The sequence below is a fragment of the Francisella sp. XLW-1 genome (genome assembly GCF_008711455.1).
Lineage (GTDB): Bacteria > Pseudomonadota > Gammaproteobacteria > Francisellales > Francisellaceae > Francisella > Francisella salimarina.
On the sequence record NZ_VXKP01000002.1, the window covers coordinates 403,700 to 460,934 of the forward strand.

Below are 57,235 nucleotides of genomic sequence, written 5' to 3' on the forward strand. Positions count from 1 at the left end.
GAAGAAAAGCAACCTCGTTCATAATTTTATTACCCAGAATGGGTTGCTGTAGTAACTCTTCCGAGATAGGCTCATCAGTAAGTATCTTATCATATTTTAGACCAGGCTGTTTCTTATCCACACCTTCGCAGATATAAGTTTTAGCCTTAGGAAAAGCATCTTGTGCAGATTTGACATGTAAATGATGGAAGTTTCCAGGAGCTATTATACAGCTAACGTCGCCAATCTTTAAAATCCTATTCTTTAAACTATTATCAATCTTACATGGAGAGTGTATTAGTATGGAATCATCTTTTAGCTTTACTAGTGTTGTTCGGGAGCTAAATTTTATCCCCGAATACTTAATTGGATATTCAATAATCCATATTCTATCAGTTATAAAAGGATATATTTCATACATTAGTTTGTATTTATTAATAAGTAGTAGATTAAACTAGGTATATGTTATCATTTTCATAGATTTATTGTTTAATAAAATTAGATGATTGCTGATAATTCTAAAGATTTTGATTTAAAAAGTTTCTTGGCTAACTTGACTACACACTCTGGTGTTTATCGTATGCTTGATAAGCACGGAGAGATAATCTATGTCGGTAAAGCAAAAAATCTCAAAAATCGGGTAAATAGTTATTTTTCTAAAGGTGCGAAAGATAGTAAAACTCTAATGATGGTAGAGCAAGTAGCTCGAATTGAGATAACTATTACTCCTAGTGACTATGAAGCATATTTGTTAGAAAACAATCTCATTAAGCAACATCGTCCTAAATATAATATTCTATTTAAAGATGATAAAAGTTATCCATATCTAGTAATTTCTCGTGATAAATTTCCTAGAGTATCTTTTTATCGTGGTAAATCAGCATATAAAAAAGGTCAATGTTTTGGACCTTATGTATCTATATCATCAGTTAAGAATACTCTAAATATCATCCAAAAAATCTTTCCAATCCGGCAGTGTGAAAACTCATACTATAAGTCTAGGGTTAGACCATGTTTGCAATATCAAATTAAACGCTGTCTAGCACCATGTGTAGGCTTGGTCTCTCAAGAGCAATATGATGAACAGTTAGCTATTTTGAAGAAGTTTTTAGCGGGGAAGTTTAGTAGTGTTTTAGAAGACATTTCAGCTAAAATGTATCAGGCTTCTGAAGATATGGAGTATGAAAAGGCTCAAGTTTATCGCGACCAGTTAGTGATATTACGCAAATTACAACAGCAGCAAATAGTAGATATCCAAGAAGATAAAACATTTGATGTAATCGGTATCTATATGCAAGATAGCTATGCAAGTATAGCCTTATTACAAATTCAAAATGGTGATGTTGTCGCAGATAGACATTGGAGTATCGATGCCAAAGGCCAGGATAAAACTTCAATAATGCATGCATTCTTATCACATTTTTATTTAGGTGATGAAATTCGTAATATTTGGCCAAAAAATATAATCATATCAAAAGTTGAGTTTGCTGATATTACTGATCTTATGAATAGTATCTCTCAAAAAATTGGTCAAGCCATAAATTGGATAGTTGCACCAGCTGCTGACAATCTCAAATGGTTGAAATTAGCTGAGGTAAATGCACGACAAAAGTTAAACATCTACACAAGTTCAAAATCTCAGTATCAAAAACGCTTAGAATCACTCAAAGAATTTCTTGAGTTAGAAAAAAATATTAAGCGTATTGAGTGTTTTGATATTTCGCACTTTCAAGGTGAGGCAACCATAGCATCATGTGTTGTATATACAGATGAAGGTGAGGACCGCAAATCTCATCGCAGATACAATATCAAGGATATTAAAGCCGGAGATGATTATGCAGCAATTCATCAGGCAGTATCGCGTCGAGTTAGTTCAGGTTTAGAAGCTGACAACCTCCCTGATGTTATGATAATAGATGGTGGTAAAGGGCAGATTCATCAAGCAGAAGCCGTTTTTAGAGAGTTTGGAATTCAAGATAAAGTCCAACTTGTAAGTTTAGGTAAAGGTATTGAGCGTATAAGTGGTAAAGAAAAAATCTACAAAGGTTTTGATGATACCGAATATACACTAGATGAACACAATCTAGGGTTTTTATTATTACGACAAGTTAGGGACTCTGCTCATGATCATGCGATTAAAGGTCAGCGTAAAAAAGTAAGTGCAAATAGACAATCATCAATTATTGAAGAAATAGAAGGCGTTGGACCGAAGCGCCGTAAAGCTTTGATAATGTATTTTGGAGGCTGGCAAGAGCTGTCTAGAGCATCTGTTGATGAAATAGCAAAGGTTAAAGGAATTAGTAAAAAATTGGCTCAGGAAATATGGGAGTGCTTTCATTAAAAAAATACTAAACATCAGCAACATAATGGCGTAGAATATTCGCATTTTAAAAACTATCAAATTAAGAAAATGAATAAAAAAGGTTTGCTACTAATTATTTTAGGAATATTTTCAATACTCTTTTGTTACTACTTTGTCGATAGACAAATTGTTTGGTTTCTATATGAGCATAATTCTCGACAATACACGATTATGAAGTTTTTCTCAGATGATATTATTTCATTTATAAAAGTTTTGGTATTTGTATTTTATGTATACTATTTCATTAAGCTTATACTCAAAAAAGTAGTAGATATTGATACAAAATTCTTGCTAGTAGCTAATGCAATTATAATTGGGCAATTTATCAAAGATATTTTAAAGGGTATTTTTGGTAGATATTGGACGGAAACTTTTAAGAATAATCCTTCTTTGATTAGAAATGATTTATATGGGTTCAATTGGTTTTCATTCGATAATATTAACAACTCTTTTCCATCTGGTCATGCTACATTTATATTTTCATTTAGTGTAAGTATGTGGATTTTATTTCCAAAATATAGATGGCTTTGGGCATTGTTGGCATTTTTAGTCGTGGTTACACAATTGTTACAATACTTCCACTTTGCTAGTGATTTAATTGCTGGATCAATGCTAGGATCAATAATTGGGTATTATGCGGCCCGGTCTTATAGTCAGAAAACTAAACAGTCTTAAATAGAAATACAAATCTCACAAAACTATAGTTATAAAATATCGATATGTTAAAATTATTACAAATATTTAATATTTGATTTAATTAGACAAAAATAATAATGGAAAAGAAACAAGTTAAAGCAGTATCACTAATCTCTGGTGGTCTTGATTCGATGCTTGCAACAAAGCTGATGCTAGAGCAGGGTATACATGTAGAAGGTATAAATTTTTTTACTGGTTTTTGTGTTGAGGGACATACTCATGCAATTCGTAAGCAAGATAAAGAAAAACAAAAACGTAACAATTCACTATGGGTTGCTGAGCAGTTAGGGATTAAGTTACATATTATTGATGTGATTGAAGAGTACAAAGATGTCTTACTAAACCCTAAATATGGCTATGGTGCGAATATGAATCCATGTCTAGATTGTAAGATTTTTATGGTGCGTAAAGCAAAAGAATGGGCAAAGGAAAATGGCTTCGATTTTATAATTACAGGTGAAGTAATAGGTCAAAGACCAATGTCACAGCGTAAAAGTACAATGCCAGTTGTTCAAAAACAATCGGGTGTAGATGATTTATTACTTAGGCCGCTAAGTGCTAAAAACTTGCCAGAAACAAAACCTGAAAGAGAAGGTTGGGTTGATAGATCTAAGCTAATGGGAATAACTGGTAGAGGTAGAAAAGATCAAATGAGAATGGCGCGTGAGTGGGGTATAGAAGATTATGCATCTCCTGCTGGAGGATGTTGTTTTCTTACTGATAAACAATACTCTGATAAACTAGTTGATTTATGGCAGGCGCGTAACTCAAAAGAGTATGAATTTGATGATATTATGCTTCTTAAAGTAGGCAGGCATATTCGTTATAAACCTGAGTATAAACTTATAGTCGGTCGCGAAGAAGGTGAGAATAATTATTTAAATGGCTATAAAAATCAATTTATACATGTTTACTGCTCATCCCATCAGGGTCCTTTAATTCTTATTGATGGCGACTTTGACAAGGCTGATGAAGAGTTTACGGCACAAATTTTAGGCAGATTTACTCAGGGCAAAAATGCTGAAAGCGTAACAATGGTGTTTAACTATCTTGATGGTACTAGTAAGGAAGTTGTAGTTAAGCCAATGCCTGCTGATGAGATTAAAAAAGAGTGGTATATATAATGCAACAATTAAATTTAGAAAGACTTCTTTGCCCAATGCCAGTTATCAAAACACAAAATGCTTTGAAAGCTATGCAGTCAGGGGAACAACTAAAAGTAGTTTGTACAGATCCGGGGACTATGCATGATATTCCAGCATGGTGTAAAGTAAATGATTATATACTTGTCAAAGCAGAACAAGTAGCAGATAAATATGAATTTATAATAGAGGTGAAATAGTGGATCATTCGGTTTTAAATGTGTTGGTTTGTCCAGTTTGTAACTCAAGCTTGCATTATGACAAAGAAAATCAGCTTTTAATTTGTAAGGCTGACAAATTAGCCTATCCAATTCGTGAGAATATTCCAGTAATGTTAGTTGAAGAAGCCAAAAAACTAACGCTAGAAGAGGTAAAAAAATATGGCTAATATTCATGTTGTAATTCCTGCTAGACTTAAGTCAACACGTCTACCTGGCAAGATGCTTGCAGATATCGCTGGTAAGCCAATGATTCAAAGAGTATATGAACAGGTAGCTAAATCAAAATTTAAGAGCATAATCATAGCTACAGACTCAGAAGAAATAAAAGAAGTTGCAGAAAAATTTGGTGCAAAAGTAATCTTAACAAGAGACGATCATGAATCTGGTACAGATAGGATAGCTGAGGCAGTTACTAAGCTAGGTTTTGCTGATGAAGATATTGTTGTCAATGTACAGGGTGATGAACCTTTGATTCCAATTGAAAATATCGAGCAAGCAGCGCAATTATTAATCGAAAAGCCACAAGCAGTTGTCTCGACATTGTGTGAGAGAATTACTGAACCTGAAGACATATATAATCCAAATAATGTCAAAGTTGTTTTTGATAAAAATAATTATGCTTTATATTTCAGCAGAGCCTCAATCCCTTTTGAAAGAGGTTTTTCAGAGAATCATCAAGTTAGTATATCTGAGTTTTTTAGACATATTGGTATATATACTTATAGAGTTGGTTTTTTGAAGCACTATGCGGAACTTGAAATATCACCAATCGAAAAATATGAAGCTCTTGAGCAACTAAGAGTGTTATATAATGGTTATAAAATTGCTGTTGAGCAATCAGCTAAACCAACTCCTGCTGGTGTTGACACGCTTCAAGATTTAGAAAAAGTAAGGAAACTGTTTGATGTTTAAACTAGATTCTCGTTTAGAGGCAGATACATTTGAAATTTATGAACACTTAGACTGTAAAGTTTTGCTAATGAATAACTCAATAGTGCCTTGGTTTATAGTTGTACCGTTTACAGATAGAACAGAGTGGTATCAACTTGATGATTCACAGCAGTATAATATTAATAAGATTATTAATAAACTATCTAGCTTTGTAGTTAAAGAATATAATACAGACAAACTAAATGTAGCTACTATAGGTAATGTAGTTAAGCAAATGCATATTCATGTAGTAGGACGTTTTGAAAATGACCCTGTATGGCCAGCTCCAGTTTGGGGTAATATTCAGTCTAAAGCATATACTGAACAAGAAAAAAATAACTTATTAGAAAAAGTCAAAAATATATTCTAGTTAGATTAATCTTGATTAATCATCATATACTATTTATTTCAGTTAACATTTAAATTATTAATTAGTTATAATATTAAGTAAATAATTTTTTATTTTAAATGGCTTGAATTTCTATGAAATTAAACAAGATATTAATAACAGTTTCAGTTTTATTTATCCCTATACAGTTTTGTTATAGTTTTGCCCTTACTACAGGTGGTCAAATCAAAGACATGGCCCAAAGCTATGCTGAAAAAAAATATAATAGACAATATAAAGTTGAGAGAACTTATGATCGAGGATTATCTGTAGTTTTGGGAGAGTATGTTGATACAGGCTGGTTATCTAGTAAAAAAGTAAATGAATGTACTGTATTTGTGGCTAATCAACTTGATAATAGTCTTGTGAATGCTAACCCTACTGTGCCTAGCATAGACGGGAAGTACAACGTGAATAGTGATAATTGTGGTGAGAATATACTAATGCCGAAAATCAAAAAGTATATAGAAAGTAACTTTATAAAAAATTACTATAGCTTAGATACTATAAGTCTTCATTTAAAAATAAGCTATAACTCATCAGAAAACTATCGTGATCTTGAAAGATTGTCTTATAAAAATAAACGTACTTATGAAATATTTAATCAAGACAATAATTGGCTATTAAGTGCAGAAGAATGGTTTGCTAAATATAAAGGCCAACTTAAAGTTAAAAGTATTGTTATAGATATTTATAACCAACCTAAAAATCCTATGAGTATGACAAAAGCAATAGAGTTTGGCTATAATCTTGATTCTTATTTACGTTATTTGACAGATAGTAACAATATACAAGGGCTTTATATTCACGTAACTTCTTTAAGTTCTCAAGAGCTGAAAGATAAAGGTGGTTCCAAAACTAAAGTTGAATTATCAAAAGAACATCCTAGAGGAGTTATTTATAATTACTATTTTGGTATAGCTAATGCAAAAAATGAGCCACTTACAAAATCAAATATATTTGAACATGCCTATCTTACAGATTCTAATAGTGAAACTGGTTACATACTTGTTAAAGATTCAAAATACTATCAGCCGATTGAGAAAATATTAGCTAAAAAATAAAAGCTATTGGTTAATAAGCTACTAAACTTTATAGAAATGAATATATTAAGCCTGTTGTAACGATATTTACAGATGTATTGTTAAAATTTCTGACATAAATATAATTCACACCAGCACTTAAATTTAAGTAATTATTTATTTTATAATAGTATTTTAAGATGCCCATATAGTTATTATTGACTAATGTATAGTAGAATACTGCTTAGATATGGCAGCAGCATAGCCAAATTCAGCACCAAAGGATTCTGTAAATCTATATCCAACAGTCGTAAATACTATACCACTGGGAGATCCAGCCGTAGCTTGCCCCCATCCTCCACTAACTCCTACAAATGGTGCGGGTTCGAAATCTTTACTATTTATATCATCAAAGTTATATACGTTGTAATAGCTTTTTTTATCAAGTATATCCTCATCATGGAGAGGTTCTGAAGCAAAAGAAAAGTGTGATGTGATCAAAGCTATGATAGTATAAAAAAATATCTGAATCTTATAATAAAATGTAGTCAATTTTGACTCTAATAATTTACCAAGAATAGTCATTCTAGAACTTCATAGAATATCAGTTATTTTTACCACATATTATATGTGTGCCTTGACAAGCTTTTGAAATATAAAAAGTAGGCTTTATATTAAATTTTTCAAAATAGTTTTTTTCTAAGTAGTTAGTATAATCCTTCAAAAGTTTAGTCGGCAGAAGGTGTATAGTTGAGCCTCCAAAACCGCCGCCCGTCATTCTAGCTCCATAAACTCCAGCAAAACTTTGAGATAGCTCGACTAAGTAATCAAGTTCATTACAACTAACTTTATAATCATTTTTTAAAGAGTTATGAGATTGGTACATTAGGTTACCTAAATCATTCCAATCTTTACTTATCATTGCATTAGTAGCATCTATTACTCTTTGATTTTCTGTGTAGACATGCAATGCCAGTTTATAGTCTTCGTTCTTAAAATTAGCTTTAGTATGCTCTAATTTTTGTATATCTAGCTCACGCAGTGATTTTATATTATTAAATCTAGCTATATCTTCACAAACTTGACGACGTTCATTATAGGCAGAGTCTGCTAGATTATGTTTGATATTTGTATCACAAATAAGTACCGATAGATTGTCAAGTTCAAAAGGTATGTTGTTACAATGATTATCATTACAATCAATCATTGTTGCAGCATTCTGCTCTGAAAATAAACAAGCCATCTGATCCATAATTCCACATTTTGTACCAATATATTCATGCTCGACTTTTTGAGCAATTTCTGCAAGCTCAAGTTTAGAGATGTTTAGTTTATAGATTTCATTATAAGCATAAGCTAATGCAGTATTTAAAGAAGCAGATGATGAAAGACCAGCTCCAAAAGGTAAATCACTAAAGATGTAAATATCCGCACCTTTGATATCGTTATGGAAATCTAATTTAATTATATTTATAACGCCTTTTATATAGTTTTGCCATGTGTTTGATACTTCTTGTTTTATTTCATTGATATTAAAAGAAGTTGAGTCATCAAGATTTTCACTATAGACATTTACAACATTATCACTTCTTGTTGCTATAGATATAAAAGTGCCTTTGTTGATTGCAAATGGCATTACATAACCACTATTATAATCAGTATGTTCTCCAATTAAATTTACTCTGCCAGGAGAGAAAAAAACTTGGGGAGTTCTACCATAAAGTTTAACGAAACGATTGATTAGATTATCTTTGATACAGTCCATCATAATTATAGCTCTCTTAATACTTGTGCTGCTAGCTCTGGAGTAATATCTCTTTGCGATTCTCCAAGCATTTCAAAACCAACCATAAATTTCTTAACTGTTGCTGAACGCAATAATGGCGGATAGAAATGTGCATGAAGCTGCCAGTAATCAGATTCTATAGCATTTATTGAACCGTGCCAGCCCATTGAATATGGGAATGAAGTATCAAATAGCTTATCGTATTTTACTAATAATGTTTTAAGAGCATTGGCAAGTGATCTTCTTTGCAAATTATTCAGATGATTAATATGAGCGCATTTGAATTTTGGTAGCAATAATGTTTCATAGGGCCATGTTGCCCAAAATGGTACAACGATTAACCAGTCATCATTTTGATAAACAATTCGGTCTTTTTCATTTATTTCTCTATTAGCATAGTCTAACAGCATATTAGACTTGTTTTTCTCAAAGTATTGTTGTTGCGATTTATACTCTTTTTGAGCCTCTGTGGGTAAGAAGTCACAAGCCCAAATTTGTCCATGCGGATGAGGATTTGAGCAACCCATAATTGAACCTTTATTTTCAAAAACTTGCACCCACTGATATTTTTTACTGAGTTCACTAACTTCGGCTGCCCATAAATCTACAACTTTAGTTATATCTTCTTCTTGCATTGATGCCATTGTCAGATTATGTTTAGCAGAAAAACAAACAACCTTAGCAATACCTGTAGCACCACTTAATTGAAATAAATCGTCATTTATCTCAAGTTTAGGGTCTATCTTTTCTTTAGAAAGTGCTGAGAAATCATTCTCAAATACAAAAGTTTCTTTGAAGTCAGGATTTACTTCTCCATTTGCTCGAGTATTAGTTGGACAAAGATAACATTTATCATCATAGTCAGGAAGGGTGTTTTTTTGTGTTTCTTCTGATTGACCTTGCCAAGGTCTATTTAATCTGTGAGGCGATACTAATACCCATTCGTTAGTCAAAATATTTTTACGACGATGGGAGGATTTTAGTTGTGAGATTGTAGCTGAAATCTTCATTTATAATTAAAAAAATGTTGTTTTGTATTTTGAGTATAGTATATCATGAGTAATTGGAGTGTTTAGTAAAAATTAATGTAGGAAGTTTGTATGCAGAGTGAGAAAAAAATAAATTTTGTAGTCATTCGTGTGGCTATAATAGCAGCACTTGCTGGTTTACTTTTTGGTATGGATATTGGGTATGTCAATGGTTCATTACATTTTATATCCCAGACATTTGATTTAAGTGTTGCTGAGAGTGGTCATGTATCTAGTGTGTTGTTGCTAGGTGCTGCTTGTGGAGCGTTATGTAGTGGATTTTTGTCAAAGCTCTATGGACGTAGAAAAGTTTTATTAATTGCAGCTGCTATATTCTCTATATTTACAATCGTGGGTATTTTAGCTCCAAATTATGAAGTCTTTATTTCATCAAGATTTGTTTTGGGTATAGCAGTAGGTATAGCTTCATTTATAGCTCCATTATATTTATCTGAAATTGCTCCAAAAGAGTTTAGGGGAGCGCTTATAGCTTTGTATCAGTTAATGATTACTATTGGCTTATTTTTGGTTTTCTTGACAAATTCCGCATTAGAAAGTACTGGTTCATGGAGAATAATGTTAACTGTATTAGCAGTTCCATCTGTGATAATGTTTTTTGGGTGTTTGACGTTACCAAGAAGCCCAAGATGGCTAGTTTTAAAGGGCAATAATCAAGAAGCAGCATTAGTTCTTAAAAAGATAAGATCAAGTGAAGCTGAAGCTTTAGAAGAGCATGAGGAAATTAGGCAAACAACTCATACAGGAGTTAGTGTCTTTTCACTACTTAAGAAAAAGTTTTTTATAAAGGTACTATTACTAGGTATTGCTTTACAGGCATTTCAACAGTTTACTGGTATGAATGCTTTTATGTATTATTCAACAGATATTTTCAAACTAGCAGGATTTACTAATCCTTCAACATCAACAATAGTAATTGGTTTACTGAATATGTTGACTACGTTCTTAGCTATTAAGTATGTTGATAAGTTTGGACGTAAACCTATTTTATACTTTGGATTAAGTTTACTTATTACATCATGTCTTGTAGTAGGATTTATATTTAAAGCTCACTTTGAATATGGCCAACCAATGGTTTTATCTCAAACACTACAATGGACTGCTCTAATTTTCTGTTTATTGTTCATTTTTGGGTTTGCTATATCTATGGGGCCTGTAATTTGGATTTTATGTTCAGAGATTCAGCCTATTGAAGGTAGAGACTTCGGTGTTACAGCTTCAACTATGAGTAACTGGATTTGTAATGCTATTATTGGTAACTTTGCATTAACTTGGCTGACATTTCATCCAGATAGTACATTCTTTGGATTTGCTATATCTTGTATAATTTGCGTTTTGTTTGTGAAGTTTTTTGTACCAGAGACAAAAGATGTATCTCTAGAGGAAATTGAAAATAATCTAAGAGCTGGCAAACGTCTAGCTAAGATTGGTAGTTAATTTGTAAATTATTGAGTAACTAGTGAGGTTGAAGTATGGATGCTCATCAAGAATATAGAAGAATAGTTTATTTGATAGCGGCAATAGCAGCATTAGGCGGGTTGCTATTTGGTTTAGATCAGGGGTTTATTGGTAATGCTGGTGACACTCTCAATAAGCTTTATGGTTTAGACCCAAATGCTGCTGGTAGCTTCAATGCTATATTAGCAACAGGAGGTATTTTAGGTACTATTTGTAGTGGCTTTTTTACTAGATTCTTTGGTAGAAAAAATACATTAATGATTGCTGGATTTGCTTTCCTAGTAGGTGCTTTGATTTCATCTTTTTTGCCACCTATTGATATATTAACTTCATGTAGATTTTTACTCGGCTTTGGAGTTGGCTTGGCATCATTTGCTACTCCATTATACCTTGCTGAAACAGCGCCGACTAAGATTAGAGGAGCAATTTCAACACTATTTCAGCTAATGATAACTTTTGGTATATTTTTGATTTCTCTGACCAATATTATTATTGTGATGTGGTTGGGGCATCAAGAAATTTCATTAACTATGATGTTTAGTGTTATTACGTTCTTCGCATTTTTAATGTTTGTTGGGTGTTTTTTCTTACCTAAAAGTCCAAGATGGTTATTATCAAAAGGTAGAGACAGTGAAGCTCATAAGGTTCTTTCAAGACTAAGGGCTACTCATGAAATTGATAAAGAAATTGCTGAAACCAAAAAAGTTCTTAATACGGATCATGGTTCAGTTGTAGAGAGTCTAACTAAAAAATATTTCTGGAAAATATTAATCGTTGGTGTAATTATTCAAATGTTCCAACAATTGGTTGGTATTAATATGATGATTTATTATGCACCTCATTTTTTATCTGATGTTGGACTTAATGTATTAGTAGCAGCTCTTGCCGTGTATTTGGTTAACTTCTTATCTACATTCCCAGCTATAAGATGGGTCGAAAAATGGGGAAGAAAGAGGTTGTTAACAGTCGGTGCTATTGTGATGATGTCTTCATTGATAGTGTCTGCTATATGTTTTTACTTCATTAAGCATACTCAAGATCCAGCTGATTTTATCAAATATGTATTGCTTATATCTTGTTTGGTATATATTTTTGGTTTTGCTTGCTCATGGGGACCGGTTGCATGGACTCTTTGTTCTGAGATTTTCCCTATTAAAACTAGAGAGATAGGTATGACAGTTACAACAGTTGTTAACTGGACTTTTGCAGGATTTGTGATTGCAAATTCAAATGTTATTATGACAAAAGTAGCATTTGGTGATGTTATCATATTCCTAGTTTATGCAGCATTTTGTTTAGCAGCTATATTTTTCTTAAAAATGTTTGTACCGGAAACTAAGGGTACTAGCTTGGAAAAAATTGAAAATAATCTTATTTCAGGTAAGAAGCTTCGTGACTTGGGGCATTAGTCGCTTCTTAATAAAGTTGTATATTTCTACCAAATAATGTATCCTAAGCTTTGTAATTACTAATAGTTAAATCAAAAAATAAGGAACTATAATTATGAAAGCTTCAGCTAGACATTTATTAGTACAATCAGAGTCTGAGTGTCAACAAATTAAAAAAGATATATCTGAAGGCAAAATAACTTTTGAAGAAGCAGCCAAAAAACATTCTTTATGTCCATCAGGAGCTAGAGGTGGTGATTTAGGTACTTTTTCTCAAGGTCAAATGGTTCCCGAGTTCGATAAAGTTGTATTCAACGATGAACTTCACAAAGTTCACGGTCCTGTTCAAACTCAATTTGGTTATCATTTATTAGAAGTTACATCTCGCGGATAATTTTAAATTTCTCAAAATTTTCAAATTATTAAATAAATTTCTCATATAAAAATTTACGGACAAAAATGAATTCTGAAACTAAAAAAGATTTTAGTCAGCTTGGGCTGAATCAAGATATTATAGACACTGTTATAAAATTAGGATACGAAAATCCAACACCTATTCAACAGTATGCTATTCCATATATCTTATCGGGTAGAGATGTGCTTGGTCAAGCACAAACGGGTACAGGTAAAACAGCAGCTTTTGCATTACCTTTAATAAACAATATGGATATGGAATCTCGAGATAGAGCTCCTCAAGTATTAGTACTTGCTCCAACAAGAGAACTAGCAATACAAGTAGCAGAACAGTTTGAGGCTTTTGCTAAAAATATACCAAACCTAGATGTTACATGTATCTACGGTGGTCAAGAATATGGTTCTCAAATAAGAGCACTTAAGCAAGGAGTGAAAGTTGTAGTTGGTACTACTGGTCGTGTGATGGATCACATCGAGAAAGGTACATTACAACTAGATAATTTAAGAGCATTAGTTTTAGATGAAGCAGATGAAATGCTCAGAATGGGCTTTATCGATGATGTTAGATACGTTCTAAGTCATGTATCAGATGAGTGTCAGAGATTGCTTTTCTCAGCGACTATTCCTACTGATATAGCGGATATTATCCAAGAATATCTAAGAAATCCTTGTAAAATACAAGTAAAAGCAAAAACAAAAACAGCAAATACTGTGACGCAGAAGTTCATGGTTATTAAAGGCTTTAGAAAGATAGATGCTTTAGATAGATTGCTTGAAGTTGAAGAAACTGACGGAGTTATTATATTTGTTAAAACTAAAACAAGTACCATAGAAGTAGCTGATAATCTAAAGGCTCTTGGTTATAAAGTCGCAGCGATAAATGGTGATATGCAACAATCTCAAAGAGAGTATATTGTTGATCAATTTAGAAGTTCTAAATCTGATATCTTAGTGGCTACTGATGTGGTTGCCAGAGGTATAGACCTTGAGCGTATTAGTCATGTGATTAATTATGATATGCCAAATGATACAGATACATATGTACATAGAATTGGTCGTACAGGTAGAGCAGGTCGTGAAGGTACATCTATCTCTCTAGTTCCACTAAAAGAAATGAGATTTTTGCGTACTTTAGAGAGATTTACAGGCTCTCCGATGCAAGAAGTATTTATGCCAAGTGCCAAAGATTTAGCACAAAGTAGAATCGATCACTTCAAAACTAGAGTCGCTTCAGCATTGGATAAAAACAAGTCTTTGGATAAATACAAAGAAATTATCACGGGTATTCGCGATGAATTAGAGTTAGATTCAGATGAACTTCTAGCAGTACTTACTTTATTAGCGCAAGGTAAGAAGTCGTTTTTCCCAAGAGAAATTCAAGCTAGAGATGACAGATCTCAAAGAGATAGGAATTCTAGAAATAATCCTAGAGATGGTCGTAGAAATGATAGATTTGAGCGTAGAGGTGAGCGCGGTGATAGAAATAACCGTTTTGAAAGATCAGATAGAAAACCTCGTAGAGCTGTAAATATTGATTTGACGACATATAAACTTGAAGTTGGTCGCGATAATGATGTTCAGCCTAGAAATATTGTTGGTGCAATAGCTAATGAGGGAAATATTGATAGTAAGCATATTTGTAATATTTCTATTCAAAAAGATCATACATTAGTAGATCTTCCAGCTAACTTATCTCCAAAAGTTATCAGTCATCTCAGAAAAGTTTGGGTTGCAGGTAAAAAATTAAATCTTACAGCTCAGTAAAAAACTTTCTACTTTTATTTATTATTTTTTAATCTGTATATCTTAATTCCATCTTTTATGTTTAGGATCATTAATATTATATTTATTAGTCCTGCTAATAGTTCAATTATTTGTATTATATAAAAAGTTTGATTGAAAAACATTCTAGATGCTAGATAGTTTAGGACTATAGCAGAAGGTATAAGTATAAATATTCCATTAAATGTAATAAGAATCATTCTTTTCTTTTTTTTAGTTACGATACCTTTTTTTGATTTTGTCATTATAGACCCACTTATGCCAGTTGCTACAATAAAGGGTATTAAAATAAACAAACCTGGGAATAATATAAGTTTTTTTACTATTGCTATATTTTCATAATTACCTAATACCTCACTAACTACAGTAGCAGAGAAGAACAAAGTGATACAAAAAGTAGCCATAAGTGCAGAAAGTTTATGTATTATAATTTTCATGATATGTAAGTTAGATTAAAGTATTATATAAATTTGATGTTATATTACATTTTTTAATATGTCAACATGTTGTCGGATTTGGAGTTATGAAAAAAGAAATAATATTTACTAACCTCGTACTAGAAACATTTAAAGCTAGTGGAATACTAAATATACAGGGTGATAATTTAACAAAAGAGTTTGGACTTACATCTTCTAGATGGAAAATATTAGGAGCAATTAAACTATCTAAAGCTCCTATGACGATAGTAGATATATCTAGTTATATGGGACAAAGTCGTCAGGCTGTACAAAGAATAGTGAAGACAATGATTAATGAAGGTTTAGTGAGGCAAGTAGATAATCCAAGGCACAAACAATCTAAATATATAGAGCTAACAAAAAAAGCTAATGATATATATGAGCTCTTAGATGAAAAGCAGTCAAAATGGGCTAAAGAAAGTTCTAGCTGTTTTAATGAGTCAGATTTGTGTATTGCTTTAAATGTTTTGAATCATATAAATAAACTATATTCATAGTTAAATTTATAAAATTTAATAGATAAGGGAGATAGAAAATTTTGTAAAGCTGCCGGTACTAATTTATTATATTCTCAAATAAATAATTTCTTGTGTATTATTCTATTTACTGATCTAAAGTTGTATAATTCATCGGACTATCTATACAATAATTTTTTTCTATAAATGAGTAACTATATTTTTATAGTTTCTGCGCCTTCTGGTGCTGGCAAAAGCTCCTTATTAAAAGCTTTTTTAGAAACTGAAATTGGCAAAGAAAATTTTGCTGTTGCAACATCACATACAACTAGAGATCCTCGGATAGGTGAAACTAATGGTAAAGAATATCATTTCGTTTCAATTATAGAGTTTGAAAAGATGCTAGACGCTAATGGCTTTATTGAATATGCTAAAGTTTTCAAAAATTACTATGGGACATCTAAGTCTGAAATAGATAAATTACTTGCGCAAGGCAAAAATATAATTCTTGAGATTGATTGGCAAGGTGCCCAACAAACAAGATCTATATATGGAAACAAGGCAAAGAGTATATTTATTTTACCTCCATCTATGGATGAGTTGAGAAAGCGTCTAGAAACTAGAAATACAGACTCTAAAGACATTATAGACTATCGAATGAGTCAAGCAGAGTCTGAAATCTCTCATGCAGATGAATATGATTATCAACTCGTAAATGATGATTTTAGTCAATCATTAGAGCAACTATGTAAATATTTCGAAGAAAATATCCAAAGCTAATAACTAAGGAGACATTTGGATGTTAAATCAAAAACTTATAAAAGACAAAATATCACAAGCTAGACAAGAGTTACCTAGTTTGAAAATAAAAGATACTGAAAAGCAACAATATATGCATGAAATACAAGAGCTATTGAAGCAGAATAATGCTTGCTTGGTAGCACATTATTATGTTGATGCAGAAATACAAGAGTTAGCAGAAAAAACTGGTGGATTTGTTGGAGACTCTCTGGCTATGGCAAAGTTTGGTCTTGAAAGTGAATGCGATACTCTCGTGGTCGCGGGTGTTAGATTTATGGGCGATTCTGCTAAGATCCTCAGTCCTGAGAAAAAAATTCTTATGCCAACTTTAGAAGCTGAGTGTTCGCTAGATTTAAGCTGTAGTAATGATGAGTTTAAAAAGTTTATAGAAGCTAATCCTGATAGGGAGGTTGTTGTATATGTTAATACATCTGCGGAGATTAAAGCTCTAGCTGACTGGACCGTGACATCATCAAATGCTTTGGAAATATGTTCACATCTGCATAAGCAAGGTAAAAAATTACTTTGGGGACCTGATAGATTTCTTGGAGATTGGATTATAAAACAAACTGGAGCTGATATGCTACTATATGATGGTAGTTGCATAGTACATGAAGAGTTTAAGGCACAAGCGCTTGATGATCTGATGCTTGAATATCCAGATGCTGCGGTTTTGGTACATCCAGAGTCACCTGCTGAGATTATAAAAAGAGCCGATGCAGTAGGATCAACTTCTCAATTAATAGCTGCAAGTAAAGAGATGGACAATGATAAGTTTATCGTAGCAACTGATACAGGTGTGTTTTATAAGATGAAACAGTTATCACCGCATAAACAATTTATTCCAGCACCTACAGCAGGTCGTGGTGCAACATGTCAATCATGTGCAAAATGCCCATGGATGAAGCTAAATCAACTTAAGAATCTAAAAGATTGTTTGATTAATCAAGATAATGAGATATTCGTAGAAGAAACAGTGCGCCAAAAAGCTCTTATTCCTCTAAACAGAATGATAAATTTCTAGGGAAGTATTATGTCTGAAATAATGTTAAATACTAATCAGATTACTAGTGTTCCAGAGAATGTTATTAAAAAATTAGTAGCGGAGTCTTTAGTCGAAGATATTGCAGATGGTGATATTACTGCTCAGCTTGCCGAAAATGTAGATACGACAGCATTTTGTATTACACGTGAAGATATGGTTTTATGTGGCCAAGAGTTTGCTAATGAAGTTATAAATCAAGTGGATAAAAATATCCAGATAATATGGTTTTATGATGATGCAGACAAAATATCTGCTGGTGAGAAGATTTTTGAGCTTAGGGGTAATGCTAGGAGTATTTTAACAGCAGAGAGAGCAATGCTTAATTTTATTCAGATGCTCTCCGCTACAGCAACAGCAACAAATAATTTAGTTAAATTGATTGCTGATTATAAGACAAAGCTTCTTGATACGCGTAAAACTATTCCATGCTTTCGTATGGCCCAAAAATATGCTGTTACATGTGGTGGAGGATTTAATCATCGCATAGGCTTATTTGACGCATATTTGATTAAAGAGAATCACATCCGCTCAGCTGGCGGCATTACAAAGGCTGTTTCAAAAGCTGCTCGTTTACAACCTACAAAAACTATAGAAGTTGAAGTGACTAACCTTGATGAGTTAAATCAAGCGATTCAAGCTGGTGCTAATATCATTATGCTAGATAATTTCTCGATCGAGGATATAAACAAAGCAGTCGAGATTGCTAAAGGTAAAGTAGCGCTTGAGGTATCAGGTAATATAGACAGTAACTCTATAGTGAAGATGGCTCAAACGGGTGTGGATTTTATATCTGTTGGGGCAATTACTAAACATATTACGGCGATAGATTTATCCATGCAGGTTCAATTATAAAAATGATTACTAGAAAACATGATGTAGTTATAGTTGGCGGAGGATTAGCTGGTATAGTAGCCACTATTGAGTTAGCTGAGCATGGATTAAATGTGGCTTTGATTTTTGATCAAAAATTAAGCCATAGCGCAAGCTCGTATGCTCAAGGCGGAATCGCAGCAATAGTTTCTGAGGAAGATACCATACAATCACATGTAAACGATACATATATAGCTAGTGGTAAGATTGCAAATCTTGATAGTATTACAAAAGTAGTGACAGAATCTAACTCCGCAATATCGTGGTTAGAAGAGCATGGCGTAGAGTTTGATAGGAAGTCAGATGGTGAATATAGCTTACATTTGGAGGGAGGACATTCCTTAGCAAGAATTTTGCATATCAAAGACTATACTGGTCGAGCTGTTATTACTAAGTTGTACGAAAATCTTGATAGATTAAAGAATATCACTATATATTCTGAACATAATGTTATTGAATTGATTAAAAAAGATAATAAATGTATAGGTTTATATACTCATAACGTAAGTCATAATGTGACTAAGTTTATTGCAAAAAAAGTGATATTAGCATCGGGTGGAGCTTCAGGACTGTACAAATATGTAACTAATGCAACAGCCGGCGCTGGAAGCTCTATGATAATGGCTTATGATATTGGTTGTGAGCTTGAGAATTTAGAGTTTACACAGTTTCATCCAACGTGTTTTTTTGCTCGAAATGGAGATCCTGTATTAATATCAGAAGCTATTCGTGGTAGTGGAGCAGTTCTAGAAACTGAGAAGGGCTTACGAATAATGAAGTCAGTCCATAAAAGACAAGATCTAGCTCCTAGAGATATTGTTGCTCGACAAATATACATAAATATGCAAGCTGGAAGAGATATTTACCTAAATGCTACTCACTTGAGCTCTAGTCAATGGCAAGAAAATTTCCCGTACATATATCAGAAGTTATTAGATAATAATATTGATCCTACAAATGATAGAATCCCAATATCTCCGGCAGCGCATTATAGTTGTGGAGGGATTAGTGTAGATAAATATTCTCAAACAAATATCGATGGACTTTATGCAGTTGGTGAGGTTTCTTGTACTGGTCTTCACGGAGCAAATAGGCTTGCGAGTAATTCTCTACTAGAGTGTATTGTGTATGCACTTGCAGCGAGTAAACATATTTTAATAAATATAAAAGATACTTATCTAGAGGACACTCAACAGTTAAAATTAGTTGAATCTCACTGTGATTATACAAAACAAATCACTCATATACGCCAGTTAATGTGGGATAGTGTTGGATTAGTTAGAAAGCAAAATGAGTTAATAAATGTCTATAAAGAGCTAGAAGTATTAGAAAAATCTATTGCCCATAATCATGATTTAGAAAATTACGATTTAAAATTAGAGGCTTATCGTAAAGTAATCAAGTTAGCTAAACTCTCTGTAAAACAAGCAGTAAGTAGAAAATATAGTGTAGGAAGTCACTTTCTTAGGTCTTAATTTTTAAATATTAATTGTTTTATTCTAATCACAGTTACTCCAATTAACATTGCATATATAAAATTGATGAAAATAGGAATAACATAGCCAAAAGAATACATAAACACACCATCAAGAAAGACTAAAGTTTGCTCTGGAGTTTTATCAAAATATATAGCAAACCATTGTATAAAATTTTCATTAAAGAATAACTGATTTGCTACATGAATTTTTGTAGTAAAGATAATATTGCAAAGGGCTCCAACAAATATTCCAGGATCAGTTAGTAAGTGTCTATAATCTATACTACTAATTTTTATAGTTTTTGTATGAACAATTTGTAAATGATTATATTCACATAAAACAAAAACTATCAGAAAAATAATAATGTAGATTTTAAAATTAGTTGGAGGTAGTTTGTTTAACAAATATAGCTTGATTATTAAAGTTACTAGAATGCAAAATATAAAAGAGAAAATATATATTTGTGCACTTAAGTAAGAGCCTAGTATTAAAATAAACGAACAGAATATTAACCAGTTAAATAATCTAAGCAATTTTGGTTTGATAATACTTGCATGATCTTCTATGTTATCAGAGCTTTCAGGCTCTGAAGAATCAGTAGAAATTTTACTTTTAAAAAACATAAGGCAATTAATTAATTTTTTACATATTATGGGCTTTTAAAAGTTTTTGTAAACCATTATAGTATCTTTACTATATTAGGAGTTTTATTATATATGAAAAAGTATCTATTAATGTTGGTGAGTATATCAATATTTGGTATGTCATTTGCAATGACACCAAGTAGCTTTATAGCTAAACCTACGCCAAGCAAATATGAGTCTGAAATCATGCACGCCGATGAGCAAATTATAAAGAGTATAGCTGAGCGACAGGAGTTAAGAAGTAAGATGTTGGATTTACAAAAAGAGCAAAACTTACCAGATTCAGATCCGTTCCAAGATAAGGACTTAGAAGCTACGCGTACAAATTTTGCAATAGAGTATAATGTTAATCCTAAACTTGTGGATGAGATTTTTAGTATTTTGAACTCTCCGGATCAGAATACACCAAAGTAGTTTTTAAATAATGTATATAAGAGGTGAGAGAATGTCGATTTACGACTTTAAACTAACTAAAAACGATGGTTCGGAATATTATTTACCGAAAGATAAAGTCCTTTTGATAGTTAATGTTGCAAGTAAGTGTGGTTTTACTAAACAATACAGAGGACTTCAACATTTGCATAAAATACATCCGGATTTAGAGATAGTAGCTTTCCCTTGTAACTCATTCGGGGGGCAAGAACCTGGTAGTGATGAGGAGATTAAAAACTTTTGTGAAACTAACTATGATGTTACTTTCCCAATAATGAAAAAGACAAAAGTAAATGGTAAAGATGCTGAACCTATATTTGAATATCTCAAGGATAAGGCAAGAGGCGTACTAGGTACAGAACGTATAAAATGGAATTTTACAAAATTTTTAGTATCAAAAGATGGTGAGACTGTCATTAGATATGCGCCTAAAACAATTCCTGAAGATCTAATATCTGATATCGAGAATTTTCTTAAAGATTAAGTTCAAAAATCTGTATAATTTATTTATCTCTGTTTTAAATTCTAAAATATGATTTCAACTTCATTATCTTATATATCATCTTTATTACTTATATGTAGTCTTATAGTTTTGTTATCAAGTAAATCAAAATCAAAATTATTTGAATATTTTCCAGCGATTGTAATTATTTATTTTGTCATAGTAGTACTTTCAGCTATGGGATTTTGGGATTCAAAATCTTCAGAAATTATTCAAACAAGATTACAGCTTCAAGACTTAATATTGCCTGTGATGTTATTTTTGATGCTTATTCGTTGTGATATTAGAGTAGTTATAAAGCTAGGTAGAAAATTACTTATAGCATTTTTTGGAGCTACAGTAAGCATCATAATAGCTTTTGTCATAATGTATTTGACTGTTGGTAAGTATATATCGCCAGATGCTTGGAAAGGATTCTCAGCTTTATCAGCAAGTTGGATGGGTGGTACTGGTAATATGATAGCTGTTAAGCAAGCTCTTAGTACTCCTGATAATCAGATGGGCTATATACTATTGACAGATTCTATTAGTTATTCTATTTGGTTTGCTTTTCTGTTTGCGCTTATTTCTCGAGCAAATATATTTGATAAATGGACTAAAGCAAGTTGTATTGAAGAGCATATAAGTAAAGTTGATATTAACAATCCTTATGATGTCAAAGGCGATATTAACTTTGTTGGAATATTTGTACTAATTGCAATGGCATTTACTGCTACTGATATAGCAAAGATTTTATCAAGTTATTTACCAGCAACAGATTTAATATCTGCTAAGACTTGGACAATACTGCTAGTAACACTATTTGGGTTTGTAGGTGCTATGACTCCATTAGCCAAAATTAGAAGTGATAGTATTATTGCAAGTATCTTCTTATATTTTTTGGTCGCACTTATAGCATCAGGCTCAAGTTTCAAAGGGTTTTCTCAAGCACCGATATACATAGTTTGTGGACTTATGGTTCTTGTTATTCATGCTATACTTATGATAATAATTGCCAAGATATTTAGGCTAAACTTAGCAATGTGCTCTATTGCCTCTTTAGCAAATATTGGTGGAATAGCAGGAGCACCTATATTAGCAAGTGCATATACAAGAAGTTTGGTATCTATCGCAGTTGTTATGGCTTTACTTGGTTTTTTGATTGGTACCCAAGGTGGATTAATTGTAGCTAAGATACTTTCAGGATTTGCAATATGAGTAAGATAATTGATATAAAAACATCTATCATCAAAATACCTCTTAAAAGAACATTTATAACAGCTGTACGAAGTACAAACCATATTGATTCCTTAGCAGTTGAGTTAACTTTAGATAATCAAGTTAAAGGTTATGGTGTAGCTCCAGCAACCACAGCGATTACTGGAGATACGTTGCAGGGTATGCAATATATTATTCGTGAGATATTTGCTCCAGTGATACTTGGCTCAGATTTATCTGATTACAAACAAACTTTAGAACTAGCTTTTAAAAAAGTGATGTTTAACTCTGCTGCCAAAATGGCTATAGATTTGGCGTATCATGATTTATTAGCCAAAGAGCAAAATATATCTGTTGCTAAATTACTTGGTGCAAAAAACAATATCATTGAAACTGATGTTTCTATAAGTTGTGGTAGCATTGCAGAAACTATACAAAATATTCAAAATGGTGTCGAAGCTAATTTTACGGCTATCAAGGTTAAAACAGGTGCTGATTTTAATAGAGATATCCAGTTGCTTAAAGCTCTTGATAATGAGTTTAGTAAAAACATTAAATTTAGGTTTGATGCTAATCAAGGTTGGAATCTAGCACAGACAAAGCAGTTTATCGAGGAGATAAACAAATATAGTTTAAATGTAGAGATAATCGAGCAACCTGTTAAATATTACGATATAAAAGCAATGGCAGAGATTACTAAATTTAGCAATATTCCTGTAGTTGCAGATGAGTCAGTATTTGATGCCAAAGATGCAGAGCGAGTTATAGATAAACAAGCGTGTAACATGATTAATATTAAACTTGCAAAAACAGGTGGCATTTTAGAAGCTCAAAAAATCAAGAAACTAGCAGACAGTGCAGGTATATCATGTATGGTGGGGTGTATGATGGAGTCACCAGCAGGTATTTTAGCTACAGCTAGTTTTGCATTAGCAGAAGATATTACAGTAGCTGATCTTGATCCTTTAGACTGGGTAGCTAAAGATTTGTATAGTGATTATATTACATTTAATGAGCCTAATATTATTCTAAAAGATAATCTAAATGGTTTTGGTTTTAATCTCTAAGTAATACATATAACGATGAGTAAAGATAAAGTTGTAATTTTGGTACATGGTTTTATTAAAAATAGTAAAGACATGTCATCTTTAGCTAACTTTTTGAAAGATGGTTATGGTGAGGTTATAGCAGTTGACTTACCAACGACATTCGTAAGTATTGATATAGCAGTTAATAAACTATGTCAAATTATAGAAAATATTCCATTATCAAAGTCGTTGATATTTGTAGCTCATAGTATGGGTGGGATAATATCATGTATGACTATTGATAAGTTACAGCTTACGAATGTTGAAAAGTGTGTATTTATAGCTTCTCCATTTGCTGGCTCAAGAGTTGCAAATTTCGGTGACAGGATTCCATTTTATTCTAGAGTGCTAAAACCAAATAAAGATCTCAAAGTAACAGACAAGTATTTAGAAATTTGTAATCGAGTAGCAGACAAAGTATCAGTAGGCCTTATTGCTGGTAATAAGTATTCAAAACTTAATTTCTTAGCAAGATTATGTCTGAGAAGTGAGCATGATGGTTTGGTAGAGGTATCATCAGTGTTTTCTATAAACAGTCTTGACAGAATTACTCTAAATAAAAATCATAGTGAAATTCATCATGATGAGGAAACTCTTACTAAAGTATCTTTTTTCTTAAAGACAGGTAGTTTTTATCTTAAAAATTAAGTTATCTAGTATTAAGAACGAGGCTTGCACGCGAGATTCATTTCAGGCTCTGAGAATGAATTGTGACCCACCTCATGAGCATATCTACAATTTTTACTATTAAGCTGGGTAGCTTCAAAGAATTTGTTATCATTAGTGTGTATTGAGAATCCTTGATTAAACAAGATTATAGATGTGATCAATAGAGCTATTTTTTTCATTTTTTTTCCATCAAATTTTAATTTTATGGGTATTATGGCAGGTAAATTATATATGTAAAACTAATGATTTTTATATTTCATATTAGTTTAACTTATAAATGGATATTGATTTAGAGATCTTTTATCTGATCATATATCATGCTGGATACTAGATAGATAATAGATAGTCATTAATATACAATGATTTAGTCGTAAAAATACAAGAAGATGTATATGAGTAAAAAGAAAGTTCTTTGTATAGGATGGGAGCCAAATTCTGTTGATTACTCCAAATATCCTGGTATGGATCCCGAAAGGCTTCGTAGTGTACTTGAAGTAGATTTACAAAAGTTAAATGATATTGGTTATGATGCTCAAATGGGATATATAACTAGTGAAGAATCTGCAGTTAAAGAGGTTGTTGATCTACTTTCCAATAGAAGGTTTGATATTGTTCTAATAGGTGCAGGTGTACGTAAAGATGGCGATTGTTTTTATCTATTTGAAAAATTAGTGAACGTAGTTCATCAATATGCAACTACTGCAAAAATTTGTTTTAATACAGGACCAACGGATAGTGTACAAGCGGTTCAGCGCTGGGATTTATAACTTACTCTAAAAGGTATTTTATGATATCAAAAGTTTTATCTTTCACTTATTATATTTATAGACTTAGTAATTTTTAGGATTTTTAAAAGTGTATTTCTTAACAGAAAAACAAAACCGTGAAATTGAAGAGTATGCTATTTCTCAAGGATTGAATCTAATCGAAAATGCTTCAGATGAAGTTGTTAAATTGATTAGTGCTAAGTTTGATAAACAAAGTAAAGTTTTAGTAATAGCGGGTTCTGGCAATAATGGTAGTGATGGAATTGCAGCTGCGATCAAGCTTTTAAATAATGGCTATAGTGTTGATGTTTATAGAGTTTTTGCTAAGGGAAATCAAGACAACCGAAACTATTATCAAAAGTTTTCAAAGTTAAAGGCTCCTTTAGATAAATTGCTGGATATTAATAATTATGATGTCGTAATAGATGGAATATTTGGCATAGGGCTAGATAGAGATTTACAAGGAGATATTTTAGAACTTGTTAAGGTTATAAATCAAAATTCAAAATACACATTAGCTATAGATGTACCGAGTGGATTAGGTGCTTTTAATGCCAAAGTATATGGTGAGGCTATCGAAGCTAATGAGACAATTACATTCTTAGCAGATAAGCAAGGGCTACACACAGGTGATGGTTTAGATTATGCTGGTCAGGTAACTGTCAAAGAGCTGATTGATAATCAAAATATCAATATTACTCAATCAGGCTATCAAGTTTATAAAAATCATGTTCAAGATATAAATCTTGATAATATCCTTAGGAAAAAGAAAAATACCAATAAAGGTACTTATGGTGATCTAGCTATAATAGGCGGTAATGTTGGTATGAATGGAGCTTTGCAATTAGCTGGTAAAAGCTCGTTATATAGTGGTTGTGGTAAGGTCTCGATGATATCTCTAGATAAAGACTTTCGTGCTGATATGTCTATACCTGAGCTAATGACAAAACCATTAAAAATTATTAGCAAAAATTTAGCGATTTTCTCAGCTTTGGCAGTAGGGGTTGGTTTTGATACAACTGATAACTCTCAACAGGTTTTAGAGTTAATAATTGATAATTTAACTCAACCTGCAATTTTTGATGCAGATGCCCTAAATATAATCTCAACTAATCAACAAATTAGAGAAAAATTTATCCAGTTAGAAAATAAAATAATAACACCACATCCTGCAGAAGCAGCAAGACTACTTGGCTGTACTACCAAAGAAGTCCAAGATGATAGATTTGTAGCAGTTAGAGCATTAGCTAAAAAGTATAACTCTACAGTAGTACTAAAAGGAGCTGGAAGCCTAATTTGTAAAGATGATGAAATCTATATAAATACTACAGGATGTCAAGGTATGGCAGTAGCAGGGCAAGGCGATGTATTATCTGGAATTATTGGAGCGTTCTTAGCTCAAGGTTTGGATACGCTATCAGCAAGTAGATTAGCAGTATATATTCACGGTTTAGCTGGTGATAATCTAGCTAAAAAGCTAGGTGGCTATATTGGGATATTTCCTAGTAGAGTGGCTGAGGAGATTAGTATTATTTTGAATAATTATTAGTTGTCAATAAGTCATTTTTAAAACTCTTATCCAAAATCGTCAACACATCATCATGAAATCTTTCTCTTTTTTGCTGTGTAGATCTACCACAGAACAACTCAGCGAATCTGCTAGTTGGCCATTCAGCATCGACATGTACAGCTCCATCAATTTTGACAAGAGTATTATCTTTTAGACTTATTATGAAGTCTTTGTAGTTATTATTGGCATTACATGCGCTTGCTGGGGCAGCTATTATATAGGTTGGACAATTTATATTCTTGGCGGCTTGAGAGCCAAGATTGCCTACATCTACAGGGTCTAATCCTATCCAAAGCTTGACCCTAGTATTCTCTGATGTCGCTATCAAAGTAGCTAATCCTCCAGCAGAGAAACCAACCAAAGCAAGATCATTATTTATAATGCTCTTATAGTCGCTATTGCTATAGATATAGTTTAATAGCTCAGATATAAATTCTGCATTTTTACTATGATTAGCCCAAAATGGTAGATTAGGCACTACTACAAAATATCCATGGCTAGCTAGGAAATTCCCCCAACCAGACATATTATCTTTTGATCTTGAGAAACCATGTACGACTATAATTACTGGTAAATTTTGATTAGATTTTTGATAAAAAATATCGTAGTTGGAACTCGCAATATTTAGAGAAATATTAGCCGTTTCTTTGATAATTTTAGATGAGTTTTTGCTATCTTGAGCATTTGACATACTAAAAGTAAAAAATATAGAAAATAAAATAAAACTAAGAGAAAACTTAGTTTTTAGCATCAGGTTTAATTAAGAGTCGATTTCTATATCACTAAATTGGATATCCATAACATTATTTTGAGCATCAACTACTTCTACATAAGTTATAGTTTCACCACCTTTTAGGGTTACTTCTTTAAGAGCTTTTGACAGTAATTCAGTTTTAGGAGTTAATACTAATGTCCAATCATCTGTAGTACCGCTAAATTTAGTATTGAAATTATCGTAGATTACTTTTGAGTCACCCTCTAATACAGACAAGAATACTTTAGAGAATGAGAATACCATTGGGCTATCTTCTTCACCAAATACAGATTTTGGACTATCTGCAGTCTTAATTGTAATAGTATCTTTTGTTGCTTTTAGAGAAGATTTAAACGGTTTCTCTTGGTTCCACTCTAAACCATCTTTCTTAGATAGCTCAAATTCACCAGATGCAAGAATAGGTTTGTCTAATCCTTGAATTTTGCGTGATTGGATGAAGTGACCAGAATAGTTATCATTTTTTACTAACTGTTCTTCTACCTTAGCAAAATCTGCTGAAGGAGCAGCATAAACTAATCCACTAACTAATATACTTGTAGCAATCGTAACTTTCTTTAACATTTTATATCTCCTGTATAATTTATAAACTTATAACTTAGTATTAAACCAGTATTTATAAATATTACATATATAATTTTAATATACTAGAGCTATAGACTAGTAAATTACGAAAATTAACAAAGATTAATAATTTGACTATTGTTTAGAGAGTACTAATGATAATTAAAGACATAGACTAAAATGGAGTGATGTCGTCGATCACATCACCAACAATTTGAAAAGGAAGCTTCAATATACAGCTATTTAAACTGATGCAACATATAGCAATTGAGCAAGCAAATAAGACTTTTTTTAATTTCATAACTTGAGATTAATATATTAAATTTTGCATATATATTATAGGACTAAAAATTACTTTTCTAGAGATGTCTTTTATTTGTTATAATATTTCATAATACCTAGATAGGCAACTATAGTGAAACATCAACTTAAATGGATGGCATGGGAGACAACTAGACGTTGTAATCTCAAATGTGTACATTGCCGTTCATCTTCAGAATGTGAGGTGCTTGGTCACCCTGATTTTTCTACCGAAGAAGGTTTTAGAATCATTGATAATATAGTCGAGTTTGCAAATCCTGTATTAGTATTATCAGGAGGAGAGCCACTTTTACGAGCAGATATTTTTGAGCTAGCAAAATATGGTGCTACTAAAGGTCTACGTATGGCTTTAGCTACTAATGGCTCATTAGTTACTGATGAGATTTGTAAGAGGATCAAAAACTCAAGTATAAGTATAGTATCTTTAAGCATAGATGGTGCTACAGCTGAGACACATGATGATTTTCGTAGCCAAAAAGGCGCCTTTGAAGCAACTGTAAATGCTGCGAAATTATTTAAAAAACATGGTATACCATTCTTGATAAACTCATCATTTACCAAACGCAATCAACATGAAATCAAAGATGTTTATAAACTAGCAAAATCTCTTGAAGCTACAGCTTGGTACCTTTTCATGATTGTACCAACAGGTCGTGGCGAAGAGCTTATGCAAGAGTTAATAGATGTCGATGATTATCAAGAAATCCTAAATTGGCACTATGATATGGAAGCTGATGAGCAAGATATGCTTGTGCGTCCAACTTGTGCGCCACACTATTATCGCATTAGATTTGAGCGTAATAAGGAAGATAATGCAAAAGTTCGATCACGAGCTCTTAGCTTTGGTACTGGTGGTGGCAAAGGTTGTATCGCAGGCCAAAGTATATGTTTGCTAGATGTTGATGGTAATGTTTACCCATGTAGTTACTTACCTGTGAGTGCAGGTAATGTCAAAGAGAAATCATTTGCAGATATTTGGCAAAATAGTGATGTGATGCATGATATGCGTGATTTTAGTGCTTATGAAGGTAAATGTGGCTCATGTGAATTTATCAAAATTTGCGGAGGCTGTAGAGCTAGAGCTTATAATATCCATGGTAGCTATCTTGCAGAAGAGCCATTTTGTAATCACATGCCAATTAAGCTGAAACAGTCAAAAAACAACAAAAATAAATAAGTCATTAAAGTATCCAAGTATCGCAAATAAATCTTGAGGTTACTGTCTTTCTAAACCAACAACAGCTGACATGTCTATGATCTGTTTGATTTCATTCGGAGATGTTACTTTTAGCCCAGAATCTTGTTCAGCTGGCGGTATATCATAGAAGTTCATCGCATTTAGGTCATAAGTAACATAACCGTTATCTATATTCATAGCATAAACTCCTACAGGACCTGTGCCTTGATATACAGCATTATCTTTATATGCTACAGTTAGATTCTTGAGGTCTTTAATAGTTGTCCATAGTGTCATAGATTTCTCATAAGGTGGTACAGAAGCATTGGCAATTATTGATGCTGCATGAAATATAGCTTCTCTATTAGATTTTGGCTCAAGCATCAGTTCAGATAATATATAAGATCTAACAAATCTTGCAGCAGCACTAAAATCTCCAGGTAGTCCAACTAACTGAGCTACTTCTGGACGAGAGTTTGAAATTGTATCAGCATAATTAATAACTCTATCACTAAATTTAGGATTACTATTATTTACTAATGGTTGTAGTAGTGATTTATATTCTTCAATATTGCTTAGATGCCATTCGTAAGTAGGAGCATTAGTTAAGACATTACCAGCATTTTTATGAATGTACATTTTACCATCAATAAACTCTATTACAGCACTGTTGCCATTAGCATCTCTTAGACAGATGTGAAGAGGTATATTTTTTATATATATGCCGTCTTTTAACTTTACAGCACTATTTACTATCTGATACTCAGATATTAATTTAAGAGCATCGGCTACATCTTTTGCCATAGCTAGCAAAAAATTACCTAGCTCATATACTGCTAGTGCAGGTCTATTATCATTATCATCATAACTTGGATATACCGTACCATCTAAATACAAGATACTATATGAAAAACCTTGAGTGTTTAAACCATCTGTTACATAACTCTCGAACCCTAATCTACAAAAGTAACCATATTTTGAAGTCCACTTAGTGATTTTGCTTTCAGGAATTTTATCAGCATCTATTACAACATCTGTTACATTTTCAATACCGACATAACCCCAACCATTTTTAAAGGCAATATTTATTGGAAAATCCATAGATCTTGCTTCGATTTTGTATTGATTTTTATTTATAAAAACATTGGTGCACATAGTATTCTTACCTTTCAAATTTAATTGCTGGTGCTATACTTTATAATATCAACACTACATTATTATGGAGTTTAAATCAATGACTCAACAATTTAACAAAATAATCTTATATCGCATGGTAACACCTGAGAAAACTTGCCCGTATGGTCTAAAAGCAAAAGCGTTATTTGAAGAAAAGGGCTGGTCTTTTGAAGATCATATTTTAAAAACTAGAGCTGAAACAGATGCTTTTAAACATAAGTATAATTTAGAAACTACACCTTTAATATTCATTGATGATAAACAGATTGGTGGATATAGCGATTTGCTTAAGTTCTTAGGTCAGAAATGAATCAACAGTTAAAATACTTTGTTTTGTCAACTAAGGTATTACCTGAACATATCGATCCAAACAATCATCTTAATAATATTGTCTATCTTCAATGGATGCAGAATGTGGCTATTGAGCATGTTAAGGCTAATGGCGTATTTGACCTTACAGAGGCTCATGGGCTGACATGGTTTGCTAAGAAGCATACTATAGAGTATCTATCGCAAGGATTTTTAGGTGATGATATCGCTGTAGTTACGTGGGTAGAGAGTATTACTAAGATTTCTACATTTAGGAAGTATCATATTTATAGAAAGTCAGATAAAGCTCTTCTGTGTAAAGCAGATACCCTTTGGGTAATGATAAATGCTCAGAAAGGCAGACCTGCAAAAATACCAGCAGAATTAGTTGAAATATTTGATAAATATAATGACTATGAGATTAATAATATTGATAGCCTAATCTAGAAATTAGCTTTTAAATTATTTTTTATTATTTTTGACGACTTCTACTGGACCATGATCATCGCAATGATCTCCATGAGGATGATGTAATCTACCATCAACAATATAGTCTATATGGTCCCCATGAGGTACTGCTTCATGTCCACAATCAGGACCATGAACATGATCACAACATTCATCCTTGATTGGCTTACACCCATCTGGATTATTAGCTGTGACATCTAGCGTATGCTCATCATAGTGACCATTGTGCTCATGATGAAGATGCCCATCATGTATATAATCATAGTGATCGCCATGTTTAATTTTAGTATGACCACAACCGTCCTTATGTTCATGATCGTGATTTTCGTGTACTTTACATTTACTCATAAACTTCTCCTATGTAGGTTTACATTGTTATTTTAACATTTTTTGTCTTAGACCCTCAAATAAATATATAGTGGCTGCTTGGGCTACATTAAGAGATTCAATATCACTTAATGTTGGTATCATCGTCTTTTGGCCTACTGAAAAGTCTTGGATACCATTAGCCTCCTCACCAAAGACTAAGACACTGTTACTCAACTTAAATTCTTTAGAATAACAAGAAACTCCCTCATGTGGTGTTGTTAGCCAAATTTTTCGTTCTTTCAGTGCTGGATAATTTCTTACAGCACTTAGATTTTCAAAATATCTAAAATTAAGACTAAACTGTGCTCCCATACCAGCTCTTATAGCTTTGGGGTTAAAAGGATCTACAGTACCATTTATAAGCACTATCTCTGTTAAGCCAACTGCAATGGCTGTCCTTAATATTGTGCCAATATTTCCAGGGTCTTGAATTCTATCTAGTACTAGAATGAAATCATCCTTAAATTCAATGTCAGATGAGGTATCTCTTTTCTTAGCTAAGATTAGCACTCCTTGGGAGTTTTGTGTCTGTGTTAGTTGATGGAAATCTTTCTCTGGAAGAGTATGTTTTATATCAGTAGGGTAGTCATCACTATCGGAGCTTTCTGTTGTTAATAATGCGACTATGTCTTTCTTGGGTAGTCTTGTTAAAGCTTCATTACAGCATCTTAACCCTTCTATAACATAGTATATAGACTTTTTTCTACCTTGAGGTGAATGAAGTTTTTTGATTTCTCTGAGTAGTTTTTGACTTAGATTTTTCATTGAGTAAATATCTAAAATATTTTGGTTGATATTGTATGGGTTTTAATCATGAGATTAAATAGTTACGGTATGTATTTTTGATATAGATACATATAAATGTTATGGTAATATAAATTTTATTCAATATTGGGAATTATTATGCAACGAGAAAAAGGTGCCTATGCGCCAGTTTTTTATCCTGCAATTATTTTAGCTATCATTCTTTCTTTATCAGGGATTTTTTATCCAAATGAGTTTGCCAGTCATATTCAAAATCTACAAAATTTAATCTTGGAGAAATTCGGTTGGACATACATATTAGCAATGAGTGTATTTTTGTGTTTGTGTTTGATATTAATGTTCAGTCACTTTGGAGATATCAAACTCGGTCAAGATCATGATTTACCAGAGTATTCAAATGTTTCATGGTTTGCTATGTTATTTGCAGCAGGTATGGGAATTGGTTTGATGTTTTATGGAGTTGCAGAGCCTTTGAAGCATTTTTTAGCGCCACCTAATATATCCTCAGACCAATTAGAAGTCGTTAAAGAAGCTATGAATACGACATTCTTTCACTGGGGAGTAGAAGCCTGGTCTGTATATGCTATTGTTGGTTTATCGCTAGCTTATTTCGCTTATAGACATGATTTACCATTATTACCTCGTTCAGTACTTTATCCAATTTTAGGTAAACATATATATGGTCCTATAGGTCACGCAATAGATGTATTTGCTGTTTTAGGGACTTTATTTGGTGTTGCTACATCTCTAGGTTTTGGTGCAATGCAAGTAAGTGCAGGGATGAGTTTTTTGACAGGTTTACCTGATACCATAAATATGCAAGTTATATATATTGTATTTATTGTAGCATTAGCGACTATATCTGTTGCATTAGGACTTGATAAAGGTATTAAAGCATTAAGTAACTTTAATATTGTATTAGCAGTAGTACTATTAGCTTTTGTATTATTGTTAGGTAATACAGCAGGGTTGGTACGTGATTATATCCAAAATATTGGCTACTATTTGAGTACTATAGTGAATCAGACCTTCAATCTCTACGCATATAATCGAGAGAATCAAGAATGGTTACAAAACTGGACTCTATTCTATTGGGGATGGTGGATAGCTTGGTCTCCATTTGTTGGGATGTTTATTGCTAAAGTATCCAAAGGAAGAACAGTTCGTCAGTTTACTATTGGTGTACTATTTATACCTGTTGGTTTTACATTTTTGTGGATGACTGTTTTTGGAAATTCTGCTATTGAAATAGCTATGAATGGTAATGGTGAAGCTTTGATAGATGCCGCGAATAATAATATACCCGTAGCATTATTTGAATTTTTACAACACTTTCCATTTTCTACAGTATTATCAATATTAGCAGTATTTTTGATTGTAACATTCTTTGTTACATCTGCAGATAGTGGTGCCTTAGTTATAGATATCTTAGCCACAGGTAATGCTAAACAATCAATGACATTACAGCGTATCGCTTGGTCAGTACTTAGTGGTTTGCTTGCAATATCTTTAATATTAGCAGGTGGATTACAGGCTCTTCAGTCCGCAACTATAATTAGTGCGTTTCCGCTATTATTTATCTTACTCTTAATGTGTATTTCTTTAATTAAATCTTTAAGGTTGGATTATTTGAGGCTTAAAAGTATTGAGACACATTCAACTGTTGTTCAATTTGCAAAAGCAAACACATCTTGGCAAAAAAGATTAGAAGCAATTGCTCATAAGCCATCGAAAGATCAGGCCATAGAGTTTTTACAAAAAGATGTCACAACAGCTATAATCGAAGTTGCAGATGAAATGGAAAAAAAATGGTATTAATACAGAAGTGATTAGAGACCATGATCATATACAATTAACAATTTCAATAGAAGGTAATGAAGACTTTGTATATAGTGTTATGTTAAGAGCATATCAGTCAAAGTTGGACAATTATAATAGAGTCGAGGTGCTTTTGAGTCATGGTGGACAGTACTATGATATTATGGGATATTTAAAAGATCAGGTTATTGCAGATATAGTTAATCAATATGATAAACATTTGCATTACTTACATTTAGCTGTTGCTGATAAAGATATTCTTAATTAAGCATTGCGTAGTTGAGATTAAGTATCCACGCAAAGCCTACCCATAAAAGATATGGTATAAGCAAGTATCCAGCAATTTTGTTTATATCTAGAAATACCTTTAGGTTCCATGCTATAAGCACCCATAAGATAGACATCTCAATAAGAGCTAAATCAATGTTGTGCCAGCAAAAAAATATAAAGCTCCACAAAAAGTTTAAGCCTAACTGAATTGCGTAAATAATAAAATTTTTTTCTCTTAGAGCTTTTTGTTTGAATACTATCCATCCAGATACTACAATCATAATATATAAAACTGTCCAAACTGGGGCAAATAACCAATTAGGTGGTGCAAAAAAAGGATGTTCAAGTTTTACAAACCATGTTGGAATGTTTGTTGATATTAGGGCGCCGACACACATGCCTGTTCCTAAAATAACTATTATAAAGAAAGTTAAAGAGATATAGTCTTTACCTTTTATATTACAAGTCAATTTGTATTCTCCTTAATCGTGCTGAAAAATAGCTTTTAATATCATATAAATATTGTAGATTAGAATATACATTTTTTTGAGTTTATATGATAATTATTAACAATATTTAATAGCTAGAGGTCTTATAATGTTAAAAACTAAAAGTTTAACACCAGAACAATATGAAATTATAATTAATAAAGCTACGGAGCATCCTTTCACAGGAAGATACAATGATTTAGATCAAGCAGGTACGTACATCTGTCGTAATTGTGGTACACCATTATTCAAGGCTGATAGTAAATTTATTTCAACATGTGGGTGGCCTAGTTATGATATACATATTGATAACAATGTAAAAGAGTTACCTGATGCTGATGGCAGAAGGACAGAAATTCTGTGTAATAAATGTGATGGCCACCTGGGACATATATTTCATGGAGAAGGATATACTAAACTAAATACGCGTTACTGTGTCAACTCAGCATCTGTAGATTTTGTTGCAGCAGAAAATATAGGTGAAACTGAAGAAATTATCGTAGCAGCAGGCTGTTTTTGGGGTGTGGAATATTACATGAAAAAACTCAAAGGAGTTGTGTTTGCTGAATCAGGGTATTGTGGTGGAGACCAGCCAAACCCAGATTATAAAAAAGTTTGTGCAGGAAATACTGGATATTTAGAAGTTGTCAGAATAATTTTTGAGAAAGAAAAAATATCACTAGAAGAAGTTCTAAAATATTTTTTTGAAATACATGATTTTGAGCAAGTTGATGGTCAGGGTCCAGATATTGGGGAGCAATATAAATCAGCAATATTTTATTATAATGAAGAGCAGAAAAAGATAGCTGAAAGCATAAAGTCTGAGCTTATTGATAAAGGATATAAGATTGTTACAGATGTTAGAGAAGCTAAGCCATATTATGTGGCTGAAGAATATCATCTAGACTATTATATGAAGCAAGGTTCTCTTCCATACTGTCATGCACGCAGAAAAATATTTTAGATAAAAGATTTTTCTTCTGGAAAAAGTCTGCTCTTAATGCTCGTAAAGATAATAATTGAAATTACAATAAATACGAGTTGTTGAGCTGGGATACCAACCATTAGTTTTGATATTGATATAAAGCTTAAGAAAAACCCTGCTAAGGCAGCAACCATAAATTTTACTAGTCTAATTATCGCATTGCCAGCAGCATAACCTTCTTTAAGAATATCAAGAGCTTTTGATGTAGTAATAATATTTACTAAAGCAAAGCATCCTGTTGCTAAAGCATTTAATATAATAAATATATAGATATTATTAAATAAGTATGAGTTTAATATGTTAAGCGATATTACTGCTATGGCTAAATAATATCCAGTTACTATAAGATTTTTTTGATTATGTATTGTCTGTTTTCTCTTGATAAAGCTGCCTGCAAATATTATGCCAAACATATTTAATGCAAATAATATGCAATATTGAGTGTAGCCAAGGTGATAATATTCAATTATCAAATTTGATGATGTGCTAATAAAGCTAAATAATGCGCCAAAACATAAAGCTCCTGTCAGAGCTCCGACAACAAATGGTAAGTTAGCCATGTGAATGATATATACTTTAAAACTTCTAGCTAAACTCTTAGAGCGCTTATGTGTAGGGAGTGTTTCTGGCATAATCAATGTTATAACTAATAAAACAACACCATAGATAGTTAGGAAGTGGAAGATATCTTGCCATCTTCCAGTTGTATAAATGATAATACTACCTATTATAGGAGCAACTATTGGAGCAATCATAAATATCATCACCATTGTTGCTACAGTTTTGACTAGTTTTTGACCTCTATAACAGTCTTTTAATATTGCCATAGCTGCAACAGATGCTGGAGAATCTCCAAGACCTTGTAAAAATCTCATGAATATCAAAGTATCAAAACTATGTGTAAATGAGCATAAGATAGTACTTGCAATATAGATAATCATACCGATAATAAGTATCTTCTTACGACCAAAGCTATCTGATAACGCGCCCCAGAAAAACATACCTACGCCAAAACCTATAAAGTATGTAGAGATGGTAATAGCAAGTTTATTTACATCAACATTAAAGAAGTTACCTATATTACCAAAAGCTGGGATATAAGCATCTATGGCAAAGGGCGGTAGAGCCACAAAGATTACGACAAAGAAAACAAGATACTTACTACCTTTTCTAATTTTTAACATAAGAGTTATTTTTACTAATTTTGATGATATATCTTATCAGATAAATTAGGCAATATTTAGTAATTAAGTGCCATGAATAATAAAGAAATGATTAGAGTAAGTATAGATACTAATTAAGCTTCAACGTTATCATCTGAACTGCTAGGTTGATTAGCTGCAACAGAACTGCCTGAATCTGTAACAGGAGCTTCAGTTAGGCTTGGTTGAGTAGTATTTGTATCACTACTAGTTGTAGCCGTGCTAGGAGCCGATGTATTGTCTGTGACCGTTCCATTAGTAGTTGTTGATTTTGCTTTGTCAATCGCTGACTGAATATCGCTAGCACCTGTGTAGCCACCTATCACAGTTGTATTATCAGCATTAGCATTAGTTGCTGGAGCGATTACTAAGAATGGAGTTCCTTGAATACCAAGATCCTCAAAACCTAATTTCAAAGTATCTTTTAGATGATCTGCAATCTTATCATCTTTGATTGCTTTCTTGACTTTAGTAAGATCAGCACCTGACTGAGTAGCTACTTTGTCTACAGTAGAGTTTTTGAGTTTACCTTCATCCTCACCTGTAGCGAAGATACCGTTATGGTATTTCACATAAGCATCAGCACCATACAGTTTATATATAGCAGTACCTACTTCGGCAGCGTATTCAGAAGCCGGAGCTCTTTCACCAAATATTGGGAATTCTGCAAAAACGATTTGTACATTACTATTATCGTGCATTATTTTTTCTATTTGTGGAGCAAGTTTCGAACAATACATACACTGATAGTCAAAGAATTCATATACAACCACTTTCGGATTTTTAACATCAGATTTCGGTGTAAGATCAGATCCATAAATACTATCTCTAACCTTTAAGAAGCTAGAAACTCTTTCTTCACTCATTTTTTGCTGTACTTTGTTACGTAGAGTTTCCATGTTTTTTGCTATTTCTTCAGGAGAGATAGCAGGTTTTTTCGCATTTAGAGCATCAGAGAAGCCCTCAACAATTTTGTCATCGTTAAGGTTGTATGATTTTACATTTTTATCAGCTTCTACAGTAGCACCCATACCATATCCGATAGTATAACTAGCATTTTTAGTAATAGTGTCTGTATTCTGTGTTGCAACGTCAGCAGTCGGAGTAGCAACTGAAGATCCAGAGTTTGTAACAGCTTCAGTAGTAGACTTATCTTTACTTGAGCTATCAGAACATGCAACTAAGCTTGTTGCTATTGCAGCTACAGCTAAAGCTTTTAATAGTTTCTTTTTAGTCATTATAATTAACTCCCTTAATTATTTCTTCTGAGCAGCAACGGCTTGTTGTTGGAATTGCAACATTGCATTTTGCATTTGATCTGGAGTAAGCTTAGATTTACCTCCAGAAATACCATCTTTTAGACCACTAACAACTTCTTGGTTGTCAGTAGTAATATTGTTTTGGTCCATTTGAGTTTTCAATGCTTGGCCCATAGTGTAGCCAACTGAGTAGCTAAGATCATCCTGATTATCTGCAGCTGCAAAAGCGCCACCAATAAGTGAACCAGCAACTAATGGTGCTATAAGTAGAGTTTTAGTTAATTTCATTATTTAGTTTCTCCTGTAGTTTTGGAAATGTCTATCCTAAGTTATTCTAACAAACCGGTTGTAAATCACAATCTTTTATCTATTTTACTTAGCTTAATTTGTTTATTTAATGCCCACTCAATATGTTCTAAAATGATTTTATTGTCTATAAATTCATTTTTCTTATTTTCTAATGATAGTATATTTTCTTGCTTATATGGTGAATTTCCAATACCAACTGCTATATTCCTTATCCAAGCATCATAACCAATTCTTCTAATTGCCGAACCTTGTGTATATTTATCAAAATCTTTTTTAGACCATGAGAATAGTTCAAGAAGTGGCTTGTTTATTAAAAAATCTCGTTGTTGGAAGTCTTTTTCTGTAGTTACTAGAGCATTATTGTTAAAAGGGCAGACTAATTGGCAGTCATCGCAACCGTATATTCTTGTGCCAATTTTATCTCGAAGTTCTAATGGTATAGGTCCTTTGTTTTCTATTGTTAGATATGAGATACATTTTCGTGAATCAATCATTTTACCATGCTGAATTGCTCCAGTTGGACATAATTTGATACATGCTTGGCATTTGCCACAAGAATCTTGATGCTTTGGTAAGTTAGGTAAGTCTGACAGATCAAGATTACTATAAATAACACCGATGAAAAAAAATGAACCTTGTAACTTATTCATGAGCATAGAACTCTTGCCTTGCCAGCCCAAACCTGCTTTTTCGGCTAGTGGGCGTTCTAAGACTGGGGCACTATCTGTAAAAACTCTAAATTGATGGCCACCTGTAAGATCGTCTATATATTCTCCGAGTTTTTGAAGTTTTTTTTTCATTACTTTATGATAATCTCTACCATGAGCATATATCGAGATTTCTGCAATGTTAGTTTGCGATCTTAGTCTTTTGACTTCATTTTTAATAGTTACGGGTCTATTGAGGTAGTTTAATGTAGCAACAATTACACTATTAGTTCCAGGGACTAGTTCATCTGGTACAAATCTTTTTGAACCATGTTTTGTCATATATTCAAGATCGGCCTGATAGTTGTTTTCTATCCATTTATCATAATGAGGAATATATTCAGATAAGTCGCAATCAGATTTAGAAATGGATGATAAACCAAGATTTGTAGTAGCAAATTTTTGTACTTGTTGCCACTGCTCTAGAGAAAGCTTTAGCTTCATTATTAGTCTTCTTTACGTTGAATATCCCAAAGCTTTTCTAGTGCATATAATTCTCTAGTTTCTTCAAGCATTACATGTACAACAATATCGCCAATATCGACCAAAACCCAGTCAGATTTATTGTCGCCTTCAACACCTAGTATTGATACTTTATTGTTTTTAAGTTCTTGTTCTAGATTTCTTGCAAGTGATTTGGCGTGAGTCGTTGATGATGCTGTAGCGATCACTATTTTATCCATCATGTCAGTAAGGTGCTCTACATCAATTGCTTGAATGTTTTGGCCTTTTAAATCATCTAGAGCATCTAGAATAATCTGTAGTCTTTGATCAGTAGTCATGAATTTGATTTAATTATTGTTTATAAATTTAGCCTAAGATTATACCATAAGTTAGTTTAAATAATGATATCATTATATAAACAAATAGTTTCAGAGGATCAAAGATGAAGAAAAAGAATTTATTTCTATTCATACTTTTAGTCATTTTGACTGTAATAGTTTTGGTTTTATTCTATAGATTTGCTCAATGGTATGAACAAAAGTTAGGAACAATATTTTCATATATTGTAATGATAGGAATTACTCTGTTTGTATTTACACCTTTTAAGTTTATTAAAGATAACAAAGCAAAAGTAAATATAATCAATTACTTTAAATATTTAGGAGTAAGTATTCTAAAAGTAGCTCAAATAGTTGTCACTATTATTAAAGAAGCTAGTTTAACCATAATGTATCTTGTTACACGATTATTTGCTAAAGACTCATCAGAAAGTAAGTAAGACTAAACTCATAAATGAAATATACAGCTGAACAACAAAAAATCATTACCCATGATTTGAATAAGCATGCCTTAGTCTCTGCAGTCGCAGGCAGTGGAAAGACTCAAACCTTAATAGCTAGGATTGAGTATCTGATTAGTAATAATGTTCCACCTAACATGATATTGGTTCTAATGTATAACAAATCAGCTCAACTTGATTTTGCAGAGAGACTTAGAAGAGTCATTAAAGCTGATATTGCAAGATTAATTAATGTCAGAACAATGCATTCTTTGGGAAATAGTTTTTTACAAGCTTTCGCAAAAGCAGGGTATGTCAAAGTAAATAAAATCCTCAAAGAATATGAGGTTGATACAATAATTCTAAAGTTACTTAAACTGCACCAAAAAGAATTTAAAATAACTAAAGAAGTTGATAGTGAGAGAGTAGAGGTATTTAAAGAGTATATTTCATTATTGAAATCAGATTTATCTCTCAGTAATAAGAAAATCAATGATCTTAATGCTAAAGAGAAGAAACTTTTAGATAAGGTGTTCTCAGAATTTCTTAAAGAGTGTGAGATTCAGCAAGCCATAACTTATGATGATATGATATATCTTCCAGCTAAGCTGTTTGAAAAAGATAAAAATAGTGTTACTCAGGCTAGTAGTTTATACTCTCACATAATTATAGATGAGTATCAGGATATTAATCAGGCTCAACAGTTTTTTTTAAAGTGTTTGGTTGGGCAGAATACCTATATTATGGCTGTAGGAGATATTGATCAGACTATATATCAGTGGCGAGGCTCTACTCCGTATTATATGTTAGAGGGTTTCAAAAAAGATTTTAAGGATGTAAAGCAGTATAGTCTTTCATATACGTTTAGATATGGGGATTTAGTATCCTTGATGGCAAATAATATTATAACTAATAATAAAAAACGTCATGATAATTTATGCATAACATATCCAAAACTAGATAAAACAACTGATATTAGTATTCTTGATAGTAGTGATAAAGTTGTCCTTAAACTTAAAGCATTGATTGATAGTGGTGTTAAAGCTAGCGATATAGCAATTCTTGTGCGTAAATATAACTCAACAACAGTGTTTGAATTAAGTTGTCTTTATCATGATCTAGCTTACAATGTCATTGCGGACAAAAATATTTTTAGTGAAAACCTATTTAAAGCCATATATGGCTATTTGATGTTATTTAACAAAGCTAAAGGATTTGCAAAGCATAGTGTTGAGCAAAGAGTCGATTTTATTAAATCTATGCTTGACTATCCATCACTATATCTCAAAAAAGATGCTAAACAAAATTTAGCAAATAAAATAGCTCAAGATATTTCAGCTAGCATGAATATAATTTCAGAACTCACCAAAACAGTTGATAAACCGTTTAAAGAAAAAAATATATTAGCAGTATCAGCTAGTTGGAGAGCTATTTTTAATAATACTCGGATTAAAAAGTCTGAGAGAGCTATAAATTTTATATTAGAAACTCTAGATCTTGAAAAACAAATTTCTAGAGTCTCTGGTGAAACACATTCAAGTAAATCTAAACTACAGATTATAGATGGAATGAGTAGTTTTGCTAAGGGTAAGAAGAGTTCGCTATCAGAGTTTATAGAGCTTTTATATCAGCTATATATAAAATCAGATCAACAAGGTGAAAATGATCCAAATCAAATTCAGATCATGTCAATGCATAGAGCAAAAGGTCTGGAATGGGATTATGTTGTTGTTCATGATGCTACAGAAGGAGGTTTTTTTGGAGAAAAGAACTCTAAAATTAGTGATGAGACAATTGAAGAAGAACGAAGATTGTTCTATGTGGCAATTACACGAGTTAAAAAACATCTCTTTATAGTATCCTCTGATGATATTAGTCGTTTGTCATCGTGGTATGAAATCAAAAAAAACACATACCCAAAGGATTTGAAATGTAAAAATAGCTTGAGATTTCTGTATGAAGGTAATCTGAAAGACTGTCAATTACATTTAGAAAATATAAATGATAATGAAAGAAAGTTTTCTAACAAGATCTTCAGACGATACTATGAAAAGCTATCAAAAGAGAATTAATTAGATTTATCTTGTAAAGATTCGTTTGGGGTGTCAACTTTTGGTGCTAAATCATCTTTAGATTCAAAAGGTTGGTCTGAGAAATACATAGCTGGATGAGCTATGATTTTGTTGTCATCTATTTTGTTACACCACTGGCCATTCTTATCAATGCTAGCCGAAAAGCCATCAAGAATTTGAATATATTTCTTCCAACACTGTGCTTTAAACATTGCTTTTTTACCTGTGGTAACATTAGTTTTGTGCCAGGTTATACCGTTATCAGATGACTCTAAATATGTTATCAAGCAGTAATCATGTGGTTTTGGCATTTGAGCTTCTTTTTCTGCTTCAGCAGCTTTTTCCTCTAGCTCAGACTGATAGTGAAAATAATAAGTAATACCTGAAACAGCTATTATTAGACCTACTATTATTGTGAAGATAAATAACTTCTTTTTCATTCTAAAACTTACATGAAAATAACAACTTATTTACGATTATATACTTAATTATATCCAAATGCGATTGGTAGAGTTTATTTTGTTTACCAAAATAGTTTATAATACTAGCTGTTTTGAATTTAATTTAAATATCTGTAGGCGCTATCTACTGGAAGGTAAACTATGATTTCTACTAAAGAATTACGTACTAAATTTATCAACTATTTTGAGTCTAAGAATCACTCGCACCAGCCAAGCTCATCTTTAATACCATTTGGGGATGATACGTTGTTATTTACAAATGCAGGTATGGTGCAATTTAAAGATGTATTTTTGGGGTTAGAAAAGAGAGATTTTTCTCGAGCTGTAACAGTTCAGAAATGTCTCAGAGCTGGTGGTAAACATAATGATTTAGATAATGTTGGCTATACAGCTAGACATCATACTTTTTTTGAGATGCTTGGTAATTTTAGTTTTGGTGATTATTTTAAAAAAGATGCTATTAGTTTTGCTTGGGAGTTTCTAACTAAAGAAATTAAACTACCTGCGGAAAAACTATGGGTGACTATATATGTTACAGATGATGAAGCATTTGATGTGTGGCATAATCATATTGGTTTACCAAAAGAAAGAATCATACGAATAGACTCAAATGATAATTTTTGGTCTATGGGAGATACAGGCCCGTGTGGTCCTTGTACTGAAATCTTCTATGATCATGGTGAAGATGTAGCAGGAGGCTTACCTGGTACACCTGAAGAAGATGGAGATAGATATATTGAAATCTGGAATATAGTGTTTATGCAGTATAATCGCCATACTGATGGTACAACTACTGATTTACCTAAACCATCTGTCGATACTGGTATGGGGTTGGAGAGAATCGCAGCTGTACTACAAGATGTTCATAGTAATTATGATATAGATTTATTTCAGGCGCTAATTAAAAAAGCTCAAGAAGTTACTAATGCGTGTGATACAAGTTCACCATCCTTAAAGGTGGTTGCAGATCATATACGTTCATGTGCTTTTTTAATTGCAGATGGTGTTTTACCATCAAATGAAGGTAGAGGATATGTTTTAAGAAGAATTATTCGTAGAGCAATTCGTCATGGTAATAAGCTTGGCGCTAAGGATATATTCTTCTATAAGTTAGTGGCAGAGCTTATTAATCAAATGGGTGAGGCATATCCTCAGCTAATAGATAAGAGAGAGGTTGTTGAAAAGACTCTTATCAAAGAAGAAGAATTATTTTTAAAAACAATTGAAAATGGTATTAAAATCTTTGATGCAGAAGTATCTGGATTAAAAGGGGATATTATTTCTGGTGAAATAGCATTTAAGCTCTATGATACTTATGGTTTCCCTTTTGACTTGACTGCAGATATGGCAAGGGAAAAAGGTTTGAAAGTTGATGAAGAAGCATTTAAAAAGCAAATGCAACAACAAAAACAAAGGTCAAAAGAGGCTGGTAAATTTAATATTGATTATAATAATACTATTAATTCACAAGTAAAATCAGAATTTAAAGGTTATTCAACGTTATTTGAAGATGCTAAAGTGCTAGAGATATTCCAAGATGGACAACAGGTAAATACTATTAGTAATGGATCTTCGGCAGTTATTGTCCTTGATAAAACACCTTTTTACGCTGAAGCAGGTGGACAGGTTGGTGATAAAGGCATATTAGAGGGTGTAGGTGTTGAATTTATAGTTGATGATGTCCAAAAGTCTGGTGAAGCAGTTCTACACATCGGTAAATTGGCTAAAGGAGTTTTGAACACTAGCGATGAAGTTTCTGCAAGAGTTAATGATTTGAGACGGCTTGCAACTGCTGCTAATCATAGTGCGACACATCTGCTGCATAAGGCTTTAAAAGTTGTTCTAGGTGATCATGCTGAACAAAAAGGCTCACTTGTTGACGATGGTAAGTTAAGGTTTGATTTTACTCATGATAAGGCCATATCTCGTGCTGAAATTGAACAAATTGAAATTTTAGTTAATCAGCAAATTAGAGCGAACTATCCTGTGGCCACTATTGAGACATCACAAGAAAAAGCTAAATCACTAGGAGCAGAGGCTCTGTTTGGTGAGAAATATGGAGATATAGTAAGAGTAATTTCAATGGGAGATTTTTCTATTGAACTTTGTGGAGGAACTCATGTTGCATATACTGGAGATATTGGATTATTCAAAATAGTGTCAGAAAGTGGTATTGCATCAGGTATTAGAAGAATAGAGGCTATTACCGCAGATAAGGCTATAAAACATACATTTACTTATGAAAATAAGTTGACAGCTGTGAAAGAAGCTATCAAATCAAATGATGCTAACTTATTAGAAAAGCTACAATCATTGTTAGAGCAGTTGAAAAAACAAGAAAAAGAAATCACAAAGCTTAAAAAAGACCTACTATCTGGAACAAGTAATGATATTAAAGAGTCTATAATTGGTGATATTAAAGTTGTAGTAGCTAATTTGAAAGAAGTAGATATTAAGACTTTGAGAGAAAAGATTGATGATTATAAATCTAAAAATGATAAGATAGTTTCAGTGTTGAGTACTATAAATGCTGATAAAGTGCAATTTGTGATCGGAGTGAGTAAATCTATTACATCATTAATCAAGGCTGGAGATATAGCTAAGGAGTTTAGTGGGTATATAGATGGTAAAGGCGGTGGTCGTCCAGATATGGCTCAAGGTGGAGGGAATAACTCTGCTAACATTGATGAGGCTCTAAGTAACTTAGAACAATATATCATAAATAATATAAGACAGTAGAGTTTGGTTTTGAAAAGGCTGTATAGACACTTATTAATATCTTTTGGAATATTTGGCTTTTGTGTTAGTTCTGCAGCTAATACTATTGCTGATTATACAGATACAGTAAAACAATCTATACAAAATTCACCACAATACAAGTTTATCGGCTTTCAGTTAAACTCCAGGCAGATGGATCCAGCGATTCAACTAGGTAGATTATTACCTAGGATAGATATTGGAGGATCTATTAAAGCGACAAACATTATAGATCAAGAAACTATGGCAGATGGAGATATTGCTGGAGGGCGTTTTGATTCTATCCAGGGAAATATTTCACTAACTCAGCCATTATATGATTACGGAGCTTATAAGGATCTTCAATCAGCACAAGAAACAGCACAGTTTGCTCAACAGGATTATAGAACTAATTATCAGCAGTTCTTATATGACACAAGTTATGCTTATTTTAATTTAGCCAAAACAATAAAAAATGTTGAGTATACTTCGTATAACTTAAAATCAAATAAACAAAGCTTAAATGAATTAGAAAGTAAATTTAAAGCGGGTACAGCCGATATCGCTGATTATGAAACAGTAAAAGCAAACTACTATATTGCTGAAGCTAGCTATGCAGCAGCTAAACGAGAAGAAAAAGTTGCTCGAGCAGAGTTGCGTAAGTTCACTAATAATGATGATGATGTTGTTTTATATAGTAATGACTTTAAGATTAAGGATCCGTCACCTAATACTGAAGAAGGTTGGGAAGAGCTTACAATGCGAAGTAGCCCATCATATTTAGGTTCTGTACATACAAAAGAGAGTAATTACTATAACTATCAATCTGCGACAAGCTCATTTATGCCTAAAGTTAATTTTGAAGTTAAATACTCTCCAGGTTTTAATGATGTTAGTTCGCTGGGTAACCCCGTATTCGATAAATTCCTATCATCAAGTGGTACAGTAAATGCTTTTTATTTTGGGATTAATCTTACTTGGAGTATTTTTTCTGGTGGTACAGATTATGCTCTACTTAAAAAGGCTGCATATAACTATCAGTCCTCTGAGTTTGATATGATCCAAACAGGAAGGGTTGCTCAGAATGACGCGATGTATGCTTTTAGGTTTGTTCAGCTTAAAAAGAAAGAAATCGAATCTCTGCGTAAATCTGTTGCAGCTGCAAAAATAGCTTATGAAAAGTATAAAGAAAGATATAATCAAGGTACGACAACTATTACTCAGTACTTTATACTTTTAAATAATTACTATCAATTTCTTATCCAGTTAAATAATACTGAGTTTGATTATATTATGGGCTTTTTGAGCTTGTATAAAACTGCAGGTATTTTAACTTCTAATACCGTTCAGGATTTTAATAACTGGTTAATACTAAATCAAGATGTGGAGTTATAATTATGTATATTTCAACTAAACTACAGTGTTTTTTATATCAGCAAGAAAGTGACTCTAAGCCTGTTTACCTAATTAAAAAATCAAATTTCTCAGATTGGCTTTGCAAGCAAGATAGTTTAACTCAAAATTTTGTAAAACTGTTTGAAAGCAAAAAAACAGTTCTAGCTATTCCTGATAATAACGGCAATATCGAGAAAATAGTATGTATAGTTACAAAAGATATGTACAGTTTAGCTGCACTAACTAGTGAATTACCTAGAGGTAATTATCATATAGAGTATTCTGAGGTTGGGGATTTATCCCTCTACTATATTGGCTTTGCATTGGCTAGCTATAAGTTTGAAAAATATAAATCTAAATCACAGCCGATTAATGTTAAATTATTCTTACCAGAGAATTATACCTACCTTTTAACAACAGTTGAGGCGAATTATATAGTCAGAGATATGATTACAACTCCTGCTGAAGATATGGGTCCTGAAGATATTTCTAATATTATCAAAAATGTTGCCAAAGAGTTTGGGGCTACAATTGAAGAAGTTGTTGGTGAAGAGCTTAAAGAACAAGGGTATATGGGAATTTATACTGTTGGTAAGGCTAGTCATAGACCTCCAAGATTAGTTAAATTAAATTGGGGTAATGATAATCATCCTAAAATTTCTATAGTTGGTAAAGGTGTGGCTTTTGATACAGGTGGCCTTGATGTGAAAGCAGCTCAGTTTATGTTGCTGATGCATAAAGATATGGGTGGTGCTGCAAATGCTATAGGTCTTGCTTATATGATTATGAAACATAATCTTCCAGTAAGATTGACTTTATCAATACCGACAGTTGAAAATGCTATAGATGCGAAGTCATATCGCCCTAGTGATATCATTAAGATGAAAAATGGAACAACAGTTCAAGTTACTAATACTGATGCTGAAGGAAGATTGATTTTAGCTGAACCACTACATGAAGAGGCTACTAAAAATCCAGAATATTTAATAGACTTTTCAACTCTAACAGGAGCTGCAAGAGTGGCTGTTGGTGATAAAATTTCAGCATTTTTCTGTAATAATGATGATGTTGCAAAAGATGTTTACAATTATGGAGAAATCGAGCAAGATCAGACTTGGAGACTCCCGTTAGCTGATTGTTATAGAAAAAATCTTGATACTGAGTTTGCAGATATATCACACTGTGAGCTGTCAACTTTTGCAGGAGCTGTAAAGGCAGCACTGTTTATCGAGCACTTTGTGGGTGTTGAGAATGCTCCTACTTGGATTCATTTTGACATAATGGCTTGGAATGTTGCTAACTCTCCAGGTAAGCCAAAAGGTGGAGAAATGATGGGTGTTAGAACAATGTTTAAAATGTTGGAAGAGAAATACAGCAAATAAATTTTAAATAATTAATATTTACTTTATTTACTAATATTTTCGAAGTTGTATACTTTATTAATGAATTATAAAAATCTTATTATATAACTATGCAAAAATCGTTATTAGAACAGCTTAAAGAAGTAACTATGGTAGTCGCTGATACAGGTGACTTTGAGTTAATTGAAAAATTCAAACCAGTTGATGCTACTACAAATCCTAGTTTGATTTTAAAAGCTGTTAAAGATCCAAAATATTCTAAGTTAGTTACAGATACTATAGATAAATTTAAGCAAAATAATCCTGAGCTGAAAAAAGATTATCTTCTTAAAGAAGTTGCTATTGAGATATTAGTATCTTTTGGAATAAAAATATTGGATGTAATTGATGGGAAGGTGTCTAGTGAAGTAGATGCAAGAGTATCTTTTAACTCTGCAGAAACAATTGATTATGCTAGAAAAATAATTAAAAAATATGAGTCTTACGGAGTTTCAAAAGATCGAGTTTTGATAAAAATAGCAGCTACCTGGGAAGGTATAAGGGCTGCTAAATTATTACAAAAAGAAGGTATTAATTGTAATTTAACACTTATTTTTGACCAGGTTCAAGCTCAGGCATGCGCTGAAGCTGGAGTTTACTTAGTATCACCATTTGTAGGAAGAATCACAGATTGGCAAATGCAACAGAGCAAGCTTGATGATTTTCCTGCTGTAGTTGATGATGATGGCATAAACTCTGTTAGAGCTATATACAAATTGTATAAAGATTGTGGTTTTAAAACCATTGTGATGGGAGCAAGCTTTAGAAATGCCAAGCAGGTGGTAGCATTAGCAGGTTGTGATGCTTTGACTATATCACCAGCATTGCTTGAAGAGCTTGAAAATAGTTTTGAAAGCTTGGAAGTTAAATTAAAACGTTCTAATGATGTTAGTACCCAAGTGCCACAAGTTACAGAATCTGATTTTCGTTGGCAAATGAATGAGAATTCTATGGCAACTACAAAGTTAGCTGAAGGAATTAGGCAATTTGCAAAAGACACCGTTGAATTGGAAAACATAATAACAAAACATTTATAAATAAGAGGTTTATATGAAAAAAACTTTATTAGTATCGGCATTGAGTTCTATTTTTATGGCTCCGTTTGTTTCTTTTGCTAATGATGATCAAGAATACTTAAATCCTAGAAGTGACACACAATTGCATTCTCAGCGTCAGATGATCAACCAGAGAAATAGTCAAGCTTCACAAATGCCTAAGAAACATCAATTAGGTATTACAGAAGAAGATATGAGAGTTCCCGGCGAATCAAGTAGTAAATCTCGTAATATGAGTACTAAAAAGGGCTGGGGAAGTGCTAATGAACAAGAAAAAAAGTCAAAGAGTAATGAAGACTCGGAAGATGAAAACCCTAACTTATCTGATTTAGCTAATCCTGCGCCTAAAAATATTCATAGTAATTTATCAATAAGTGATGAAGATAGAGCATTAAATAGGCAGATGATGTTATCTGGCCCTAAAGGTGGTTTTCAAAATAATCAGCCAAGAGGTATTGGTGGCTCGAGTGCTAACCTATAGTCAAAACATAATTGCTTACATTATTCAAATATACTAAAATCTATTAGTTTAAATAATTTAATTCGCTTAGGTCTTTAAATGAACTTTCAGTATAATAATTTTAAAATTTTAGAAATAAATGGATTAGATACCATAAAGTTTCTTCAAGGTTTAGCAACATCAGATTTAAGCCAACTATCTAATGATAATAACTTATTGATGACTGCTTTTGCCAACTTAAAAGGACGAATAATTTCCTTATGTTTTGTGAAGTATATTTCTAGCGAAAAGCTATTGCTTTCAGTTGAACAGAGCATCGTTGATAATTTACTTACTTGGTTAAAAAAGTATGGAATGTTTTCTAAAATTAGTTTTGCAGTTAATGAAGATTATGCATTATTTTTTACTAAAGAAGGATTTTTAAATCATAATATTTTAGTTAAGAATACTCTAAATTCTGATACTACATACGAGCAAATACAAAAAACTAATATTTTGAATAAACTTGCTGTCATCAATCAAAATAATATTGAGAAGTTTCTTCCAGCCGAGTTAGATCTTGATAACGTAGAAAAAGTTATTAGTTATACTAAAGGTTGCTATATGGGACAAGAAGTAATAGCTAGGATGCATTATAAAGCTAAGTTAAAAAAAGAGCTTGCAGTTGTAAAAGCAGACAAAGATATTGGAGCTTTGGACCTGAAGACTTGTGATAGTAAACCTCTAGCAAATGTTATAAATAAAGTCTATGTAGACGGTGTATGCTATATGCTGCTGGTGTTTCATAAAGAAGCAACAGAGGTTGAGTATCAGCTAGAAAATGAAATAATTATAACTAAATGCTAAATAATCTTAATCAGCAGCAACAGCAAGCTGTAAAATATACTAGTACTCCCTTACTAGTGCTAGCTGGAGCTGGTAGTGGCAAAACTAGTGTAATTATTGAAAAAATTTCTTATTTAATAGAACAACTTTTGTATCCCGCTAAGAGTGTTTTAGCTGTTACATTTACGAATAAAGCAGCTAGAGAGATGCAAGAGCGCGTTAAATCTCGGCTTGATAAAGAAAAATCAAAGGGGTTGATGATTTCAACGTTCCATTCACTTGGTTTAACAATTTTAAAAAAACACTTTTTAGATTTGGGGTATAAGAAAAACTTTACACTTTTTGATAGTCAAGACTCACTTGCGTTAATATACGATATTGCATACGAGGAATATCAATTACCTAAACAAAATGCTGGGTTTATTCAATCAAAAATATCATTTTGGAAATCAGCGTTACTAACACCTAATGAAATACAACCTAAGGACGATCTTGAAGAGCAAGCAGCTTTTATATATAAAGAATATCAAAAATATCTAAAATCTTATAACTCTTTTGACTTTGATGATCTTATATTTCAACCGATACAGTTATTTAAAAATTACTCAAATATTCAGAAATTATGGTCAGACAAGTTTAGATATATTCTCATTGATGAGTATCAAGATACTAATGAGTCGCAATATCAGCTTTTAAAGTATTTGACTCAGGGTAAAAATAAATTCACAGTTGTAGGAGATGATGATCAGTCTATATATGCATGGAGAGGTTCTCGACCTGAAAATTTACGCCATTTGCAAGAAGATTTCAAAGACCTAAAAGTTATTAAGCTAGAACAAAATTATCGCTCTACAGGCAGAATACTTAATGTTGCAAATAAGCTTATTGAAAATAACAGCCATATTTTTGACAAAAAACTTTGGTCAAATAAAGATTATGGTGAGCAAATTAAGGTTATTAGTCTTACAAATGATGAGGATGAGGCACAATTTATTACTAGTGATATTTTTTTTGATAGGGTGAAAACAAAATCTAAAAACTCTGATTACGCCATACTAATTAGAAGTAATTACCAAGCATACTTACTTGAAAGATATATGCAAATGCACAAAATCCCTTATACAATTAGCGGCGGAAGTTCATTTTTTTCCAAATCAGAAATCAAAGATATCATTTCGTATTTAAGGTTAATAGTTAATCCGGATGATGATAGAGCATTTTTACGTGTTGTAAATACTCCCAAACGTGAGGTTGGAAGTGCTACTATTCATAAATTAGGACAGTATGCAAGTTATCATCACTGTAGCTTTTTCCATACTTTATATAATTTAGAAGAGTTTGAAATACGTGATTTTACCAAAAAAAACTTATCATCTTTTAAAGATTTGATACTGAATACACAGCAAGAAATAAATTCAAGTATATCTGCTCAAGAGTTAAAAAATATAATTAATAATTTTATTGATAATATTTCATACCGACAGTGGCTTATAGATTCTAGTTCTTCAGAGAAACAAGCAGAGTTTAGATATGCGAATGTTATTGAAGTTGTTAAATGGATTGTTAACCAGCTTGAAGGCGAATCATATAATGCTCTTGAGTCACTTGCTTTAGTTTTAAATAAAATGCTTTTGATCGATATCTTAGATAGAGATAATGAGGATAAAAATGATAATCAGGTTCAAATCATAACTATGCACGCCTCCAAAGGTTTGGAGTTTAAAAAAGTTTATATAATGGGAATGGAAGAAGGAATTTTGCCGCATCAGCAAAGTATTGAGGAAGATTCCATAGAGGATGAGCGCCGATTAGCTTATGTTGCGATCACTAGAGCTAGAGAAAATTTGACTATAACAATGACAAAGCATCGTAAAAAATTTGGTGAAAAACAGATTTCTATTCCAAGTAGATTTATTGATGAATTGCCAGAGTCGGATCTATATTGGGTAGGCACAGAAAAAGAGTGTGCAGAAACGCGTCAGCAAAATTCTAAGCAGAATATATCAGCACTTAAAGATATGTTTAGCTAGATTAATATTTTTTCTTAGAAATTATAATTATTCCTCGTGACTTGTTAGTCGAAGAGTCTTTGGACTGGATTGCTTGATATAAGTCAATAGTTCTTATCCAAGCTGAAGGGTATTTATATCTGGCGACGTCCATAAGCAACCACATATCTTCTTTAGGGTTGTATGCTGCTAGTGGCGAAAAATGTCCTCCTCCTTGAGCTCCCATATCACTACGTTTATAATTTATAATTATATAATCTCCTTTTTTCATTGATGATAGCATTGTATTAAGGAACTGTTCTTGATTTTTAAATTCGCTCGCGTGAATTACCTTTGCATAAGCCTTAGAGCCTATCGTTTTTTGTTTGTTGATTAGCTCAGCAGTTTGCTCAATAGATAACCCTTTTGCATATACCCATTGAGGAGTTATGCCAGATTTAATTAAAGCTTTATTATAAAAAATATTATTTTGATCAAATATTGAATATTGCATGTGAGCTGGTGATAGACTTGGCTCAATTTTTAGAGCATTTAATACCATGACAGCGGAGGCTGGACCACAGAACGTAGTGCCTTTCTCAGTTGTAAAATATTCTGCAAGTTGCCAATATTGTTGTGAGTATTTTTCTGGTGCTGATTTTAATAAATACTGTCCTTGTAAGCTAGAGAAAGCGATTGTATTTTTAGGTAGGATTAGTTGTTTTGCAAAACAACAGTTGATTAAAACTACTAAAAAGATAACTATATTAAAAGCTTTTTTCATATTATTTTAGAAATTTTAATTTGAAGTGTGTAATTAGACTATAAAAGAAAAAGCTTATAGATAAAAGGTTTTATATACTAATATAATAATCTTAAATAAGAGGTGTTGTCCTTAATACAATATCAAAAATTTATTAATTGTTTTTATCTGTGATAATATAGAATTGTTTTAAGTAAATGGTATATATTTTGATTTCAATAGGAAAATATTCTAGATTAAAGATTCTTGAGAAAACTTCGAATTGGCTGGTTCTAGATGCTTTGGAGCTTGGTACAGCAAACATTGCTAGTTCGGAATTCTGTGATACAGTAAGCGTTGGCGAAAGTGTAGAAGTTTTTTTGTATCATAACTCAAAGGCTGAGCTTATCGCGACTACAAAAAGAGTTCCAACCGTAGGTCAAGTATCTTATTTGCGAGTCAAAAATATTACAGGTATAGGAGCTTTTTTAGACTGGGGACTTGATAAGGATCTTTTTGTACCATTAGCCGAGCAACATAGACCATTTGAAGTTGGAAAGTCGTATATTGTCTATTTATATCTTGATAAGATTAATGGGCGTATAACAGCTTCTTCAAAGATCAATAAGTTCATAAAAGATTACGCAGGTAATGATATAACTCAAAATCAAGAAGTGGATCTTATAATCGCGAATTCTACAGACATAGGTTATAAAGCAATAATTAATAACAGTTATTGGGGAATCATTTATTCTTCAGAGGTATTTAAAAGGTTAAGTTTTGGCCAATCTGTTAAGGGATATATAAAAAATATTCGAGATGATAGGCGTATAGATCTGTCGTTACAGCTAGTGCACAAAGATTTAGATAGAAATGCTGATTTGGTAGAAAAGTATCTTGTAGAGCATAATGGTTCTGCTCCTTTTAATGATAAATCTAATCCTAATGATATAGCGCGTGAGTTTGGAATCAGTAAGGCTGCTTTTAAGCGAGCTATAGGAATTTTGTTAAAAAGAAAAAAAATAGTAATTAGAGAAGGCAGTATTCATTTAAATGGATAATATTCTGTAAATATTATATTGTTATTAAGAGTTTATATTAGTATAATAATGTCTTGCTCTTTGCTATGCAAAATAATTTTGTATAGCTTATCAGTAAAAAAACTAACAATGATAAACCGGAAGGAGTTTACAAAATGAAACATTATGAAATCGTGTTAATGATTCATCCAGATCAATCTGAGCAGCTTGATGCTATGCTTGGTAAATATCGTGGAATCATTGAAGAAAAAGGCGGAAAAATCCATAGATTCGAAGATTGGGGACGTCGTCAATTAGCTTATCCTATCGAGAAACTTCATAAAGCACATTATGTGTTATTCAATGTTGAGTGTGATGTTGAGTCTCTAGAGAAGCTTCAAGAAAACTTAAAGTATAACGATGCAGTTTTACGTCGTTTAGTAATTTCTAAGAAAGAAGCTGTTACAGAGCCATCAATCATGATGGAAACTAATGAAAAAGAAGTAATTTAATAGAGGGATTTTAAGATGAGTCGTCGTAAAGTTTGCCGTTTCACTGTTGATGGTGTAAAAGAAATTGATTATAAAGATGTGAATAAGTTAAAAGCTTATATTACTGAAACAGGTAAGATCGTACCTAGTCGTGTAACTGGTACATCAGCTAAGTATCAAAGACAGCTTGCTACAGCTATTAAAAGAGCTAGATTCTTGGCGTTATTACCATACTGTGATCGTCACTTTAACTAATACTGGAGGTTGATTACAATGCAAGTTATTTTAAAAGAAAAAGTTGAAAACCTTGGTGTATTAGGTGATATAGTTAATGTTAAGCCTGGTTATGCTAGAAATTTCCTTATCCCTTTTGGTAAGGCTGTTCAAGCTACTAAAGCTAACATCGAAACTTTTGAAGCTCAAAAGGCTGAGTTAGAAAAAGCAGAAAAAGCAAGATTTGATGCTGCAGTTGTAACTGCAGATGCTATCAAAGATAAAGTTTACACTGTTGCAGCTCAAGCTGGAGAAGGTGGTAAACTATTTGGATCTGTTGGTACTGCTGAAGTTGCTGAAGCAGTATCTCAAGCTTCTGGTAAAGAAATTGAAAAGAGCCAGGTTCGTATGCCGGAAGGAGTTATTAGAACTACTGGAGAGTTCGAACTTACTGTTCATGTATATACAGATGTAGATGCAGATATCAAAGTAAATGTTGTAGCTGCAGAAGCTTAGTTTTATAATATATAAACTAACACAATATCTTAATTAATATAAAAACCATGTGTTAGGCATGGTTTTTTTGTATATGAAATAAGGATTTTGATGTCAATGGATTATCAATTTAAAGTTGCTGAAACTGCTTATTCAGTTGATGCGGAAAAGGCAATACTAGGCAATATTCTTCTCAACAATGATAATATAGAGCTAGTTGAAGATTTTCTTCTAATTGATGATTTTTTTGATAAGAGACATAAAATTATCTATAAGCAGATAGCTGTTTTAAATCAGTCAAATACTCCATTTGATGTTCTAATTTTGAGTGAATATTTAGCAACTGAAGGTTTACTAAATGATGCTGGAGGCGAATCATATATTATTGATTTGGCAACTAATACGCCAACAGTTTCAAATATAAAAACATATGCAAATATTGTAAAAGATAAAGCTAAGCTGAGAAGTCTACAAACAAGTGTTAATGATATAGTTCAAAAAATATATTCATCAGACTCTAAGAATCCTGACGATGTTATTGATTATGCCGAAAGCCGGATTCTTGATGTGGCTAAGGAAAGAGAGACTTTAGTTAAGGGCCCTGAATCAATTAAATCAGTTATTCCTAAATTAGTTGATAGGATGAGTGCAATAGTCGATGCAGGTAGTGGATTGACAGGGGTTTCTACAGGCTTTATTGATCTTGATAAAATGACCTCTGGCTTACAACGAGCTAATATGGGTATTATTGCAGCTCGTCCATCAATGGGTAAAACTGTACTAGGAATAAACATAGCTCAAAATGTTGCTAAAATTGCAGATAAACCAGTTTTAGTTTTTAGTTTAGAGATGCCGTCAGAGGATATTGTCACAAGGATGCTAGCTTCACAGGCTCGTGTAGAAATGAATTTGCTTAAAGAGTGTAATCGGCTTAATGATGCTCACTGGGTTAAGATTACAAGTGCAATGAAATCATTGAGTGATATGCCTTTATATATTGATGATACATCAAGCTTAACCCCAGCTGAGATGCGCTCAAGAGCTCGAAGACTATATAATGAACACGGTGGTCTATCAATGATATTAATAGACTATCTACAGCTTATGAAAAT

At 32.4% G+C, this 57,235-nt stretch carries 63 protein-coding genes and 1 pseudogene (2 of these 64 cut by a window edge); 43 read left to right on the top strand and 21 right to left on the bottom strand.

Going from position 1 to position 57,235, the window contains the following annotated elements; all coding sequences use genetic code 11:
- Positions 1-400: the 5' portion of a hypothetical protein gene (locus tag F3D59_RS04470; protein WP_150463952.1), read on the bottom strand. The gene continues 302 nt to the left of window position 1, outside the view; 400 of the gene's 702 nt are visible here — the first part of the coding sequence; the start codon lies at positions 398-400; the stop codon falls past the left edge of the window.
- Positions 401-481: 81 nt separating this feature from the next.
- Between F3D59_RS04470 and uvrC the strand changes: the two genes are divergently transcribed.
- From uvrC to F3D59_RS04510, 8 genes are all read left to right on the top strand, one after another.
- Entirely contained in the window at positions 482-2,320 is a 1,839-nt protein-coding gene (gene uvrC / locus F3D59_RS04475; protein WP_150463953.1) for an excinuclease ABC subunit UvrC, read from the top strand.
- Positions 2,321-2,389: 69 nt separating this feature from the next.
- Positions 2,390-3,016, top strand: coding sequence for a phosphatase PAP2 family protein (locus F3D59_RS04480; protein ID WP_150463954.1), 627 nt, complete (start codon positions 2,390-2,392; stop codon positions 3,014-3,016).
- Positions 3,017-3,114: 98 nt separating this feature from the next.
- Positions 3,115-4,161, top strand: a complete 1,047-nt coding sequence (locus tag F3D59_RS04485) for a tRNA (5-methylaminomethyl-2-thiouridylate)-methyltransferase (RefSeq protein ID WP_150463955.1) — start codon at positions 3,115-3,117, stop codon at positions 4,159-4,161.
- Entirely contained in the window at positions 4,161-4,379 is a 219-nt protein-coding gene (locus F3D59_RS04490) for a sulfurtransferase TusA family protein (RefSeq protein ID WP_042518577.1), read from the top strand. Before F3D59_RS04485 ends, F3D59_RS04490 begins: the two co-directional genes overlap by 1 nt.
- Positions 4,379-4,567, top strand: a complete 189-nt coding sequence (locus tag F3D59_RS04495) for a Trm112 family protein (RefSeq protein WP_013923253.1) — start codon at positions 4,379-4,381, stop codon at positions 4,565-4,567. The genes F3D59_RS04490 and F3D59_RS04495 overlap by 1 nt, the downstream gene beginning before the upstream one ends.
- On the top strand, positions 4,560-5,312 hold the full coding sequence (kdsB, locus tag F3D59_RS04500) for a 3-deoxy-manno-octulosonate cytidylyltransferase (protein ID WP_150463956.1): 753 nt from the start codon (positions 4,560-4,562) through the stop codon (positions 5,310-5,312). Before F3D59_RS04495 ends, kdsB begins: the two co-directional genes overlap by 8 nt.
- Positions 5,305-5,700 carry an HIT domain-containing protein gene (locus tag F3D59_RS04505; protein WP_013923251.1) on the top strand — a complete coding sequence of 132 codons (396 nt, stop codon included), beginning with the start codon at positions 5,305-5,307 and terminating at the stop codon, positions 5,698-5,700. The genes kdsB and F3D59_RS04505 overlap by 8 nt, the downstream gene beginning before the upstream one ends.
- 113 nt (positions 5,701-5,813) lie before the next feature.
- Entirely contained in the window at positions 5,814-6,782 is a 969-nt protein-coding gene (locus tag F3D59_RS04510) for a hypothetical protein (protein ID WP_150463957.1), read from the top strand.
- Positions 6,783-6,962: 180 nt separating this feature from the next.
- Here F3D59_RS04510 and F3D59_RS10095 read toward each other — a convergent pair whose 3' ends face one another.
- The 3 genes from F3D59_RS10095 to F3D59_RS04525 are packed head-to-tail and all read right to left on the bottom strand — an operon-like array spanning position 6,963 to position 9,536.
- Positions 6,963-7,292, bottom strand: a complete 330-nt coding sequence (locus F3D59_RS10095) for a hypothetical protein (RefSeq protein ID WP_224721152.1) — start codon at positions 7,290-7,292, stop codon at positions 6,963-6,965.
- A 52-nt stretch (positions 7,293-7,344) separates the two neighbouring features.
- Positions 7,345-8,508 carry a galactokinase gene (locus F3D59_RS04520; RefSeq protein WP_150463958.1) on the bottom strand — a complete coding sequence of 388 codons (1,164 nt, stop codon included), beginning with the start codon at positions 8,506-8,508 and terminating at the stop codon, positions 7,345-7,347.
- Positions 8,509-8,510: 2 nt separating this feature from the next.
- Positions 8,511-9,536: a UDP-glucose--hexose-1-phosphate uridylyltransferase gene (locus F3D59_RS04525; RefSeq protein WP_150463959.1), complete on the bottom strand. Its 1,026-nt coding sequence runs from the start codon at positions 9,534-9,536 to the stop codon at positions 8,511-8,513.
- A 90-nt stretch (positions 9,537-9,626) separates the two neighbouring features.
- On the opposite strand from F3D59_RS04525, the gene F3D59_RS04530 reads away from it, so the two are divergent.
- The 4 genes from F3D59_RS04530 (at position 9,627) to F3D59_RS04545 (ending at position 14,596) form a co-directional block, all read left to right on the top strand.
- On the top strand, positions 9,627-11,009 hold the full coding sequence (locus tag F3D59_RS04530) for a sugar porter family MFS transporter (RefSeq protein WP_150463960.1): 1,383 nt from the start codon (positions 9,627-9,629) through the stop codon (positions 11,007-11,009).
- Between the two features lie 35 nt (positions 11,010-11,044).
- Positions 11,045-12,439, top strand: a complete 1,395-nt coding sequence (locus F3D59_RS04535; RefSeq protein ID WP_150463961.1) for a sugar porter family MFS transporter — start codon at positions 11,045-11,047, stop codon at positions 12,437-12,439.
- Positions 12,440-12,533: 94 nt separating this feature from the next.
- On the top strand, positions 12,534-12,812 hold the full coding sequence (locus tag F3D59_RS04540) for a peptidylprolyl isomerase (protein ID WP_013923244.1): 279 nt from the start codon (positions 12,534-12,536) through the stop codon (positions 12,810-12,812).
- Positions 12,813-12,877: 65 nt separating this feature from the next.
- Positions 12,878-14,596, top strand: coding sequence for a DEAD/DEAH box helicase (locus F3D59_RS04545; RefSeq protein ID WP_150463962.1), 1,719 nt, complete (start codon positions 12,878-12,880; stop codon positions 14,594-14,596).
- A gap of 14 nt (positions 14,597-14,610) precedes the next feature.
- Here F3D59_RS04545 and F3D59_RS04550 read toward each other — a convergent pair whose 3' ends face one another.
- On the bottom strand, positions 14,611-15,051 hold the full coding sequence (locus F3D59_RS04550) for a hypothetical protein (RefSeq protein ID WP_146421281.1): 441 nt from the start codon (positions 15,049-15,051) through the stop codon (positions 14,611-14,613).
- An 86-nt stretch (positions 15,052-15,137) separates the two neighbouring features.
- Here F3D59_RS04550 and F3D59_RS04555 point away from each other — a divergent pair, with 86 nt between their 5' ends.
- The 5 genes from F3D59_RS04555 (at position 15,138) to nadB (ending at position 19,718) form a co-directional block, all read left to right on the top strand.
- Entirely contained in the window at positions 15,138-15,569 is a 432-nt protein-coding gene (locus F3D59_RS04555) for a MarR family winged helix-turn-helix transcriptional regulator (RefSeq protein ID WP_150463963.1), read from the top strand.
- 165 nt (positions 15,570-15,734) lie between these two features.
- Positions 15,735-16,307: a guanylate kinase gene (gmk, locus tag F3D59_RS04560; RefSeq protein ID WP_042518566.1), complete on the top strand. Its 573-nt coding sequence runs from the start codon at positions 15,735-15,737 to the stop codon at positions 16,305-16,307.
- 19 nt (positions 16,308-16,326) lie between these two features.
- On the top strand, positions 16,327-17,352 hold the full coding sequence (nadA, locus tag F3D59_RS04565; protein ID WP_150463964.1) for a quinolinate synthase NadA: 1,026 nt from the start codon (positions 16,327-16,329) through the stop codon (positions 17,350-17,352).
- A 9-nt stretch (positions 17,353-17,361) separates the two neighbouring features.
- Positions 17,362-18,225 carry a carboxylating nicotinate-nucleotide diphosphorylase gene (nadC, locus tag F3D59_RS04570; protein WP_150463965.1) on the top strand — a complete coding sequence of 288 codons (864 nt, stop codon included), beginning with the start codon at positions 17,362-17,364 and terminating at the stop codon, positions 18,223-18,225.
- A gap of 2 nt (positions 18,226-18,227) precedes the next feature.
- Complete coding sequence (gene nadB, locus F3D59_RS04575; RefSeq protein WP_150463966.1) at positions 18,228-19,718, top strand: L-aspartate oxidase; 1,491 nt, start codon at positions 18,228-18,230, stop codon at positions 19,716-19,718.
- On the opposite strand, the gene F3D59_RS04580 is transcribed toward nadB, so the two are convergent.
- On the bottom strand, positions 19,715-20,344 hold the full coding sequence (locus F3D59_RS04580; RefSeq protein WP_150463967.1) for a hypothetical protein: 630 nt from the start codon (positions 20,342-20,344) through the stop codon (positions 19,715-19,717). The two genes, nadB and F3D59_RS04580, sit on opposite strands and share 4 nt — an antisense overlap.
- Positions 20,345-20,437: 93 nt before the next feature.
- Between F3D59_RS04580 and F3D59_RS04585 the strand changes: the two genes are divergently transcribed.
- Genes F3D59_RS04585 through F3D59_RS04605 form a run of 5 tightly spaced genes read left to right on the top strand, consistent with a single transcriptional unit; the run spans position 20,438 to position 24,232 of the window.
- Positions 20,438-20,779: a chorismate mutase gene (locus F3D59_RS04585; protein ID WP_146421288.1), complete on the top strand. Its 342-nt coding sequence runs from the start codon at positions 20,438-20,440 to the stop codon at positions 20,777-20,779.
- 31 nt (positions 20,780-20,810) lie between these two features.
- Positions 20,811-21,281: a glutathione peroxidase gene (locus tag F3D59_RS04590; RefSeq protein WP_146421480.1), complete on the top strand. Its 471-nt coding sequence runs from the start codon at positions 20,811-20,813 to the stop codon at positions 21,279-21,281.
- Positions 21,282-21,329: 48 nt separating this feature from the next.
- On the top strand, positions 21,330-22,496 hold the full coding sequence (locus tag F3D59_RS04595) for a DUF819 domain-containing protein (protein WP_150463968.1): 1,167 nt from the start codon (positions 21,330-21,332) through the stop codon (positions 22,494-22,496).
- Positions 22,493-23,563 carry a dipeptide epimerase gene (locus tag F3D59_RS04600; protein WP_150463969.1) on the top strand — a complete coding sequence of 357 codons (1,071 nt, stop codon included), beginning with the start codon at positions 22,493-22,495 and terminating at the stop codon, positions 23,561-23,563. The genes F3D59_RS04595 and F3D59_RS04600 overlap by 4 nt, the downstream gene beginning before the upstream one ends.
- A 15-nt stretch (positions 23,564-23,578) precedes the next feature.
- Positions 23,579-24,232, top strand: a complete 654-nt coding sequence (locus F3D59_RS04605) for an alpha/beta fold hydrolase (RefSeq protein ID WP_150463970.1) — start codon at positions 23,579-23,581, stop codon at positions 24,230-24,232.
- An 11-nt stretch (positions 24,233-24,243) separates the two neighbouring features.
- On the opposite strand, the gene F3D59_RS04610 is transcribed toward F3D59_RS04605, so the two are convergent.
- Positions 24,244-24,432: a hypothetical protein gene (locus F3D59_RS04610; RefSeq protein ID WP_146421292.1), complete on the bottom strand. Its 189-nt coding sequence runs from the start codon at positions 24,430-24,432 to the stop codon at positions 24,244-24,246.
- A gap of 213 nt (positions 24,433-24,645) precedes the next feature.
- Between F3D59_RS04610 and F3D59_RS04615 the strand changes: the two genes are divergently transcribed.
- Complete coding sequence (locus F3D59_RS04615) at positions 24,646-25,020, top strand: hypothetical protein (RefSeq protein WP_150463971.1); 375 nt, start codon at positions 24,646-24,648, stop codon at positions 25,018-25,020.
- A gap of 88 nt (positions 25,021-25,108) precedes the next feature.
- Entirely contained in the window at positions 25,109-26,569 is a 1,461-nt protein-coding gene (locus F3D59_RS04620; RefSeq protein ID WP_150463972.1) for an NAD(P)H-hydrate dehydratase, read from the top strand.
- Here the strand turns inward: F3D59_RS04620 and F3D59_RS04625 are convergent.
- The 3 genes from F3D59_RS04625 to F3D59_RS10180 form a co-directional block, all read right to left on the bottom strand.
- On the bottom strand, positions 26,550-27,281 hold the full coding sequence (locus tag F3D59_RS04625) for a dienelactone hydrolase family protein (RefSeq protein ID WP_224721153.1): 732 nt from the start codon (positions 27,279-27,281) through the stop codon (positions 26,550-26,552). The genes F3D59_RS04620 and F3D59_RS04625 overlap by 20 nt on opposite strands.
- Before the next feature lie 69 nt (positions 27,282-27,350).
- Complete coding sequence (locus F3D59_RS04630) at positions 27,351-27,926, bottom strand: LolA family protein (protein WP_150463974.1); 576 nt, start codon at positions 27,924-27,926, stop codon at positions 27,351-27,353.
- 175 nt (positions 27,927-28,101) lie between these two features.
- On the bottom strand, positions 28,102-28,227 hold the full coding sequence (locus F3D59_RS10180; RefSeq protein WP_263477956.1) for a hypothetical protein: 126 nt from the start codon (positions 28,225-28,227) through the stop codon (positions 28,102-28,104).
- Between the two features lie 114 nt (positions 28,228-28,341).
- Between F3D59_RS10180 and F3D59_RS04635 the strand changes: the two genes are divergently transcribed.
- Complete coding sequence (locus F3D59_RS04635) at positions 28,342-29,424, top strand: radical SAM/SPASM domain-containing protein (RefSeq protein WP_150463975.1); 1,083 nt, start codon at positions 28,342-28,344, stop codon at positions 29,422-29,424.
- A gap of 39 nt (positions 29,425-29,463) precedes the next feature.
- Here F3D59_RS04635 and F3D59_RS04640 read toward each other — a convergent pair whose 3' ends face one another.
- On the bottom strand, positions 29,464-30,579 hold the full coding sequence (locus tag F3D59_RS04640; RefSeq protein WP_150463976.1) for a linear amide C-N hydrolase: 1,116 nt from the start codon (positions 30,577-30,579) through the stop codon (positions 29,464-29,466).
- Positions 30,580-30,658: 79 nt separating this feature from the next.
- On the opposite strand from F3D59_RS04640, the gene F3D59_RS04645 reads away from it, so the two are divergent.
- Together F3D59_RS04645 and F3D59_RS04650 are read left to right on the top strand one after the other, a co-directional pair.
- Positions 30,659-30,910 carry a glutaredoxin domain-containing protein gene (locus F3D59_RS04645; protein ID WP_150463977.1) on the top strand — a complete coding sequence of 84 codons (252 nt, stop codon included), beginning with the start codon at positions 30,659-30,661 and terminating at the stop codon, positions 30,908-30,910.
- Positions 30,907-31,356, top strand: coding sequence for an acyl-CoA thioesterase (locus tag F3D59_RS04650; protein WP_150463978.1), 450 nt, complete (start codon positions 30,907-30,909; stop codon positions 31,354-31,356). Before F3D59_RS04645 ends, F3D59_RS04650 begins: the two co-directional genes overlap by 4 nt.
- Before the next feature lie 15 nt (positions 31,357-31,371).
- On the opposite strand, the gene F3D59_RS04655 is transcribed toward F3D59_RS04650, so the two are convergent.
- Positions 31,372-31,725: a hypothetical protein gene (locus tag F3D59_RS04655; protein WP_150463979.1), complete on the bottom strand. Its 354-nt coding sequence runs from the start codon at positions 31,723-31,725 to the stop codon at positions 31,372-31,374.
- A 27-nt stretch (positions 31,726-31,752) separates the two neighbouring features.
- Positions 31,753-32,511 carry a TrmH family RNA methyltransferase gene (locus F3D59_RS04660; protein WP_150463980.1) on the bottom strand — a complete coding sequence of 253 codons (759 nt, stop codon included), beginning with the start codon at positions 32,509-32,511 and terminating at the stop codon, positions 31,753-31,755.
- A gap of 138 nt (positions 32,512-32,649) precedes the next feature.
- On the opposite strand from F3D59_RS04660, the pseudogene F3D59_RS04665 reads away from it, so the two are divergent.
- Positions 32,650-34,597: pseudogene (locus F3D59_RS04665) on the top strand (BCCT family transporter).
- Here F3D59_RS04665 and F3D59_RS04670 read toward each other — a convergent pair.
- A complete protein-coding gene (locus tag F3D59_RS04670) occupies positions 34,590-35,069 on the bottom strand; it encodes a TspO/MBR family protein (RefSeq protein WP_150463981.1) in 480 nt (159 codons plus the stop codon). The pseudogene F3D59_RS04665 and the gene F3D59_RS04670 overlap by 8 nt on opposite strands.
- Positions 35,070-35,196: 127 nt before the next feature.
- Here F3D59_RS04670 and F3D59_RS04675 point away from each other — a divergent pair, with 127 nt between their 5' ends.
- Entirely contained in the window at positions 35,197-36,051 is an 855-nt protein-coding gene (locus F3D59_RS04675) for a bifunctional methionine sulfoxide reductase B/A protein (protein ID WP_150463982.1), read from the top strand.
- Here the strand turns inward: F3D59_RS04675 and F3D59_RS04680 are convergent.
- The 5 genes from F3D59_RS04680 to rsfS all read right to left on the bottom strand — a co-directional run bounded on the left by F3D59_RS04680 (position 36,048) and on the right by rsfS (position 40,331).
- Complete coding sequence (locus F3D59_RS04680) at positions 36,048-37,256, bottom strand: multidrug effflux MFS transporter (protein ID WP_150463983.1); 1,209 nt, start codon at positions 37,254-37,256, stop codon at positions 36,048-36,050. The genes F3D59_RS04675 and F3D59_RS04680 overlap by 4 nt on opposite strands.
- Before the next feature lie 113 nt (positions 37,257-37,369).
- The gene (locus tag F3D59_RS04685; RefSeq protein WP_150463984.1) at positions 37,370-38,512 is read right to left on the bottom strand and encodes a DsbA family protein; all 1,143 of its coding nucleotides are present in this window, start codon (positions 38,510-38,512) and stop codon (positions 37,370-37,372) included.
- Between the two features lie 18 nt (positions 38,513-38,530).
- Positions 38,531-38,821, bottom strand: a complete 291-nt coding sequence (locus F3D59_RS04690; protein WP_149368185.1) for an FKBP-type peptidyl-prolyl cis-trans isomerase N-terminal domain-containing protein — start codon at positions 38,819-38,821, stop codon at positions 38,531-38,533.
- Positions 38,822-38,886: 65 nt separating this feature from the next.
- Positions 38,887-39,993, bottom strand: coding sequence for a tRNA epoxyqueuosine(34) reductase QueG (gene queG / locus F3D59_RS04695; protein WP_150463985.1), 1,107 nt, complete (start codon positions 39,991-39,993; stop codon positions 38,887-38,889).
- 2 nt (positions 39,994-39,995) lie between these two features.
- Positions 39,996-40,331 carry a ribosome silencing factor gene (gene rsfS, locus F3D59_RS04700; protein WP_146421309.1) on the bottom strand — a complete coding sequence of 112 codons (336 nt, stop codon included), beginning with the start codon at positions 40,329-40,331 and terminating at the stop codon, positions 39,996-39,998.
- A 104-nt stretch (positions 40,332-40,435) separates the two neighbouring features.
- On the opposite strand from rsfS, the gene F3D59_RS04705 reads away from it, so the two are divergent.
- Entirely contained in the window at positions 40,436-40,771 is a 336-nt protein-coding gene (locus F3D59_RS04705) for a hypothetical protein (protein ID WP_013923212.1), read from the top strand.
- A 14-nt stretch (positions 40,772-40,785) separates the two neighbouring features.
- Positions 40,786-42,843 (top strand): ATP-dependent helicase, encoded by a 2,058-nt coding sequence (locus F3D59_RS04710; RefSeq protein ID WP_150463986.1) that lies wholly within the window; start codon positions 40,786-40,788, stop codon positions 42,841-42,843.
- Here the strand turns inward: F3D59_RS04710 and F3D59_RS04715 are convergent.
- Positions 42,840-43,283 carry a hypothetical protein gene (locus tag F3D59_RS04715; RefSeq protein WP_150463987.1) on the bottom strand — a complete coding sequence of 148 codons (444 nt, stop codon included), beginning with the start codon at positions 43,281-43,283 and terminating at the stop codon, positions 42,840-42,842. The two genes, F3D59_RS04710 and F3D59_RS04715, sit on opposite strands and share 4 nt — an antisense overlap.
- Positions 43,284-43,445: 162 nt before the next feature.
- Between F3D59_RS04715 and alaS the strand changes: the two genes are divergently transcribed.
- The 7 genes from alaS to F3D59_RS04750 all read left to right on the top strand — a co-directional run bounded on the left by alaS (position 43,446) and on the right by F3D59_RS04750 (position 53,205).
- Complete coding sequence (gene alaS, locus F3D59_RS04720) at positions 43,446-46,043, top strand: alanine--tRNA ligase (RefSeq protein ID WP_150463988.1); 2,598 nt, start codon at positions 43,446-43,448, stop codon at positions 46,041-46,043.
- Between the two features lie 9 nt (positions 46,044-46,052).
- Positions 46,053-47,435 carry a TolC family protein gene (locus F3D59_RS04725; RefSeq protein WP_150463989.1) on the top strand — a complete coding sequence of 461 codons (1,383 nt, stop codon included), beginning with the start codon at positions 46,053-46,055 and terminating at the stop codon, positions 47,433-47,435.
- Positions 47,436-47,437: 2 nt separating this feature from the next.
- Positions 47,438-48,817 carry a M17 family metallopeptidase gene (locus F3D59_RS04730; protein ID WP_150463990.1) on the top strand — a complete coding sequence of 460 codons (1,380 nt, stop codon included), beginning with the start codon at positions 47,438-47,440 and terminating at the stop codon, positions 48,815-48,817.
- Between the two features lie 89 nt (positions 48,818-48,906).
- On the top strand, positions 48,907-49,872 hold the full coding sequence (tal, locus tag F3D59_RS04735; RefSeq protein ID WP_150463991.1) for a transaldolase: 966 nt from the start codon (positions 48,907-48,909) through the stop codon (positions 49,870-49,872).
- Between the two features lie 13 nt (positions 49,873-49,885).
- Entirely contained in the window at positions 49,886-50,371 is a 486-nt protein-coding gene (locus tag F3D59_RS04740; protein ID WP_150463992.1) for a hypothetical protein, read from the top strand.
- 78 nt (positions 50,372-50,449) lie between these two features.
- On the top strand, positions 50,450-51,196 hold the full coding sequence (locus F3D59_RS04745) for a YgfZ/GcvT domain-containing protein (protein WP_150463993.1): 747 nt from the start codon (positions 50,450-50,452) through the stop codon (positions 51,194-51,196).
- Positions 51,190-53,205 carry a UvrD-helicase domain-containing protein gene (locus F3D59_RS04750; protein WP_150463994.1) on the top strand — a complete coding sequence of 672 codons (2,016 nt, stop codon included), beginning with the start codon at positions 51,190-51,192 and terminating at the stop codon, positions 53,203-53,205. Before F3D59_RS04745 ends, F3D59_RS04750 begins: the two co-directional genes overlap by 7 nt.
- A 1-nt stretch (position 53,206) precedes the next feature.
- Here F3D59_RS04750 and F3D59_RS04755 read toward each other — a convergent pair whose 3' ends face one another.
- Positions 53,207-53,947 (bottom strand): phytochelatin synthase family protein, encoded by a 741-nt coding sequence (locus F3D59_RS04755; RefSeq protein ID WP_150463995.1) that lies wholly within the window; start codon positions 53,945-53,947, stop codon positions 53,207-53,209.
- A gap of 188 nt (positions 53,948-54,135) precedes the next feature.
- Here F3D59_RS04755 and F3D59_RS04760 point away from each other — a divergent pair, with 188 nt between their 5' ends.
- The 5 genes from F3D59_RS04760 to dnaB all read left to right on the top strand — a co-directional run.
- The gene (locus F3D59_RS04760; RefSeq protein ID WP_150463996.1) at positions 54,136-54,966 is read left to right on the top strand and encodes a S1 RNA-binding domain-containing protein; all 831 of its coding nucleotides are present in this window, start codon (positions 54,136-54,138) and stop codon (positions 54,964-54,966) included.
- 134 nt (positions 54,967-55,100) lie between these two features.
- Positions 55,101-55,436 (top strand): 30S ribosomal protein S6, encoded by a 336-nt coding sequence (rpsF, locus tag F3D59_RS04765; RefSeq protein WP_013923199.1) that lies wholly within the window; start codon positions 55,101-55,103, stop codon positions 55,434-55,436.
- A 15-nt stretch (positions 55,437-55,451) separates the two neighbouring features.
- Complete coding sequence (rpsR, locus tag F3D59_RS04770; protein ID WP_004287690.1) at positions 55,452-55,670, top strand: 30S ribosomal protein S18; 219 nt, start codon at positions 55,452-55,454, stop codon at positions 55,668-55,670.
- Between the two features lie 18 nt (positions 55,671-55,688).
- Entirely contained in the window at positions 55,689-56,144 is a 456-nt protein-coding gene (gene rplI / locus F3D59_RS04775) for a 50S ribosomal protein L9 (RefSeq protein WP_013923198.1), read from the top strand.
- 90 nt (positions 56,145-56,234) lie between these two features.
- A protein-coding gene (gene dnaB / locus F3D59_RS04780) for a replicative DNA helicase (RefSeq protein WP_179951663.1) crosses the window boundary here: on the top strand, positions 56,235-57,235 show its 5' portion. It continues 394 nt past the right edge of the window; the window shows 1,001 of its 1,395 coding nt (coding positions 1-1,001); the start codon lies at positions 56,235-56,237; its stop codon lies off the right edge, out of view.

Excerpts from the sequence above, each read along its gene's own strand:
- uvrC (WP_150463953.1), top strand. The coding sequence starts at position 482 with ATGATTGCTGATAATTCTAAAGATTTTGATTTAAAAAGTTTCTTGGCT.
- F3D59_RS04480 (WP_150463954.1), top strand. The coding sequence starts at position 2,390 with ATGAATAAAAAAGGTTTGCTACTAATTATTTTAGGAATATTTTCAATA.
- F3D59_RS04485 (WP_150463955.1), top strand. The coding sequence starts at position 3,115 with ATGGAAAAGAAACAAGTTAAAGCAGTATCACTAATCTCTGGTGGTCTT.
- F3D59_RS04490 (WP_042518577.1), top strand. The coding sequence starts at position 4,161 with ATGCAACAATTAAATTTAGAAAGACTTCTTTGCCCAATGCCAGTTATC.
- kdsB (WP_150463956.1), top strand. The coding sequence starts at position 4,560 with ATGGCTAATATTCATGTTGTAATTCCTGCTAGACTTAAGTCAACACGT.
- F3D59_RS04505 (WP_013923251.1), top strand. The coding sequence starts at position 5,305 with ATGTTTAAACTAGATTCTCGTTTAGAGGCAGATACATTTGAAATTTAT.
- F3D59_RS04510 (WP_150463957.1), top strand. The coding sequence starts at position 5,814 with ATGAAATTAAACAAGATATTAATAACAGTTTCAGTTTTATTTATCCCT.
- F3D59_RS04520 (WP_150463958.1), bottom strand. The coding sequence starts at position 8,508 with ATGATGGACTGTATCAAAGATAATCTAATCAATCGTTTCGTTAAACTT.
- F3D59_RS04525 (WP_150463959.1), bottom strand. The coding sequence starts at position 9,536 with ATGAAGATTTCAGCTACAATCTCACAACTAAAATCCTCCCATCGTCGT.
- F3D59_RS04530 (WP_150463960.1), top strand. The coding sequence starts at position 9,627 with ATGCAGAGTGAGAAAAAAATAAATTTTGTAGTCATTCGTGTGGCTATA.
- F3D59_RS04535 (WP_150463961.1), top strand. The coding sequence starts at position 11,045 with ATGGATGCTCATCAAGAATATAGAAGAATAGTTTATTTGATAGCGGCA.
- F3D59_RS04540 (WP_013923244.1), top strand. The coding sequence starts at position 12,534 with ATGAAAGCTTCAGCTAGACATTTATTAGTACAATCAGAGTCTGAGTGT.
- F3D59_RS04545 (WP_150463962.1), top strand. The coding sequence starts at position 12,878 with ATGAATTCTGAAACTAAAAAAGATTTTAGTCAGCTTGGGCTGAATCAA.
- F3D59_RS04550 (WP_146421281.1), bottom strand. The coding sequence starts at position 15,051 with ATGAAAATTATAATACATAAACTTTCTGCACTTATGGCTACTTTTTGT.
- F3D59_RS04555 (WP_150463963.1), top strand. The coding sequence starts at position 15,138 with ATGAAAAAAGAAATAATATTTACTAACCTCGTACTAGAAACATTTAAA.
- gmk (WP_042518566.1), top strand. The coding sequence starts at position 15,735 with ATGAGTAACTATATTTTTATAGTTTCTGCGCCTTCTGGTGCTGGCAAA.
- nadA (WP_150463964.1), top strand. The coding sequence starts at position 16,327 with ATGTTAAATCAAAAACTTATAAAAGACAAAATATCACAAGCTAGACAA.
- nadC (WP_150463965.1), top strand. The coding sequence starts at position 17,362 with ATGTCTGAAATAATGTTAAATACTAATCAGATTACTAGTGTTCCAGAG.
- nadB (WP_150463966.1), top strand. The coding sequence starts at position 18,228 with ATGATTACTAGAAAACATGATGTAGTTATAGTTGGCGGAGGATTAGCT.
- F3D59_RS04580 (WP_150463967.1), bottom strand. The coding sequence starts at position 20,344 with ATGTTTTTTAAAAGTAAAATTTCTACTGATTCTTCAGAGCCTGAAAGC.
- F3D59_RS04585 (WP_146421288.1), top strand. The coding sequence starts at position 20,438 with ATGAAAAAGTATCTATTAATGTTGGTGAGTATATCAATATTTGGTATG.
- F3D59_RS04590 (WP_146421480.1), top strand. The coding sequence starts at position 20,811 with ATGTCGATTTACGACTTTAAACTAACTAAAAACGATGGTTCGGAATAT.
- F3D59_RS04595 (WP_150463968.1), top strand. The coding sequence starts at position 21,330 with ATGATTTCAACTTCATTATCTTATATATCATCTTTATTACTTATATGT.
- F3D59_RS04600 (WP_150463969.1), top strand. The coding sequence starts at position 22,493 with ATGAGTAAGATAATTGATATAAAAACATCTATCATCAAAATACCTCTT.
- F3D59_RS04605 (WP_150463970.1), top strand. The coding sequence starts at position 23,579 with ATGAGTAAAGATAAAGTTGTAATTTTGGTACATGGTTTTATTAAAAAT.
- F3D59_RS04610 (WP_146421292.1), bottom strand. The coding sequence starts at position 24,432 with ATGAAAAAAATAGCTCTATTGATCACATCTATAATCTTGTTTAATCAA.
- F3D59_RS04615 (WP_150463971.1), top strand. The coding sequence starts at position 24,646 with ATGAGTAAAAAGAAAGTTCTTTGTATAGGATGGGAGCCAAATTCTGTT.
- F3D59_RS04625 (WP_224721153.1), bottom strand. The coding sequence starts at position 27,281 with ATGTCAAATGCTCAAGATAGCAAAAACTCATCTAAAATTATCAAAGAA.
- F3D59_RS04630 (WP_150463974.1), bottom strand. The coding sequence starts at position 27,926 with ATGTTAAAGAAAGTTACGATTGCTACAAGTATATTAGTTAGTGGATTA.
- F3D59_RS10180 (WP_263477956.1), bottom strand. The coding sequence starts at position 28,227 with ATGAAATTAAAAAAAGTCTTATTTGCTTGCTCAATTGCTATATGTTGC.
- F3D59_RS04640 (WP_150463976.1), bottom strand. The coding sequence starts at position 30,579 with ATGTGCACCAATGTTTTTATAAATAAAAATCAATACAAAATCGAAGCA.
- F3D59_RS04645 (WP_150463977.1), top strand. The coding sequence starts at position 30,659 with ATGACTCAACAATTTAACAAAATAATCTTATATCGCATGGTAACACCT.
- F3D59_RS04650 (WP_150463978.1), top strand. The coding sequence starts at position 30,907 with ATGAATCAACAGTTAAAATACTTTGTTTTGTCAACTAAGGTATTACCT.
- F3D59_RS04655 (WP_150463979.1), bottom strand. The coding sequence starts at position 31,725 with ATGAGTAAATGTAAAGTACACGAAAATCACGATCATGAACATAAGGAC.
- F3D59_RS04660 (WP_150463980.1), bottom strand. The coding sequence starts at position 32,511 with ATGAAAAATCTAAGTCAAAAACTACTCAGAGAAATCAAAAAACTTCAT.
- F3D59_RS04675 (WP_150463982.1), top strand. The coding sequence starts at position 35,197 with ATGTTAAAAACTAAAAGTTTAACACCAGAACAATATGAAATTATAATT.
- F3D59_RS04680 (WP_150463983.1), bottom strand. The coding sequence starts at position 37,256 with ATGTTAAAAATTAGAAAAGGTAGTAAGTATCTTGTTTTCTTTGTCGTA.
- F3D59_RS04685 (WP_150463984.1), bottom strand. The coding sequence starts at position 38,512 with ATGACTAAAAAGAAACTATTAAAAGCTTTAGCTGTAGCTGCAATAGCA.
- F3D59_RS04690 (WP_149368185.1), bottom strand. The coding sequence starts at position 38,821 with ATGAAATTAACTAAAACTCTACTTATAGCACCATTAGTTGCTGGTTCA.
- queG (WP_150463985.1), bottom strand. The coding sequence starts at position 39,993 with ATGAAGCTAAAGCTTTCTCTAGAGCAGTGGCAACAAGTACAAAAATTT.
- rsfS (WP_146421309.1), bottom strand. The coding sequence starts at position 40,331 with ATGACTACTGATCAAAGACTACAGATTATTCTAGATGCTCTAGATGAT.
- F3D59_RS04705 (WP_013923212.1), top strand. The coding sequence starts at position 40,436 with ATGAAGAAAAAGAATTTATTTCTATTCATACTTTTAGTCATTTTGACT.
- F3D59_RS04710 (WP_150463986.1), top strand. The coding sequence starts at position 40,786 with ATGAAATATACAGCTGAACAACAAAAAATCATTACCCATGATTTGAAT.
- F3D59_RS04715 (WP_150463987.1), bottom strand. The coding sequence starts at position 43,283 with ATGAAAAAGAAGTTATTTATCTTCACAATAATAGTAGGTCTAATAATA.
- alaS (WP_150463988.1), top strand. The coding sequence starts at position 43,446 with ATGATTTCTACTAAAGAATTACGTACTAAATTTATCAACTATTTTGAG.
- F3D59_RS04730 (WP_150463990.1), top strand. The coding sequence starts at position 47,438 with ATGTATATTTCAACTAAACTACAGTGTTTTTTATATCAGCAAGAAAGT.
- tal (WP_150463991.1), top strand. The coding sequence starts at position 48,907 with ATGCAAAAATCGTTATTAGAACAGCTTAAAGAAGTAACTATGGTAGTC.
- F3D59_RS04740 (WP_150463992.1), top strand. The coding sequence starts at position 49,886 with ATGAAAAAAACTTTATTAGTATCGGCATTGAGTTCTATTTTTATGGCT.
- F3D59_RS04745 (WP_150463993.1), top strand. The coding sequence starts at position 50,450 with ATGAACTTTCAGTATAATAATTTTAAAATTTTAGAAATAAATGGATTA.
- F3D59_RS04750 (WP_150463994.1), top strand. The coding sequence starts at position 51,190 with ATGCTAAATAATCTTAATCAGCAGCAACAGCAAGCTGTAAAATATACT.
- F3D59_RS04755 (WP_150463995.1), bottom strand. The coding sequence starts at position 53,947 with ATGAAAAAAGCTTTTAATATAGTTATCTTTTTAGTAGTTTTAATCAAC.
- rpsF (WP_013923199.1), top strand. The coding sequence starts at position 55,101 with ATGAAACATTATGAAATCGTGTTAATGATTCATCCAGATCAATCTGAG.
- rpsR (WP_004287690.1), top strand. The coding sequence starts at position 55,452 with ATGAGTCGTCGTAAAGTTTGCCGTTTCACTGTTGATGGTGTAAAAGAA.
- rplI (WP_013923198.1), top strand. The coding sequence starts at position 55,689 with ATGCAAGTTATTTTAAAAGAAAAAGTTGAAAACCTTGGTGTATTAGGT.